Genomic DNA, 41,312 nt, shown 5'->3' with positions numbered 1-41,312 from the left:
TCGCCCTCATAGGCCCGGTCCATAATCATTGCAGCGCCTTGGGGCGGTGACCGCCAGCCTTCCAGCAGGGCGCGGCCTTCGGGCGCGTCGTGCGCATTCCCACCAGATCGGCTGAATGTATCCGTCCGGTGTGGGTGCATAGCTGATCGTTTTGCCTAATTTTTACTTGCAGCCGCCCTGCTTACCCTGTTTCGATCCAAGCTTTTGAGCCATTTTTCCCGGTCAGGCCAAGTCGCGCCCAAGTCAAATTTCTCAATATATTCATTTTGTTTTTCGGTATCGAGGCTCCACCAAAATGGATAGAATACATCGTGCAGGTAGTCTTCGCCGTGGCCCATTCGCCACCCAATACTGCCAATGAGGATTTGTGGATACTGCAACCAAGGCGGCAAAGGTTCCGCATCAATGCGCTCAAATGAGAACCGATCAGCAAGTTTCTGGGCAACCTGCCGCATTTCTATGACGTCATGCGGAACGGTGTTGGGCACTGAGCGCTGAAAGAGCCGTTTTATACTTGTGATCATGCGATTTGCTCTCATAGCGTTGGTGTATTCCACGGCATCAGTTCATCGATCCTGTTGATCTTGTGGTCTGGAAGGCGTTCGAGCACCCATGTCAGCCAGGCTTCGGGATCAACGCCGTTCATTTTGGCGGTTTCGATGAGGGTGTAAGCGATAGCGGCGGGTTTGCCGCCTCCGGTTGACCCCATGAACAGGTAGTTTTTGCGGCCCAGGGCGATGGGGCGGATCGAGCGTTCACAGATATTGTTGTCCAGCTCCAGGCGACCGTCGCTGAGATAGGGGCGCGCCTTGGGCATGCGGTTCTGCGTACAGATCGAGCGCTTCTCGTCATCAGACCAAAACCGCTTCTTCTGAACCTTCTTGCCCGCCATAGAGTGCCCCATGATGTCCACTATCGATGGTGGACACTATCAAGCCCTCCATCACACCGTCAGAGCGGGGAAACCGGACGGATACAGAACGGGGGCCATCAGGGTTTTCGGAGGCACAAAAAAACGCGCCCGACGAAGCGGACGCGTTTTTTCTAAAATCGAACCGTGATCAGGCGGCGCGTTTGTCCAGAACTTCGCCGACCTTTTCCTGGGCTTTCATCTCTTCGATGCCATCCACGGCAGCCACTTCGCGGGTCAGGCGTTCCAAGGCTGCTTCGTAAAGCTGACGCTCGGAATAGGACTGTTCGCGCTGATCATCATTGCGGTGCAGATCGCGAACCACTTCGGCGATGGAAATCAGGTCGCCGGAGTTGATCTTTTGCTCATATTCCTGCGCCCGGCGGGACCACATAGCGCGCTTGACGCGGGCCCGGCCCTTGAGCGTGTTCATCGCCTTGGTCACAAGTTCCGGCGAAGATAGCGAGCGCATACCAACGGTCGAGGCCTTCGCAGTCGGCACGCGCAGGGTCATCTTGTCTTTCTCGAAGTTGATGACGAACATTTCCAGCTCGATCCCGGCGACTTCCTCTTTGTCGATCGAAACGATCCGCCCTACCCCGTGTGCAGGATAGACCACAAACTGGTCAGGGCGGAATTCCATGTTCTTTTTGCTCTTGGTCATACAGTTAGCTTCCTCTTCAACTTCGGCCTGCCAAACGCGCGAAAGACAACGGAAACGCCCCCTTCATTTACGAAGGTGATCCGTCCCTCAGGCGTGCTGGCCGGTCGCAAGGCCCCATCGCGCCTTTTGATCAAAATGGCGCGGGCGACCGGAATATGACGTTTATATAGCACAAATCGGCTGCGATTTAAAGATGTGGTAATATCCAAGGGCAAGACGCAAAGGCTCACAAACCCTATATATTGTGAGGTTTTAACCCCAAGCCACCGTTTTCGTTTACCTTTTATACGAATGGATAGCGAATCGCCTAGCCGCCCTCACCAGGCTTTTCCGAGAAGTATTTCTCAAGCTTGCCATCCTCGCCATCACGCTCTTCCGCTTCGGGCAGCGGGTCGCGCTTGGTGACCAGAACGGGCCAAAGCTCCGCATATTTGCGGTTGAATTCCACCCATTGTTCCGTGTCCGGCTCGGTATCCGGGCGGATGGCATCGGCCGGGCATTCCGGTTCACAAACACCGCAGTCGATACATTCGTCCGGGTGGATGACCAGCATATTCTCACCCTCATAAAAGCAATCCACCGGACAGACTTCGACGCAGTCGGTGTATTTGCAGGCAATGCAGGCGTCATTGACGATATAGGTCATCGAGGTATTTCCAGAAAACGGGCGTCCGTCGCACTAGGTGCCTCAGCCAGTCAGAGATTTCAAGTAGGCAACGTAAGCTTGGCCTTGGCGGCAGCCCGACGATCGCGTTGCGGCGGCTTCGGAGCCTTAGATAGTTGATCCTGCGCCGGAGTCAAATCTTCGTAAAGTGTTGCCGCTTCGGTCGCCGGACCGCGGCGCGCCCCGATGGCCAGCACTTTGACGATACGGATCTGATCCGCCTGCGAAAAGGTCAGCACATGATCGGGCTTGACCAGGGTCGAGGCTTTGCTGACCCGTTCGCCATCCAGACGCACCCTGCCGGATTTTACCACATCAGCAGCCAGGCTGCGGGTCTTGAAAAACCTTGCATACCAAAGCCATTTGTCGATGCGCTGGGTTTCGGCCGGGTCGCTCACTCTTTCGACTTCAATGCCATCAGCGCGGCGAAGGGGTTGTCCGGGTCAATCGGCTTGTCCTTCGGCTTGGCACTATGGGTGCGTGGGCCATCCTTGCGCTGCGGCTTGCCGCCCTTTGGAGGCTTCGCGCCCTGCTGGCGGCGCGGCGGCGACCAGGTGAAGGTGTAGAAGACCTCGACCTCGGGTTCTGCATCCGCGGCTTCTGACAAATCTGAGGCTTCGGGGGCCGGTGCGGTGTCTTCCGCTTCGGCTGGCGCAGCTTCTGCCGCCTTCGGTTCTTCCGCCGCTTCGGTGTCAGCCGGTGCGTCGTCTGACGGTGCGTCTGCTGGCGCAACCTCCGGCGTCTCTGCCGGAGTTGCCTCAGATGTTGCGCCATCCTCTGTTGAGGCCGCATCACCCGCACCCTCAGCCACCGCAGGCTCGACCACAGGTTTCGGCGCTTTCGGGCGCTCGCCGCGCTCCGCCTTGTAGCCCATGCCTTCCATCAGGTTGGCGAACTGCTCCAGCGTCAGGCCGGTGATCGACAGCATATCAGCTGATCCTTCAAACCCGGCGCGCGTATCCTGATTGCGGATCATGTCGGCCAAGCGTTCCAGCATGTCGATACGGATCGCCCGCTCCCCCGATAGCCGGTAACCGGACCGGGCATAATATCCATCCGGCGCACCTTGCACCCCGGGCACGGTCACCAGACCCGGCGGCGGGGCTGACGGGATTTCCTCAAGCTTTTCGGCCAAGCCCCACAGCACCAGACGCAACCGGGTTGGGGCGGGTTTCAGCATCAGGGGCTGAAAAATGGTGAACTGGCCAAAGCGCACGCCGTGCTTGCGCAGGGTTGCGCGGGCGTCCTGATCCAGCGACTTGATATCGGCGGCCACGTCGGCGCGCGGAACGACCCCCATCGCCTCGACAATGCGAAACGCCACACCCCGGGCCAGACCGGTCAGCATTTCGTCATCCCGAAGGGCGATCAGCGGTTCAAACTGCGCGGCGATACGGCGTTCGATGAAATGGGTCAGGCGGCGACGGACCTTTTCGACGACATCCTCGCCCGCGGCCTCATCAACGAAGGGTTCCACGGATGGCGACAGTGTGTCCGCACCGGCTACCAGCTTGCCCACGGCATGCTCGCCCCACATCAACCCGCCCTGTTCGGTCAGGTCCATTTCCGTGTCAGGCGCATTGTAGAACTTGTCCGCCAAAAGGTTCAGCGCGGGTTGCAAGGCGGCAAGCGCTGCAGCGCGCAGCGTCTTGGCCTCATCCCCGGTGGCAGAGGGATCCTGCTGAAACCGGAATCCCACCATTTTTCCAACAAACTGGTCTTCGATACGGACTTCGCCGTCCTTATTCACTTCGGCCACCAGGCCCTCCTTCTGTTTCAACCGGCGCATCAGAACCGAGGTGCGCCGGTCGACAAATCTTGCAGTCAGGGCTGCGTGCAGCGCATCTGACAAGCGGTCTTCTACCGCACGGGTCTCGTCTCGCCAATGGTTTGTGTCACTTAACCAGTTTTTGCGTTGCGCGACATAGGTCCAGGTGCGGATAAAGGCGAGACGTTTGGATAGGGTGTCAATATCGCCCGTGGTCTTGTCGATCCGTGAAATCTGCGCGGCAAGCCAATCCTCGGGCACCTCGCCGTCATGCAGAAATTCATAAAGACGCTGGCACAAGGTGGCGTGCTCCTGCGCTGACACTTTGCGGAAATCCGGGATCTGGCAGACATCCCAGAGCAGCCGCACATCCGGTGCACCTTGGACCCGGTCACGCATCGCCGGAATGGACCAGAGCGCCTTAAGCGTGGCCAGATCATCCGCTTCGCGCGCCTTGAGCAGTTCCTCATGCCCCGGGGCCACCTCCAGCGAGGCGACCAGCGCGTCGGGTGTGCCGAAATCCAGCCTGGAGTTGCGCCATTGCAGCTTTTTCAGCGATGTAAAGCGATGGTTTTCGATGGCTGCAACGGTTTCGGGGTCCAGCGGCGGGGCCTCGCCAGTGACGCCAAAGGTTCCATCATCGGTAAAGCGCCCGGCCCGCCCCGCAATCTGGGCCAGTTCATTCGGGGCCAGATGACGATGGCGGCGGCCGTCAAACTTGGCCGTGCCAGCAAACGCAACATGAGTGATATCCAGGTTGAGCCCCATGCCGATGGCATCGGTTGCGACCAGATGCTGCACATCGCCGTTCTGATACATTTCGACCTGGGCATTGCGAGTGCGCGGGCTGAGCGCCCCCATCACCACAGCCGCGCCGCCTTTCTGGCGCCGGATCAACTCGGCAATCGCATAGACATTATCCACCGAGAACCCGACAATGGCCGAGCGCGGCGGCATGCGGCTGATCTTTTTCGGTCCGGTATAGCTGAGGTTCGAAAACCGCTCCCGCTTAGTGAATTGTGCCGCCCCGATCAGGCTGGCGATGCGCGAACGCATCGTCTCAGCCCCCAGAAACAGGGTTTCCGAGGTCCCGCGCGCATTCAGCAGACGGTCGGTAAAGACATACCCCCGATCCGGGTCGCCACATAGCTGGATTTCATCCACAGCCAGAAAATCAGCGCCCAGATCCACGGGCATCGCCTCGACCGTGCAGACCCAATATTGCGCACGCGGCGGCACGATCCGTTCCTCGCCCGTGACCAGCGCCACAACAGAGGGGCCGCGCAGCGCCACGATCCGGTCAAAGACCTCGCGCGCCAGCAGCCGCAGCGGCAGGCCGATCACCCCGGTGCGGTAGCTCAGCATGCGCTCAATCGCGTAATGCGTTTTGCCTGTATTGGTCGGCCCCAACACCGCCGTGACGCGGGCCTCACTGTCGAACATGGGTCTGGTCCTTAAAGGGTGGCGCGGCCCAACAAATGGTTGAGATAGCCGATACCCTTTTCCATATCTTCATGATGCGGGTTGAGGGCCTTGGCGCGCTCATAGGCTTCCACCGCGGCCGCATAATTCCCCATTTCACTGTAAATCAGGCCCAGACCTACCAGCGCGCCAAAATTATTTGGGTTCAGCGTCAGGGTCTTCCGAAGGTCATGCAACGCCAAACCGTATTGATCATTCATGAAAAACGCGGTGGCGCGCCCTTCCCACCCGGCGGCAAAATCAGGCGCATGATCGGTAACGGCCGAAAAATAGGCGATGGCATCATCGATACGTCCATCTTCCAGGGCAGTCTCGCCCCGTTTGAACATCAGATCGACGGTGACAGACCCGGACCGGTTCCACAAATCCATCAACTTGCCTTCGGTCGCGCGCCAGTCGCGGCGGTCGGTTTCAGCCAGCTGGCGGAGCAGCTCTTCCGCCTCGGCCTGATCCGCATTTTGCGCACTCAAAGACTGCGCCCCGGCGGGGGCGGTCAGCGTTGACGCTACGAAAGCGGCAAGGAAGCTCTTTTTCAACCAGGTCATGCCGTCTAGGATAGCACTCAGGAATGAAAAATCGAGCGCTTATTGCGCCGGGAAAAGGACTGGATATGAGCGATATTATTGAAAAGGCTGTTGCGGCGCTTAATGAAAAGCTGGCGGGCGCTGATTTTGACGACACGGCTAAATTCGTGATCGAGGACGAAGGCGCGATCATGCTGGACGGCTCTGGTGCGCGTGCAGGCGACGAAGAGGCTGACGTCACCCTGACCGCAGACGCCGAGACATTTGAGGGCATCCTGAGCGGGGAGCTTAACGCAACCGGTGCCTTCATGGGCGGCAAGTTGTCGGTGGACGGCGATATGGGTCTGGCGATGAAGCTGGGTTCGGTGCTGTCCTGACCGCAGAACCCGCACCTCTTTACGCTGGTCTGGGCGGTGTGCCGCCCGGAGGGGCGGCGCACTGGGTCAAGGCAGCCGACGGCACCCGTATCCGCATTGCGCTATGGTCTGGCCAGCGTGTCGGCACCGTTTGGTTTCTGAACGGACGCACCGAATATATCGAGAAATACGGCCACGCCTATTCCCGCCTGCTGGGCATGGGCCTGAATGTGGTGACACTGGACTGGCGCGGTCAGGGCCTGTCGGATCGCGCCCTGCCCGACCCATTCATTGGCCATGTTGATGACTTTGCCAAATATCAGCAGGATTTGCAGGCCATGCTGGCGCATCCACGCGTTCAGGCCCAGCCCGGCCCGCATATTCTGATGGGCCATTCCATGGGCGGCTGCATCGGTATGCGCGCGCTGGTCGAGGGGCTGTCGCCAGACGCTGCGGTGTTCTCTGCCCCGATGTGGGGCATCCATGTCAATCCGCTGCTGCGTCCGATGGCTGAACTGATGATGCTGGTCAGCCGAATGGGCGATATGACCCGGCGGGTGCCTCAGACCTCGGAAAAAGCCTATGTGCTGGAGAACGGGTTCAAGGGCAATCTGCTCACCTCGGACAAGGGCGGCTGGGATCAGCAGGTTGCGCATCTTAAGGCCAAGCCCGACCTCAGCCTCGGCGGCCCGTCCTTTGAATGGGTTACACAAGCCCGTAAGGAGGCCGCAGCCCTTTGCAATCATCCCACCCTGCCGGACCTGCCGATCCAGCTCTTCCTTGGCACGGCGGAAAAGGTGGTCAGCAAGCGGGCAATCCGGGGGCTGTCCAAGCGCCTGCCGAATGCCAAGCTGGTGCCCTGCAAAACCGCGCGGCATGAGATCTGGATGGAAACTGAGGAGGTTCAGGAACGGGTCTGGCGGATGACCCGGAATTTCCTGCATCCGCTCTGGAACGACTGAGGCGGTTACCAGCGCCCGGTTGCACCGCCGCCGCCAGATCGCCCGCCACCAGAACCGCCACCGCCCGATGAACGGTTGGATCGACGGGCGATTTTATAGACGGTTTCCTCCGAGTGGTCACAATGGGTGCATCTCACAAGACGAACCCCTGTGCCTTCCAACATAGTACCGGCCGGCACAGTCGTGCGCCGCGTCTGGCGCAACCCGCGTCGACCGCAGCTGGGACAAGTCCGAAACCGCGCAAGCGCATCGTTAAAGCGTTTCGGGATCAGCGGCTTCAAGCATCTCCGCGAAATCGTTGACCGTCGTGGTTTGATAATCTGGATAGGTTTGCGCGAAAGCAGCGCCTGACCAAAGGAAGGCGAAAAGAAAAAATATACGCATTGCTTATATATATGGGCGTAGAGTCGCAAATTGAAGTGGGGCTGCGTCGTCGGAAGGGGTCAGGCGGACAAGATCATGAGTGCCTGTTCATGAAGCGCCCTTGAGGCCGCCGCCAAAACCTGCCCCCCCTGATGCACCGGTCCGCCATGCCAATCGGTGACGATCCCGCCTGCAGCCTCAACCACGGCCATGGGTCCCTGAATGTCGTAAGGATGCAGGCCAGCCTCGATCACCAGATCGATCTGCCCTAGGGCCAGCAGGCCATAGGCATAGCAATCAGTGCCATAGCGGGTCAGCCGCACCTTATCGCGAACGTGTTCAAAAGCTTGCCGTTCCGCCATTGTTCCCACCTCTGGGAAGGTTGAGAACAGGATCGCATCGGCCAGATCGCTGGTCTGACGGGTTTTCAATGGGCGGGATGTGTTCCTGTGCGTATGCTCCGCCAAATCCAGACCGCCGATAAAGCGTTCCTCATTGAAAGGCTGGTCAATGATGCCCAGAAGCGGCGCGTCGCCCGTATTTACGGCAATCAGTACGCCCCAACACGGCAAACCGGACAGAAACGCCCGCGTGCCGTCAATGGGATCAAGCACCCAGGTCAGACCGCTTTGACTGTCGACGGGCGCTTCTTCCTCGCCCAGAATGCCATCCTGAGGTCTGCGCTTGGCCAGAATGGCGCGCATCGCGCGTTCGCAGGCTTTGTCAGCGGCTGTGACCGGGTCAAAAGCTGCGCCATCCGCCTTGTTTTGCGTGGCCAGGCGGTCCGTCCGGAAATAGTCCAGCGTCGCGCCGCGGGCCGCATCGGCCAGTGCATGCGCTGTCATGACAAGCTCTTGTTTCAGCTCTGCCGAAATGTCCATTTAGCACCCCCCGAAATGACCCAATGGCCGTGCATTTCACATGCGCGGCCAGTGGTCAATCGGTGGGTGGGATCCAGCGTCAAGCGACGTCGCTGAGAACCCTTGCCAGATCGAACAGCTTGCGCCGCTGCTCTTCAGGGATGGAGTAGTAGGAGCGCACCAGCTCCAACGCCTCCTTATCGGCCAGCAGATCGCCCTGAGGGTTATCCGCCGCCGCACTCGCCTGCTCTTGCTCGGCACTGAGGCCTTCGAAAAAGAAACTGATCGACGTATCAAGCGCGCGGGCAATATCCCAAAGCCGAGACGCACTGACACGGTTCATACCGGTTTCATACTTTTGAATTTGCTGGAACTTGATCCCGACAGCATCTCCAAGCTGCTGTTGGGTCATGCCAAGCATCCATCTGCGATGCCGAATACGCTTTCCGACATGCACATCCACTGGGTGTTTCATTGTATTCACTCTCTATTCCACAACCGTCACAAGTACTGCTTCAGACACAGATACGCGCGACCCTGGCGAGATATTCGCCAGGCCGACACGCGACCTAAATCTGGACTGAAGGGGCCGAACACGGGGAGGCCCGTGCATCTTATACCAGCTTTTCAGACAGTTGAATACAACTTTGAAGCGTTATGGCAAAAACTGTGACCTATCTTTATTTTTGCCCATAAACGGGCTAGCCCGCCTCTTTCTTAGCGGCCCTTTTTCGCTCATGCGGGTCCAGGTGAACTTTGCGCAGGCGGATATGATTCGGCGTGACCTCGACCAACTCATCGGTGTCGATATAAGCGATTGCCTCTTCCAGGCTCATCTTGCGTGGCGGTGTCAGTGTCACCGCCTCATCCTTGCCCGAGGCCCGAACATTGGTCAGTTTCTTGCCTTTCAGCGGATTCACTTCTAGGTCATTCTCGCGACTGTGTTCGCCCAGGACCATACCCTGATACACCTCTTCACCGGCACCGATGAAAAAGAAACCGCGATCCTCTAGGTTGAACAGGGCGTAAGGTACGGCGGACCCCGATTCCATTGAGATCAGAACACCGGCTCGACGACCCGCAATAGCGCCCTTGTGGGGGGCCCAGTCATGAAACACCCGATTCATGATGCCCGTGCCGCGTGTATCGGTCAGAAACTCACCATGATACCCAATCAGCCCACGTGATGGGACATACGCGACAATCCGGGTCTTACCGCCCTGCCCCTGCCGCATCTCGGCCAACTCGCCTTTGCGTGTCGCCAGCTTTTCCACCACTGCGCCGGAATATTCGTCATCCACGTCAATGGTGACCTCTTCGATCGGCTCATGCCGGGTCCCGTCGATTTCCTGATACAGGACCTGTGGGCGGGCGATGGACAGCTCATAGCCTTCGCGGCGCATATTCTCGATCAGAACGCCCATCTGCAATTCGCCGCGCCCGGCCACCTCGAACGCCTCGCCTCCGGGGGTGTCGGTGACGCGGATCGCCACATTTGATTCAGCCTCGCGCATCAGGCGCTCGCGGATCACGCGCGACTGCACCTTCTTGCCATCGCGGCCTGCGAGCGGGCTATTGTTGATACCAAAGGTGACCGAGATGGTGGGAGGATCAATCGGTTGCGCCGGGATCGGGGCGCTGACCGCCGGATCACACAGCGTGTCGGCAACGGTGGCTTTGGTCATGCCCGCGACAGAGACGATATCGCCAGCCTGCGCTTCCTCCACCGGTTGCTGCGAAAGACCACGAAACGCCAGAATTCGGCTGATACGAAAGCGCTCGATCTCTTCGCCATCGCGGTTCAGGGCCTTCAGGCTTTGCCCGGTTTTCAGTGTGCCGCTTTCGATCCGGCCTGTCAGAATGCGGCCAAGGAAGTTATCGGCTGCCAGCGTGGTTGCCAGCATCGCCGCGGGCTGATCCGCCTGCGCCAGTTGCTTGGGCGCGGGGACATGATCAACCACCAGTTTGAACAAGGCAGACAGATCCTCGCGTGGGCCTTCCAGACTGTCATCCGCCCAGCCCGACCGGCCGGAGGCATAGAGCACGGGGAAGTCCAGTTGCTCTTCGCTGGCATCAAGGCCGACGAACAGATCAAAAACCTCATCCAGCACGCGATCCGGCTCTGCATCCGGTTTGTCCACCTTGTTCAGCACCACAATGGGGCGCAGGCCAAGCGCCAAGGCCTTGGAGGTCACGAATTTGGTCTGCGGCATCGGCCCATCGGCGGCATCTACCAGCAGCACCACACCGTCAACCATGCTGAGGATACGCTCCACCTCGCCGCCGAAATCGGCGTGGCCGGGGGTGTCGACGATGTTGATCCGGTGCTCCTGCCATTCAACGCTGGTACATTTGGCAAGGATGGTAATCCCTCGCTCCCGCTCCAGATCGTTGCTGTCCATGGCGCGTTCGGTGATCGCCTGATTGTCGCGGTAGATACCGGACTGTTTCAAAAGCTCGTCCACCAGTGTGGTTTTGCCGTGGTCAACATGGGCGATGATAGCAATATTGCGGAGGTCCATGGGGTCTGCCGTTTCCTCAAAAAAACATCGGGTCCCGCATGATATGGGACCCGTTCGCGACTGCACATAAATCCGCTTGCGACGAAAGGCAATCTCCGCTTTGCCTAAGATAGCAGAAAGGAGAGTACTATGCGCACAATGCGGTTCCACGAATTGGGCGAATCCCTGCAAGCCGACGATATCACGATGTCTGATCCGGGGCCCGGCCAGATTAGGCTGAGGGTGCATGCCTGCGGCGTCAATTTTGCCGATACGCTGTTGGTTGAGGGCAAGTATCAGGAAAAACCCGCCCTGCCCTTTGCCCCGGGAATGGAGATTTGCGGCACGGTCGATGCTTTGGGGCCTGATGTTGAGGGCCCTGCCATCGGTACGCGCGTCGCCAGCTTTGCGGGATCAGGCGGCTTTGCAGAGGCAGCACTTGTGCCTGCGGCAACCTGTGTGCCGGTGCCCGACACCATGCCCGATGATGTCGCCGCCGGATTTCTGATCGCTTATGGCACCTCGGATGTCGCACTGAACCGTGCGGGCCTGTTGCCCGGCGAAAAACTGCTGGTGCTGGGGGCATCCGGTGGGGTCGGCCTGACCGCTGTGGAGCTGGGGAAGCTGATGGGGGCCGAGATGATTGCCGTTGCACGCGGGGCCGACAAACTGAAAATCTCGTCCAAAGCCGGGGCTGACCACCTGCTGGACAGCGATACCGCCGACCTGCGCACTGAGGTCAAAGCGATTGGCGGCGCAGATGTTGTCTATGACCCTGTCGGCGGCGCACTTTTTGACGCGGCCCTGCGCGCCACCAATCCCGGTGCCCGCTTGCTGCCGCTGGGCTTTGCCTCTGGCACTGTTCCGCAGATCCCGGCCAATATTTGTTGGTAAAGAATCTGACCGTGCATGGCCTGTATTGGGGCGGCTATCTGAGGCTGAACCCGAAGGTCCTGCATGACAGCTTTACCCGGCTGTTCGACCATTACACCAAAGGCAAGCTGCACCCGCATGTCAGCCATGTTTTGCCACTGGACCAAGCGAACGAGGCGCTGGACTTGCTGCGCAGCCGAAGGGCGACGGGCAAAGTGGTGGTGTCGGTCTGACATCGGCTAAGCGGGCGGCACCCTGTGAAAGTCCTGCGTTGCTATCCGCCGCAGATCATCGCGCCTTGAACAAGCCTCCCAGAATACCGCGAATAAATTTCCGGCCCGAGCGCGAGGACGCCGTGCGGATCACCTCTTTCACCAGGGTTTCGCTTACGGTGTCAGAGTTGCGGCGGCGTGTGGTGGTCTTGGTGCGGCCATCATAGCGGCGGGCGGATTTGAATTCGCGCTCTTCCTTGGGCTTGGTGGTTTCCTTCGCCTCGGCTTCCTCTGCTTCGCGCGCGGCAGCCTCCGCCCTTTTTGCCAGGATCTCATAGGCAGATTCGCGATCAAGCGGCGTATCATAGAGGCCCGCTAACGGCGACGCAGCGATTACGGCCTTACGTTCCGCATCATCAATCGGCCCCAGGCGCGAGGATGGCGGGCGGATCAGGGTCCGCTCCACCACCGACGGCACGCCTTTGGCTTCCAACATCGAAACCACAGCCTCCCCCACACCGACATCACGGATAGCATCCTCGGTATCGAAGCGATCATTCGGCCGGAATGTCTCGGCAGCTGCGCGCACAGCCTTCTGATCCCGGGGCGTGTAGGCGCGCAAAGCATGCTGAACCCGGTTGCCCAGCTGACCAAGGATATCGGAGGGCACGTCATCGGGGTTCTGCGTGATGAAATACACGCCGACCCCTTTGGACCGGATCAGCCTTGCCACCTGCTCTACCTTTTCGACCAACGCCTTGGGTGCGTCATCGAACAGAAGATGCGCCTCGTCAAAGAAGAAAACGAAGACCGGTTTGTCCGGGTCCCCAACCTCGGGCAGATCCTCAAACAATTCGGACAACAGCCATAGCAGAAAGGTCGCGTATAGCCTGGGGGAGGCCATCAGCTTATCCGCCGCCAGCACATTGATCCGGCCAAGCCCGCCCGGCGTGGTCGCGATCATATCGGTCAGTTTCAGCGCCGGTTCACCAAAGAACTTCGCAGCCCCCTGATTCTCCAGAACGATCAGCCGCCGCTGGATGGCCCCAACCGACGAGGTGGCGATATTGCCATAGCGCAGCGAGATTTCCTTGGCGTTCTGACCCAGCCAGACCAGCAGCGATTGCAGATCCTTCAGATCCACCAAGGGCAGGCCCTGTTCGTCGGCCAGACGGAAGGCAATGTTCAAAACGCCCTCTTGCGCCTCGGTCAATTCCAAAAGCCGGGCCAGCAGCAGTGGGCCCATTTCGGAAATCGTGGTGCGCACCGGATGGCCCTTTTCGCCAAACATATCCCAGAAAACGGTGGGGAAATCGCGATACCCGTAGTCGTCAAAGCCAATCTTGGCAGCTCGGTCGATCAGTTTCTCATGCAGCTTGTGCGCGGGCGAACCTGCCGCCGCCAGACCGGACAGGTCCCCCTTTACATCCGCCAGAAACACCGGCACCCCGGCCTGCGAAAATCCTTCCGCGAGGATCTGCAGCGTGACAGTCTTGCCCGTCCCCGTAGCGCCGGCAATCAAGCCGTGACGGTTGGCATATTTCAAAAGCAAGTTTTGCGGGGTGCTGTATTCGGCGCCGCCACCGCCAACAAAAATCTGATCCGATTGCGTCATAAGTCGCTATTCCCAAGTATGTGACGAACGCAACATACAAAATTAAGGGTTTTACGCCATGGTAGAGTTGCAAGGGGCCGACGGCCTTTTTTGCAGACTTCCTCCCTGTTGAACTGGCCGCGCCTTTGGGCGCGGCTCTTTTCAATCGCAATCCTGTCTCAAAAGTATAGGTTTTTCGGAAACCCAGTTGACGATGTCAGTAGGAATTCCTAGCGTAACCGCACAGTTGGCTGGTCCGACGGGGAGAAAGCTGCAAAGCAGCAGGAAGGCATCGCTTGCGGTGCCTTCTTCATTTCTTATGCATCATTTTCATAACAGTTTGATGACGTGAAAGCCTATTGAGGCGGAAACTCACACGCGCTATTCTTTCGCCAAGGCATGGCTCAGGCCTCCCCCCTCCGCCGGGGCAGCACTTCAGTGTAGAGTTTCTGAAATCGAACCTATCCTGTTCGAGCATTCGCATAAGGAGGGATTGCGTTACCCGCTCGAAAGAGGAGGTTTCGAAATGCGGTTATCCGCCCCAATCTATATGCTTAAGCGCAAGGCAAAACAGCTGGTGCGCAACACATCCACCCCCTTGCATGCTGCCCTTGACCAGATCGCCATCGCCGAAGGGTTTCAGGCCTGGAGCCATCTGACAGCGCATACCGCCAACACATCAAAGGCCGGTCAAATCCTTGAGACACTGACACCCGGTGATCTGATGGTGCTGGCCGCACGCCCGACGCAAGGCAAGACGATGCTGGGTCTGAAACTGGCCGCTGAGGCGCAAGAAACGGGCCGCACCGCCCTGTTCTTTACCCTTTGCTACACCGAGGCGGACGTTGCCCGCCGCTTCAATGATCTTCAGACCAATGCAGATCAGGCTGATGCGGTGCGGATTGATACCTCAAACGATATCTCGGCCGATTATGTGATTGGCAGAATGCGCGAAACCAGTGGACCTGCCCTGGCGGTAATCGACTATCTGCAACTTCTGGACCAGAGACGCACCAGCCCGGCGGTTGAGGATCAGGTCATAGCGCTGAAAGCCCATGCGCAGAAAAGTGGCGATATCTTCGTCCTGATCTCACAAATCGACCGCCGTTTTGAGGTGTCGGGCCGGTCGATGCCAGATTTGACGGATCTATATTTGCCCAATCCGCTGGATGTTTCGCTGTTCGACAAGACCTGTTTCTTGCACAATGGCGACATCCAGCTGGCTACCGCGGCCTGACCTTGTGTCTTGCCGGGGCATGGTTCCGGCAAGACATCGCCCGCCTGGCGGCTGTGCAAAGGTGTAGCTTGCAACACTTGGCGGCGATCCTACGTTGACAGTCCAGACGCAGCCTGACACCAGTGCCGCATCACATCCTCGAGCAGGAGAGAGAGGGGTTTAGTATGAAAATTTCACGATTAGTGGCCATGACAGCGCTGGCGACCAGCCTTGTGGGTTTCGCACAGGCGCAGACAGATGGCGGGACAGCACCGGAAACACCGATCGAAACACCGACGGCCGAGACACCGGCACCAGCAACCGAAACACCGGCAACCGAAACACCGGCGACAGAAACCCCACCAGCGGATGCCCCTGCAACAGAAGCGCCCTCCGATCAGCCTTCTGCCGAAACAGATTCCGCTGCAGCCCCGGCACCTGCTGAGCCTGAGGTTGTAACCACCCAGCATGGCGATTGGGAGTTGCGCTGTACCGTCGATAAGACGGACTGCTTTATGTATCAGCTGCTGCAGGATTCGGCCCAGAACCCAGTCGCTGAATTCACCCTGCTTGTCCTTCCTCAGGGCAGCAAGGCCCGTGCCGGTGTCACCGTGGTGACCCCGCTGGGCACATTGCTGGAGCCGGGGCTGGTTCTGCAGATTGACAGCAGTCAGGCGCGCAAATACGGCTTTACCTGGTGTGATCGCTCCGGGTGCTTCGCACGCTTCGGTCTGGAATCGGCTCAGGTCGACAACTACAAGCGCGGCAATGTCGCCAAGATGCGCATCCTCTCGGCCTCGAACCCGCAGCAGCCCGTTGATCTGGCAGTGTCGCTGTCCGGTTTCACCGCCGCCTATAACGAGATGGAAGCCGTGCTAAAGGCCGCGACCGAAGCGGCGCAACCTGCGCCTGCTTCCGAGTAAACCAAATCAGGCGCTGCGCCGCAGCGCCAGAACCGCGTTCAGCCCGCCAAACGCAAAGGCGTTGCTGAGCGCGGTATCGACCCGGGCCTCTCGCGCGTGGTTCGGCACGACATCCAGATCACAGTCTGCATCAACCTCTGTATGACCGATGGTCGGCGCGATAACGCCGTCCCGCAACGCCATGATGCAGGCCAGCAGTTCAACTGCACCCGTGCCCCCGATCAGATGGCCATGCATGGATTTGGTTGAGGACAGCATCAGCGCCTCGGCATTATCCCCGAACACCTCGCGCACGGCGGCACATTCGGTCTTGTCATTCGCCTTGGTGCCGGTGCCATGGGCGTTGATATACCCCACATCTTCGGTCCGAAGCCCTGCATCCTTCAGCGCACCGCGCATGGCACGCACCGCGCCGTCCCGGTTTGGCATAACAATGTCAGACGCGTCAGAGGTCATGGCAAAGCCCACAACCTCGGCCAATATTTCGGCGCCTCGGGCCTTCGCGTGCTCCATCTCCTCAAAGACAAAGATCGCCGCGCCTTCCCCCTGCACCATCCCGTTGCGATCCGCCGAGAATGGGCGGCAGCCATCCTTGGACATGACACGCAGCCCTTCCCATGCCTTGATGCCACCAAAGCACAGCATGGATTCCGAGCCGCCCGCCAGCATCACGGGGGCCATGCCGCTGCGCACCAGATTGAACGCCTGCCCCATCGCGTGATTGGACGAAGCGCAGGCCGTGGCCACGGTAAAGGACGGGCCGCGCAACCCGTGCGTCATAGAGATATGCGAGGCCGCGGCGTTGTTCATCAGGCGCGGTACCACAAAGGGATGCACCCGGTTCTTGCCCGCCTCATAAACAGAGCGATAGTTTTCATCCTGCGTCTGCAAGCCGCCACCAGCCGTGCCCAGCACGACACCCGCCTTGTCGGCCTGTTCTTCTGACAAGCTCAGGCCAGAGCGTTGCATGGCTTCGCGCGCAGCCAGCAGCGCAAACTGGGTAAAGGGATCGTAAAGGGCCAGTTCCTGGTTCGAGAAATGCGCCTTGGGATCATAGCCCCTGATCTGGCCGCCAATGCGGATCGACAGGCGGTCGACATCCTGAAAATCAAGCTCACCAATGCCGCAAACGCCTTCGGCCATGGCCGCCATCACCGATGGCGCATCCTGTCCGAGGGCGCAAAACGCCCCATGCCCCGTGATCGCGACCCGGCGCATCAGGCGCTCGGCTTTTGCTCTGCGATCAGGCGCGCAACGCCATCTGCAACGGATTGCACCGTGGTGATGTCGAAATCGGATTCGGCGGGATCATTGGCGTTATAGGGCACGGAAATATCAAAGCTTTCCTCGATGGCGAACACCATCTCCACCATGGCCAGACTGTCCAGACCCAGCTCCTCCAATGTTGAGTCCATACGGACTTCGTTTTCGTCCAGCACCGCCTGCTCGGCGATAATCTCAACGATCCGCTCGCGTATTGCACCGCTCATCGTTGCCTCCGTCACTCGGTCTTGTTTGATCTAGTCTTTCGGGTCCGCCTTTGAAAGACGTTTTTGCAGCGCCTCTAGCTGGGTCAGCAAACGTGGCAGGCGGCGCATCACCTTATAGCCTTCCACCGCCAGATCCATTCGCACCGCCGGCGTGCCCATCATGATGCGGCCGGGTGGCACGTTCGAGGACGCCCCCGTCTGTCCGGTCAGGATGGAATCAGAGCCAACGGTGATATGATCGGCCAGCCCGGCCTGCCCGCCCAGCACCACGCGGTCGCCAATGACGGTCGAACCGCCAATCGCCACAGCCCCGCATACAAGGCAGGTTTCGCCTATCTGCACATTATGCCCGATCTGCACCAGATTATCGATCTTGGTGCCATTGCCGACCGTTGTGTCCGCCACTGTGCCCTTGTCGATGGTGGAGTTTGCACCAATCTCAACGTCATCGCCAATCTGAACCGCCCCCAGTGAGTTGATGCGCACGAACCCTTTGGTCTGGCTGGCCTCGCTAATCGTACCTTGTTGTCTGGCCTCTTCAACCGCGCCGGGTTTTGGGGTGACAAAGGAAAAGCCATCACCGCCGATCACAGCCCCGGGCTGAGCAATAAAGCGGTCGCCGATGCGGACATGTTCACGAATATGGACACTTGGATGCAGCAACGCATCATCGCCGATCACAGCCCCCTGCCCGACCGAGCAATGCGACAGGATGCGGGCATTCCGCCCGATCCGCGCGCCTGATGCGATATGAACAAACGGGCCGATCGCCGGGTTTTCGCCGATCACTGCCCCGTCCTCAATGACGGCAGAGGCATGGATACCCGGCGCAATCCGCACCGGGTCATCAAACACTTGGGAAACCCCGGCCATGACATAGCGCGACCTGGGGGCAAAAATCGCCGCCTTCAGACCCAATGCCTGCCAGTCTGTGTCGGGGGGAAGAACTGCGGCTTCGGCAGCTGACTGTTCCAACGCCTCGAGATAGGTCTTCTCCATTGCCATCGCCAGATCGCGTGCGCCTGCACTTCGCGGCTCTGCCGGGCGGTCGATGCGCAGATCCAGATCGCCCACGGCCTCCGCCCCTAATGCGTCGGCAATTTCACGGATGGTAAAGGATGGCATGAACGGCAATCTCCGGCTTGAAACAATCAGGGCGGCAGGTGACCCGCCGCCCCGGCAAACCAAGACCTAAGCGCTCAGAGGTCAGCCATCAACCTTGGGCAGCGTCACACCGACTTTTTCCAGCGCACGGAACACACGCTGATCGCGTCCATAGACATCGCCGCGGAACTGCGGAACGCCATCCTCATCAACCCAAGCGGACTGATATGTCAGGTAGATCGGCACCGGCGTCTTAAGATTAAGCTGCCGCTCACGCCCGCTATTCAGATATGAGCGGAAAAGTGCCTTGGGATCTTCGGATTGCGGTGCCAGCAGTGCATAGGCCAGCTCGAACGGTTTGTGAACGCGGATACAGCCGTGGCTGAAGGCGCGCACATCGCGGTTGAACAGGCTTTTGGACGGCGTGTCATGCAGATAGATGTGGAACTGGTTCGGGAACATGAACTTCACCTTGCCAAGCGCGTTACGGCTGCCCGGGCGCTGCTTGATAATGAAGGGGAAGTTGCGTTTGTTGAACTGGCTGAAATCCACATATTTCGGGTTCACCACAGTCCCGTTACGCGTCATGATCTGCATTGACCCGCCCAACGAACCTGGGTTGCGGCGCAGTTTTGGTAGCATTTCCTCAGTCGCGATAGAGCGTGGCACATTCCAGGTCGGGTTTACGACCATATGCGTCATCTCATCATTGAATTCCTGGCTGCGGTGTTTGTTCTTACCAATCACCGTCCGCGACCAGAAGGTCACCTTGCCATCATCAATCACTGAAACCGAAAAATCAGCCTGATTGACATAGATATGCCGTTTACCGCGCTCTAGGTTAAGCCAGCGCTGGCGTTCCAGATTGACCAGTACCTGTTTCAACCGATCTTCAGGGTCGGCGTTGATGGCAGCAAGCGTGGCCGGACCAACAACACCGTCATCATTCAGACCGTGACGCAGCTGAAAAGTCTTTACCGCTTCAACCAGTTCTTCGTCGTAAGTGTCGGATTCGCCATATGCGCGGCTTTCCATCCGCTCCAGACGGGCGCGCAGCGAGGTGATCCGCGGCGACACAGCACCGGGTTTCAGCGATTTGCCGCTTGGCACATCCTCGCCCCAGCCACCGGTCAGGATCAGCGTTTCAAGCCGCCGCTTCTCGCCCAGCAGTTTCGAATAATCCGGGTGCTTTGGGGCCAGACCAGCCAAGACAAAGCTTGGGTTGGCGGTCTTGGCCATCTCGCCCATGACAGCGGCGACATCAAGCGGCGGGCGTTTGATAACGATATCACGATCAACGCTGCGCGGCTCCAGCAATCCTGTACCGATCTCGCGCGCATAAATCAGAAAGGCGCGACTTGCAGCCAAATCAGCATCGGGTGCGCTTATGGCCGGATCAATCAAAATGGCACGAAGTGTTTCGGTGTCATAGTGATCTTCGGGCAGACCATGATCATGCGCTGCCCCCAACGCATCCAACAACGCCATGCGCTTTGGCTGTGTCCATATGGTTTCGAAGTCATTCGCTTCGTAAAAGGCGAACAACTCTTCTTCGGCCTTGGCCTCTTCCAGGGCATCTTTCATCGCCTGAGCGCGCGGGGTAAGCACTACCTCCAACACTGGAGTGGCTTCACCCTCTATCGTCGCAACCTCAGTCGCGGGTGGCTGGTCTTGTCCAAATGCCGCCACCGACACGAAAGCAGAAACAAAAACGGCGCTGGCGCCGCACAACCCCAAACGCATCAAATTCACACTCCTGGTCACGATTCCGACTACTCCGACGATAAAAGACAGTGCGCACAAAGATAGCGATCTGCCCAAGGTTTCAACAGCGGGGGTAGCTCATCCCAAGCAGAAAGTCCCCAAGCGTGTACTTTGCGCCTCAGGTCTTATTTCCGGCTGCCAGGCCATCTTGCGTCACCATTCCGCAACGATTCGGCGGAAATCCGCTGAAATCATTTGTGATTGAACCTTAAAAGCTTGGCAGATTCAGTGACCTTTGTCATAGTCTGACCACTCGCACTCTATAAGCAACCAGCTGGGCAACAGCGACACAAAAAAATGAAGCAGGCAAAAATGATCAAACCTTCGTTACCGCAAGGGACCCGGAGAGCATTCCTCGGAGGCGTTTTCGCAAGCGTCGCCGTAACAGCCGCCCCTTACTATGCCAACGCAGCAGGCTTTCTGCGCGGTGGTGGTGATATCCGTCGTGTGAATCTACGTTCCGCACGTACCAGCGAAGCCGTCGACACCATCTATTGGGTTGAAGGCAAGTACATCAAAGAAGCTTTGGCCGAGATCAACTGGTTCATGCGCGACTGGCGCCAGAACGAAGTGATCCGCTATGACGCCCGAAATATCGACATCATGGCAGCCACGTTGCGCCTGATGGATACGGACGAGGCTTACAACGTCGTTTCTGGTTATCGCAGCCCCGCCACCAACCGGATGATATCCCGGACGAACCGGGGCGTTGCACAGAATTCCTACCACATGAAGGGAATGGCTGCTGACCTGAAGCTGAAGTCGCGTTCCATCCACACCATGGCCAAGGCGGCCTTGGCCTGCAATGCAGGTGGTGTTGGCAAATACGGTCGGTCGAATTTTGTTCATATGGATTGCGGCCCAGTTCGGACCTGGCGCGGCTAAAGCGATACCTTATTAAGACTGTTCAGCGCCGTCGCGGCATGCCTGCTTTTGCGACGGCTCTTGTGCTTTGAGTGCCCATCCAGTCACCTCCGCTATTCACCCTGAAACCGATTACATATATTTTATAGTGACTTATATTCTTTTGTTCTCCCGGAACTAAAGCGTTTCGGGATAAATCTGAGACACAAGTTTATCCCGAAACGCAGTGATAAGCCTATAGGGTGTACGCGTTTCGATTTTATGCGATGTCTCAAGGTAAACTCGAAACGCTTTAGCACACTCACTCTCACTTTTGTTAGCTCCCCCAATCTCTCCGAACACAGCCCCTAGCTACATGCCGGTAAGCATAGCAGTCTTACGTGCCATTTTCCGACAAAACGACTCAGGTTGACTTGCCTGACTGTTTAAGTCAGAAAAATGGGAGCTGCCGGTTGCGGCTTTATCAAAGCGTTAAAAGGACACTCCCATGGCTTCATATCGACCAATTTTTCACCTGACGACACTTGCACTGGGCCTGTCCATACCGGCCCTTTCCGTGGCCGAAACCGACAAGGCCGCGGTTTTGAATACCTATGCTGATATCGCCCTGGCCGGCTATCAGGACAGCCTGTCCACAGCAACAAACCTGCATAAGGCACTTGAAGCATTGGTAAACTCTCCATCTGCTGAGAACATGCAGGCGGCGCGCGCTGCTTGGCTCGCCTCTCGTGTCCCCTACCAGCAAACTGAAGTCTATCGCTTTGGCAATGCCATCGTCGATGATTGGGAGGGCAAGGTAAATGCCTGGCCGCTGGACGAAGGTCTGATCGACTATGTTGATGCGTCTTATGGCGGTCCATCGGATGAAAACGAACTGGCCACGCTGAACGTGGTTGCCAATGCCAAGTTCTCAGTCGGAGGCACCGAGGTTGATGCGACCGAGATCACACCCGAACTGCTGGCTGATGCGCTGCACGAAGCGGACGGTGTCGAGGCGAATGTTGCCACCGGCTATCATGCCATTGAGTTTCTGCTCTGGGGACAGGACCTAAACCGTCATGCCGCCGGTGCAGGTGCCCGGTCCTGGACGGACTATGCCAAGGGTGATGACTGCACCAACGGCAATTGCGATCGGCGCGGGGCGTATTTGCTGGCCGCCTCTGAACTTCTGGTCAGTGATCTGGAGTGGATCGTTGATCAGTGGGACGCCGATGGCGAGGCACGCACAACCCTGACGGCAAACCCGGATGCCGGGATTTCGGCCATGCTGACCGGCATGGGCTCTCTGTCCTACGGCGAACAGGCCGGGGAACGGATGCGTCTTGGCCTGATGCTGAACGATCCCGAGGAAGAGCATGACTGCTTCTCCGACAACACCCATAACAGCCACTACTATGATGGTCTGGGCGTACAGAACGTATATCTGGGCGAATATGTCCGGGTAGATGGAACGCTGGTGTCCGGCCCGTCCCTGTCGGATCTGGTTGCGGCAACCGATGCCGATCTGGATGCTGAAATGCGCGGCAAACTGGCTGTCACCATGCAAAAGCTGGGCCGGATCAAAAGCACAGCGGAAGCGGGTTTCGCCTATGACCAGATGCTGGAGCGCGGCAATGCTGCCGGTGAAGCCCTTGTCATGGGCGGCGTGAACGGATTGATCGACCAGACCAAGAGCATTGAGCGCGTCGTCGCGGCACTGGGTCTGGAAGGGATCGAGTTTGAAGGGTCCGACAGTCTCGACAATCCTGACGCCGTGTTCCAGTAATAGGCAAACCCCGAGGGGACCATGCGCCTGACGACCCTGAATACCTACCGGAGCGCGGCCTTTCTGGCCGCGTTCCTTGTTTTCCCGGCCCTATCCGGCCCGCTGGATGAGCCGCATCTGAAGATTATCCCTAGAACAGCAGAGGAAACGGCGCGGATTGCCAAGGTCACCGCCCCGGCGACGGATTTCTCGGCCCCCTCCCCTTACGAGGTGAACTCTGCTGGCGCTGCCACGGTTCGGGTGCGCCGCAACGCAGATGCGTTTTCGCAATCCTCAGCCAATCTGGATTTCGAGGGGGAGTTGAATTTCAAGGTCGGTAACGGTCTGTTTCGCAAGATCTGGGTCTCCTCGCCCTCCTCGACCCTGGCCTCGGATGGGTTGGGGCCGCTCTATAACGCGCGGTCCTGTCAACGCTGCCATCTGAAAGACGGGCGCGGTCATCCGCCAGAGGGGCCCGACGATAGCCGTGTCTCCATGTTCCTGCGGGTCTCTGTCCCCGGTCTGCCTGAAGATGCGGTGGCCGAGATCGAGGATTACATCGCGACCCGTGCAGAGCCGACCTATGGCACTCAGATGCAGGATTTCGGCGTGCCTGGTCATCCGGCCGAATATCGGCTGGATGTGCAGTATGAGGAGGTTGAGGTAAAGCTGTCAGATGGCGAAACCGCCTGGCTGCGCCGCCCCATCTACACCGCCTCCAATCTGGGCTATGGCGCCCTGCATCCTGACGCAATGCTCAGCCCCCGTATCGCCCCGCAAATGATCGGCCTGGGCCTGCTGGAGGCGATCCCGGCAGCGGACATTCTGGCCCATGCGGACCCCGATGATACAGATGGCGATGGCATTTCCGGGCGTCCCAATATCGTCTGGTCGGTAGAGTATGAGATGCCCATGCTGGGCCGGTTCGGGCTGAAGGCCGGGTCGCCAACCGTCCGCCATCAATCCGCCGGGGCGTTTGCCGGGGATATTGGCATCTCCAACCCCCTGTTCCCCGATCCAGCCGGTGAATGCACCCCCCGGCAGAAAAACTGCCGCAATGCCCCGCATGGGGATGGCGATGCGCGCGGGTTCGAGGTGGATGACGAAGGCCTTGATCTGGTAACCTTTTACAGCCGTAACCTTGCTGTACCCGCACGGCGCAATGCCGATGACCCGGTCGTTCTGCGCGGCAAAGAACTGTTCCACAGCACCGGCTGTACCGGCTGTCACACACCGGCCTATGTCACCCACCGGATGGAAGACCGGCCAGAGCACAGCTTTCAACTGATCTGGCCCTATACCGACCTGCTGCTGCACGATATGGGCGAAGGTTTGGCCGATAACCGCCCCGAAGCGCGGGCCACGGGCACCGAATGGCGCACACCGCCGCTATGGGGCGTCGGGCTGACCAAGCAGGTTTCCGGCCACAGCTATTTCCTGCATGATGGCCGCGCGCGTTCGTTGCTGGAGGCAGTCCTGTGGCATGGCGGAGAGGCCGAAAGCCATAAACAAACCGTGATTGATATGAGTAGCGAGGACCGCAAGGCCCTGATCGAGTTTCTGGAGAGCTTATGAAGCAGTTCGTTCGTCTCGCTCTATTATTGCTTGCGCCCTCTATGGCTCAGGCTGAAACGGCTGACCCATTGGTTCGCCGGGTGGTTCAGGACCATGTTCTGCCCCGCATGGACACATTCGCAAACAACGCGAAATCTCTGGCTGACGCGGCCCGGGATGATTGCGATCCAAACACGTCGCCAAGCCTCCTATACCTCTATGGCAGTGCATTTGATGGCTGGATCGCAGTCAGCCATCTGCGATTTGGCCCGGCGGAAAAGGACAATCGCGCCTATGCCCTTGCCTTCTGGCCGGATCCACGCGGCAAAACACCGCGCGCACTTTCCAAACTGATGGCTGACCGGGATCCGATTGCCGAGACCGCCGAAACCTATCGAGATGTCTCAATTGCCGCGCGCGGTTTTTACGCGCTGGAGTTTCTGCTTTATGATCCGTCATTCGCCGAAAAGGACAAGGATTATACCTGCCTGCTGATCAAAACAATCAGCGCCGATATCGCACATAACGCGCAAGATATCCGCGACGATTGGCGGAGTATTTATGGTCAGATGGTGTCAACCCGATCCGAAGATCGTGGCTTGTACAATAATGAAGACATGCTTCGGTCGCTTTTCAATGCGTTATCAACAGGTCTGCAATTTGACTCTGAGACCCGTCTGGGGCGTCCCCTTGGCACATTTGACCGCCCGCGCCCGGGCCGGGCCGAAGCGCGGCGCTCTGGTCGTTCTGTGCGGCATCTAGATATTAGTCTGGCATCGTTGCATGACCTTGCCCTGACGATGTCAAACAAGGACACCGAGTTGATGGAGGGGGTCAGCACGGCGTTTCAGCAGGCATATGACCAGATTGACGCCCTCGACGATCCTGTCTTTGCCAGCGTGGCAGAGCCAGCCGCGCGCCTGAAGGTCGAGATTATCCAGCAATCCGTCAACAATATCCGGGATATCGTGCGGGGACGGCTTGGCCCAAAACTTGGCGTCGCCGCAGGGTTCAATGCGATGGATGGCGACTGATGCCATCCCGCCGGGGGTTTCTGGCCGGCCTGGCCGCCACCGGACTGGCCCCAGCCGCAAGCTGGGCCGAGGCAGGCAATCCGACCTTTCTGGCCGCCGCACAGCTTTCCGATGAAACCTATTGGCTGTTTGGCCTATCCGATACCGGGGCCGAGGTGTTTCGCCTGCCCCTGCCCGGCCGTGGCCATGCCGCCAGCGCTCATCCAACCCGGCCCGAAGCCGTCGCCTTTGCCCGCCGCCCGGGCAGATTTGCGCTAGTGATTGATTGCGCCAATGGCCGCGAGGTGGCGCGCCTGACCGCCCCCGATGGACGGCATTTCTATGGGCATGGCACGTTTTCTGCCGACGGCACGCTGCTCTTTACCTCGGAAAATGATTACGAGGCCGCACGAGGCGTGATAGGCGTCTGGGACCGGGCGGCAGGCTATGCCCGAATTGACGAGTTTGCTTCGGGCGGGATCGGCCCGCATGATATCCTGCTGATGCCCGATGGCCAGACGCTGGCAGTGGCCAATGGCGGCATCGAAACCCACCCCGAGGCTGGCCGGACCAAACTGAACATCCCGACCATGGCCCCCAATCTGGCCTTTCTGAGCCTGTCAGGACACTTGCAGGACAAGGTCGAGTTGCCATCTGATATGCACAAGAACTCCATCCGGCATCTGGCGGTCTCGGACGCTGGTGATCTGGCCTTTACCCTTCAATGGCAGGACGAGGGTCTGTCACCACCTCTGCTGGGGGTGGTTCAGGTCGGCGGCGCGCCCCGCCTGATGCAGGCACCGGTAGAGCAGCATCGCCGGATGCAGGGCTATGGCGGCAGCGTAGCGATCTCGCCCGATGGCCGTATGGCCGCTGTGACCTCTCCGCGTGGCGGGGTGATGCAGGTTTTTGACACCGCCGAGGGAAACCTTCTGGATCAGATTGAAGCTCAGGATATCTGCGGCGTCAGTTTTGCCGCGACAGACATGATTGCCACGACCGGCACCGGACAGGTTCTGCGGCTTGGAGTGGATGGCCGCGTTTCGGCCAAGCATGAATGCGCCTGGGATAACCATCTGATTGCTATTGGGTAGTCCGGGCCTAAAGTATCCCGTCCGTTTCGCAGGCCTACCTACAACTGAATGTTTAAATGGATGGGAAATCCACTGCTATGAAAGGCACGGTTTCTCAGTTTGGAACCAAGAAGCCTTAAACAACAGTGTTTACGGCGTTTTAACCAAGTTTCACCAGCCTCTGTCCGTCAATCACAAAAGCGGAACAGCCTCATGCCCCCCTCTACCCTGTCTCTTTCCACCTCGCCCGATGTCGAAACACATGTTCGATCTTTCTATGATGATTTCGGCTGGACCGGCGCAGATGGCGCTAAGGGCGAGGATGTATCATTTCGCAAGTTCCGCCCCGGCTACTATCCCTATCACGCGGCTGTTGAGGCCCGCACGCAAACGGCGATGCAGCCCCTATCCGGGGACCTGTTGATCGTTGGATGTGGCGACATGCCTGACAGCCATATCGACATCGCCAAACGGTTCGACAGCACGACCTGTCCGGATATCTCGCAAAAAGCGCTGGATATTGCCGCCCGGCGGCTGCCGGGGGCGTCGACGCAACTTGGCTCTATTCTGTCTGGTGACATCCCGGAAAACAGCTTTGACACCGTGTTTTGCGCCCATGTTCTTTATCACATTGACGCCAAACAGCAGGCCAAAGCCATGCAGGAGATGCTGCGTGTGGTCCGCCCCGGCGGTAAGGTCGTGGTGATCTATTCCAACCCCCGCTCTCCCCTGCGCTATCTGTGCAGCGTGGCAAAACGCGTAAACTCTGCGCTGGCAAGGGCGATGGGTCGGCGGCAGCAACATCGCAGCCGCAGCGGTCAGGACCGACCGGCGCTTTACTTTGTCGCCCATCCGCTGAAATGGTGGCAGCAGTTTCGCGACCGCTCCGAAATTCAGATGTCCCCCTGGGACATCATCGGCTCATTCGAAGAACGACAGTTGATCCATGGTGATGGCATGGCCCGCATCTTTTATGCTTTTGCCAGTTGGGTAGAGCTTCGCTTCCCTGGGCTGGCCGTGCGCCTTTGGCAATATCCACTGATCATACTGACCAAGACGCGTTGATAGGCCAAACATATACAAAAACCCTCCGCGATCTCTCGCGGAGGGTCATAGGCATATCGGCGCGATTACATGCGCGACGCAACGTTTTCCCAGTTTACCAGATTGTCCAGGAAGTTGGTCAGATAGGCCGGGCGCTTGTTGCGGAAATCAATGTAATAGGAATGCTCCCACACATCGCAGCCCAAGAGCGTGGTCTGACCAAAGCAAAGTGGGTTCACGCCATTTTCGGTCTTGGTCACTTTCAGACTGCCGTCTTTGTCCTTGACCAGCCAACACCAGCCTGATCCGAACTGCCCTGCGCCAGCGGCGGAAAACTCCTGCTTGAACGCGTCAACCGACCCGAAAGCCTCGGTCAGGGCTGCTTCGACTTCGCCCGGCATTCCGGTCTTGCCCATCATCGCCCAGAACTGCGTATGGTTCCAATGCTGCGAGGCATTGTTGAAAATACCGGACTGCGCCACCGCACCGTCCTGATAGGTTCCCTTGACGATCTCCTCCAAAGAGCGGTTTTCCCACTCCGTCCCGGCGATCAGCTTGTTGCCATTGTCGACATAGGCCTTGTGGTGAATATCGTGGTGATATTCCAGGGTTTCTTTCGACATACCAGCATCGGCCAGTGCGTCATGGGCGTATGGAAGATCGGGAAGTTCAAAAGCCATTTTGAGTGCCTCTTTCATTTTGCTGTCTGATGCCCCCTCCGGGCGCTCACCGGGATCATATATGCTCCGGGTGCATCGGGGAAAGACCAGAAAGGAAATTTATATCGGCGGCTTGAGGGCCCCGTCGGTTTTGAGGTTTGTCTATTTGGGTTCACATAAGGTCGCCGGTGAGATACCTTAAACGATGCGACCTTTAAGCGCGCAGTGCTGCGCCAGCTGTCAGATGGCGGCCTCTATGGTGCAGAGATCGCCCTTACAGATCGACGGTTTCCACACCATTCTTCCCCACCGTCAAGCCGATCTCTCCATGGCAAAGCCGCAAAGCATCGGCACCAAATACCTCGTTGCGCCAGCCGCGCAGCAAAAGCAGATTCTCCATATCACCAGACGCCAGTGCATCAAGGTCGGCAGAGGTCGCAATCAATTTCTGAGCAACGCCAAAATCGCCGGAACGAGCCTTTAGAAGCACGCGCAGCAATTCGGGCAGACCTTCAGCCGGGGCATTGCGTTTGTGAGGCGGCGGCGGCTTCGGCAGATCGTCTTTGTCCATAGACAACGCCCGCTTGACCGCCTCAACGATCTGCGTCGCAAGGGGGTCCTTGCGCGCCTCGCGCTGCAGCAGGCGGGCGCGGCTGAGGTCTTCGATGCTTTGCGGTTGGGCACCCGCCAGTTCCAGGATCACGTCATCCTTGAAAATACGTCCGCGCGGCACATTTCGCTCACGCGCCGTTACCTCTCGTAATTCGGCCAGTTCCCGCACAATACCCGCAAAACGTGGCGAGGAAGAGCGCATTCTGACCCGCTGCCAAGCCTCGCGCGGCTCAACGATATAGGTCTCGGGGCTGGTCAGAACCGCCAATTCCTCTGCCACCCAGGAGGCGCGACCGGTTTCCTCCAGCTTTTGTGAAAGATGTTCATAGATACCCCGCAAATGGGTCACATCGCCGAGCGCATATTTCTTTTGCCGATCGCTAAGCGGACGACGGCTCCAATCGGTAAAGCGAGAGGATTTGTCGAGTGACGCCTTGCAGATCGACCGAACCAAAGTTTCATACCCCACCTGCTCACCATAGCCGCAGACCATTGCGGCAATCTGTGTATCGAACAAGGGCGTTGGCAGAGCGCCATGATCCACATAGAAAATCTCAAGATCCTGCCGCGCGGCGTGAAACACCTTGACGACGGAGGGATCATCAAAAAGCGCGTATAGCGGATCAAGCTTCAGGTCATCTGACAGAACATCAACCAGAACGGCACTGTCCTCTCCCTCCCCCGGGACGGCCAGTTGAACCAGGCATAGCTGAGCGAAATACGTCCTTTCGCGCAGGAATTCGGTATCTACGGTGACATAGGCGTGTTGCCGTGCGTCGGCACAAAACGCGGCGAGGTGTTCGGTTGTCGTCAGAGTTCGCATCAAAGTTTTATACTACCACCTTAACCGGCGGGCCAAGGTGTAGTTTTTGCCAAGGCTAGACTGCCGTGACGTCATGCCTCTGGCGTCTGGTGGAATGTTATCGTCACACAGGTGCCACCCGCAGGACCCGCTGTGCCAATTTCCAGGTCAGCATGGGCCAACCCGGCGGCCCGAACAACCTTGGCCAGCCCGAGACCCGAGGTGTCAATCGGTTCATCGCTGGAAAGCTTCTCGAAAGGTTCGAAGATACGGGTGCGATCCTCAACAGCGATACCGGGGCCATTATCGGTCACCGATATGCGAAGGATGCCTTCACTTTGGTCCAGAAAAACAGCGACGTAGCCCGTCGGATTGTCGTTGTGGATCACCGCATTGGTGATCAGTTCCGTCAGCATCAGGTCAAACAAGTCAGCGTCGCAAGAAAGCAGCCCTGTCTGCCCATGCAATTCAATCACGCAAGGACCATCGGGGAACAGGCGGGGGACAAGCGCCTCCAGTTGGTCCCGCGGGCAGAAGCGATGCGGAACACACGGGTGATAGCGCAGTGCTTCAAAGGCCGTCATATCGGCAAGAAACCGCTCCACCCGGCAGGCCTGACGGATGATCGCGCGCAAATTTGGGGCGATTGCGTCCGGGTCGGTCTGCCCGCTGGCCACCTGATCCTCGATCCAGTTCGGCAGGTTCTGGATGACGCGCAAGGGTGGAAGGATTTCGTCCTGACTGCGGCGGAGAAAATCAGGGCCTGCAATGCGCACAGCGCGGGCGCGGATCGGCGTGGCAGGCGAATGAGCGCGAGACGCAGGTGCGTCAGCAGACGGATTGGACAAAATCATTGGTTACGCATCCGGACGATGTTGGGCGCCTGGACTCCTTGTTAAGCAAGACCCACGCACAACACTCGATCAATGCGGTTAATCTATGATTAAGTCGGGGTACGATTGCGGCAAAGCAGAAAGCCGCGACAACACCCCGCCAGTCGCGTAGGGTGGGTTTAAACCCACCCTACCTGATGCTCCCGGACCTATGCGCAAGACATTCGATAACAGCTATTCCCGCTTGCCTGACCGGTTTTATAGCCGCCAATCGGCAGCCGATGCACCACAGCCAAACCTGATCGTCTTAAATCACCCATTAGCCGACAGCCTTTGCCTGCCAGTGCCTAACAACAAAAAGGACCAAGCCCGTTTTTTTTCCGGGGCCGCCCTTCCTGACAGCGCCGAACCGCTGGCCATGGCGTATGCCGGGCATCAGTTCGGCCAGTTTAATCCACAACTGGGGGATGGGCGCGCGCTGCTGATCGGCGAAATCCTCGACCCAGACGGACAGCGCTTTGATATCCAGATGAAGGGCACCGGGCCAACGCCCTTTTCCCGTCAGGGCGACGGGCTGGCCGCGCTTGGCCCGGTCCTGCGGGAATATCTGATGTCAGAGGCGATGCACGCCCTTGGCGTTCCCACCACCCGCGCCCTTGCCGCGATTACCACCGGTCAGCCCGTATGGCGAGACACCAAACTGCCCGGGGCCATCCTGACCCGCGTGGCCAGCAGCCATCTAAGGATCGGTACATTTCAGTATTTTGCCGCAAGGCAGGATCTGGATGCGCTGCGAGCCCTGACCGACTATGCCATTGACCGGCATTATCCCAAGGCGGCAGAGGCCGCGCGGCCCGCACTGGCGTTGCTATCGGCCGTAACAGCCGCACAGGCGCGATTGATCGCGCATTGGATGCAGATCGGTTTTGTTCACGGGGTGATGAATACGGATAATTGCACCATCTCTGGCGAAACCATCGACTATGGCCCTTGTGCTTTTCTGGATGAATACAACCCGGCCAAGGTGTTTTCATCCATCGACCGTCAGGGCCGGTATGCTTATCAGAATCAACCTGTTATCGGTCAATGGAACCTGGCGCGTCTGGCCGAGGCGTTGCTCGCCATGATCGATCCGGACCCACAAACCGCCATTGATCTTGCGACACCGGTTATCGAGGGCTTTCCCACCATATACAAAACCGCCTGGCAGAACCGGCTCGGCGCCAAATTCGGCATATCCAACCCGACGCCCGCCGACGGTGACGTCATGGTCCGTTTCCTGGACATGCTGACAAAAGCCGAGGCGGATTTCACCCTCAGCTTCCACCATCTGAGCAATGCAGTCGATGGCGATGCGGGGCCACTTTGCGATCTGCCCGGCTTCGCCGCATGGCAAAAAGACTGGCGCTCCAAGCTGGCAGTCGATGCCGCCTCCAGGATGGCCACAGCAAACCCAGTGCTAATCCCCCGCAATCACTGGATCGAGGCTGTCATCTCCGCCGCCCTAAACGAAGACTTCTCCCTGTTCCACGAAATGCTAAAGGCCTGCCAGACTCCATTCGACCCAGACATGGCAACATCCAGATTTGCCGCCGCCCCAAAACCAGAAGAGCGTGTGTTTGCCACGTTCTGCGGCACCTGACATATGGGGCCGGATTTTATCGGCATCGGCCTGCAGAAAAGCGGCTCGACCTTCCTATACCAGGCGCTGGCCGCGCATCCCGGCATCACCTTTCCTGCCACAGCGCAGCGACTTGGCCGCGCCGCGCCTGTTATCGATGGCGTGACGGTCAACACCCTACCGAAGGAAGTGCATTTTCTGAAAGGCCGAAACGAGGCCATCGGCTGGCCAGCCTATCTTAGCCTCTTCCCCAAAAGCGCTGGCATCAGTGGCGAGATCACCCCGCTTTACGCCACCGCCGGGCGCGACCGCATCGCCCAATTGCGCCAGTATTGCCCGGATATCCGCGTCTTTGCCCTGCTGCGTCATCCGGTGGAGCGGGACTGGTCAGCGATCCGCATGATTGCAAAGCGGCAAGGTGTGCTGGCGGCTGACGAGGCCTTGCTGCGCATTGCAGACCTGCCGCAGGTGCAGCAGATGGGGAATTACCTGCCGCAGTTGCGAACATGGTCGCAGGCCCTGCCCACCGAACAACTGCAGTTCTTCAGCCAAGCGCAACTGGCCAAGGAACCTGCCCAAGTAATCGCCGCAGTGGTGCGCCATATCGGGGCCGATCCGGTTCTGCTACCGCCCCCGCCGCCACCGGCTCATATCGGGCCACAGCGTGCCTGTCCGGCGGTCTTGCGCGACAGGCTGGTTGAGCGTCACGCGCCCCGGCTTGAGGGGATTGCCGATCTAACCGGCATCCAATTTCACAATCAAACCACGATCTGACAGAAATTCGATCACCCAAAAGTTGTCAGCGCGGCAAAATTGTCTAAACTCGGTCTGCTGAACCAGTTTAGGACATCTGTTATGATTGCCACCTCGCTTGTCCGCAAGCTTTCCCCCCTGCCGCGCAATCGACCGAGCACCCATGACCTGCTGCAGGAGGAGATACCCTCAATCTTTCGCGCCCGTCCCGGCGGCGATCAGGCGCAACCACTGACGCAGGATCGGACCCGGGTTGGCCAGCGCAGCGATCTGACATTCGAGGCCGGGTCCGGTCTGAACGCTTCCATCCACTGGCCCCTGAAACGGAACCCGGCCCTCAGCCCGCCGGAGTTTCAGCGCCAGCTGCAGATTGACCTGACCGACCCCGGATCATCGGGTTGGCTGGCCCTGGTGATCCCGATAGATACGGCAGCCCTGATGCACGCCCGCCATCTGTTTTGGGAACTGGCCGGACAGGCGGATGCCGTGCGGCCCCTGATGCTGGAACTGCGCAACCATCCGCCGGGCCGCCCTCACAACGCCCATGCGCTTGGGCAGGTAGAGCTTGGCCCGGATCGCAGTGTGGCCTCCAGAACGCTGGACATTACAAAGATCAGCATCGCGGCAGATGCGACCACTGCGCTGCATATCTTTCTGCCACTGGCCGCCGGGGCGCGTGTGACCCTGGATTATATTCTGGCCCATCATGACTGAGATCGCACCGCGCATCGCGGCCATTGTCTGCACGCATAATCGCGCACGGCAATTGGCCGCCTGCCTGCAGGCATTGGCCGATCTGGCAGAACCCGTTGGCGGGGCCAAGATCATTGTTGTCGACAATGCTTCAGGTGACGACACACCCGCGATCCTTAAGCAGGCACAGGCCGCAAACCCGCGCTTGCGCATCGTTACAGAACCGACGCTTGGTCTGGTCCATGCCCGCAACGCCGGGCTGGCGGCGACAAACGCACCGCTGGTCGCCTTTACCGATGATGACGCGACGCCGGAACCGGACTGGCTGTGCCGGATCTGCGATCTGTTTGATCAGATGCCTGAAACCGTCGCCGGGCTTGGCGGTGAGATAGAGCCGGTTTGGCCGCAGGACCCGCCCGAATGGCTGACCATCGACATGCTGCGGCTGCTATCCGCCCGGCTGGGCTGGTCGCTGTCGCCGCGCTATCTAAAGCCCGGGGAATGGATCTGCGAGGCAAACTGCGCCTATCGCCGCGACAGGCTGGTGCAGTATGGCGGCTTTCCCACCCAGCTTGGGCGGATTGGTACCTCGCTTCTGTCCGGCGAAAACGCGGTCAACCAAAGGATGGAGCAGGACGGCCAGCGCTTTTACTTCGACCCAACCCTGCGGGTGCGCCACCACATCGCGGCAGAGCGCATCAGCAAAGCCTGGCTGCGCAAGCGGATGTTCTGGCAAGGTGTCACCAGCTATCTGGTCGATGAGTATCTGTCCGAGGGTGCAGCCCTTGCCGTCAACGACCTGCCGGTGCCGCAGCCCCGCCATCTGACCCTGCCCTGCGCGCCCAAGGCCTGGGCAAATACCTTTAGCGACACCCATACAGGCAGCTTTGCCGAGGTTCTGCCAGACCTTTGGTCATTGGGCTACACATTGGCAAGCCAGGGACTGGTGGGCGGAAGATGAGTGATCTGAGCCTTGTCTTTGCCACCATCGACCGTGCCTATGCGGCAGAGCGCCTGATCCTGTCGGCACGCCGGTATTTTCCCGATCTGCAGATCCTGGTGGCCGAGCAGACAGACACGCCCACCCCCTTGGCTGCGTTCTGCACGGATCTTGGCGTGCGGCATCTGTCCCTGCCCCATGACAGCGGCGTGACCGTTGCGCGCAATGCGCTGGTCAGGGCAGTGGAAACGCCGTTCTTTGTTCTTTGCGACGATGATTTTGTCCTGACCGAGGCCACGGATTTCGCCCCGGCGCTGCATATTATGCATCACAATCCACAGATCGGCGTCGTTGGTGGGCGTCTTTGGGATATCCATAGCGGCGATACGCGCCATCCCCGGCACTGGGAGATGTTCCTGAACCTGGATCGCGAACACGGCACATTGACCGCGCTGCCGATCCAGAACCTTGCACCGATCGCAGGGCAATGCGGCCCCTATCGCTATCTGCAATGTGACGCGGTTCTGAATTTTGCCGTCATGCGGCGGGCGATGTTCTCGGACATGGTTCGCTGGGACCCGCAGTTTCGCTGCAATGGTGAGCACGAGGATTTCTATCTGACCCTCAAACATCACAGTGATTTCAAGGTGGTCTATTATCCCGGCATGGTCGCCGATCATCACCATATCTCGTCCCCGGCCTATGCAAGGCTGCGCGACCGGGCTGAGGGTTGGCAGGCCTTTATGGAGAAATGGCAAATCACCCAGCATCTTGAGGTGGATGAGGCCTTGCAGACCCGCGACGCACCGGGCCGGATGCAACCGGCGGTAGAGGCGCGTGAGGGGTTTGCGAAATTGCTGAACCCGGCTGGGCCGAATGCCGCCCGGACACCAAACATGTGCTGACAGCCAATGGTACATTGATCGCCGCCGGACCCGCCACACACCAGCGCCCTTTGCGGGCCACCCTCGCGGTTTACGGACCCGGGGCTGTGGTGGCGATGCCCGAGCCACCGGCCCCGCAAGCTGTCGCCCCCCTCGCCCGCCATGCTTGGATGACCTCTTGGTTTTTTCCGCCCATACGCCTGTCGCCGGGCCGGATCTGGATCACACCATCTGGCTGCGCGTTGAGCACCGGTTCAATCGGCAGGTGCCGCGTACCGGGATGGCCCTGTCGCTGCGGCTGCGATGGCGGATTGGTCAGCGCTACCTGACTTGGGAAGGCACCCCGGTAAGGGTAGATCTGCCGCAAGGCGCGGCACCCGATTGGCTGGCCATTCAGGGCCAACCGCCCTTCCTCTTGCCAAAGGACAAACTTGTGATGCTGGAGGTTTGGGCAGAAGGCCGCGATATGCGGCTGCTGACGCAATGTCCGATCCTGACCATCGAGGATTGCCAGACCAACCCTGCCCCTTTGCTCGGCTGGACGTTTGATACAGCCTGCGGCTCGGACACCGCCTATGCGGTTACACCGGACCTGCTGGGTCCGGCTGATGGGCCGCGACTAGGCTTGCTGACGGTCTCGGGTCTGGAGCAAGCCCAGGTCGAAACCGGTGCCAGCGCGCCGTTACTGGCCCTGCCCTCACAGATTTCGGACTGCTTTGCCGGGCTTGCCATTCCACCGGTTGAGGCGGATCAAAGCCCTGGTGTCACCATCCATCCGGCGCCACCGCCGCATCCAGCACAGCCGGACGTCTCAAAGCTGAGGCGGACCAGCGCGCGGGGCTGAGGCGGGGATATTGTTCCCGCCAGAGCATGTCTAAGCCCAAACTACTCCTGCCACTGCCAAGGTCGGTAGAAGCTGCCCAGTACATCGGTGACAGCCTCGTCACTGACCGACGCATTGCCCTTGACAAGTTGCGCGGTCAACCCACGGCGCTTGTCCTCAACCACCTCAGCAACGCTGACATCCAGATCAGCCTCTTTCAGGGCCGCGTCAAACACCCGCTTGATCGCCATCTTGCGCAGATCAGGTTTGAAAATCTTGCCAACAGCTGTCTTGGGCAGTTCATCAAGGACTTCCAGATATTTCGGCTGTGCCGCACGTTCGCCGATATGCTCCTTGGCATAGTCCAGCAACGCCTCGACCTCGACCTCCGCCCCGTCGCGCAATTCGACATAGGCGCAAGGCAGTTCGCCGGAATGGGCATCCGGCTGACCGATAGCACCGACAAAGGCCACCGCCTCATGACCCATCAGGGCCTCTTCGATTTCTGCAGGGTCAATGTTATGGCCGCCGCGAATGATCAGATCCTTGGCCCGACCGGTGATCCAAAGGTATCCGTCGCTGTCGATCCGGCCAAGATCGCCGGTGCGCAGATATTTCTCATCGGCAAACAGGTCTTTATTCCGGTTCGCCTCGATATAGGTCCGCCCGGCCAGGACACCGGGGTTGGACACGCAAATCTCGCCGATTTCATCCGTATCGCAATCCTTGGTCACGTTGCCCTCTGCATCCATATGCAAAATGCGGACATCGCAATATGGGAACGGAATACCGACCGAGCCGACCTTGCGCTCCCCGCCCGGCGGATTGATCGAGACCAGACAGGTCGCTTCCGTCATTCCGTAGCCTTCAAGGACCTGAATGCCGGTCGCGTCCTCAAACTTGCGGAACAGCTCAACTGGCATGGGCGCAGAGCCTGAAACGCCCTGCACAAGCGACGAGATATCCGCATCGACAGGACGCTGCATCAGTGCTGCCGCAGCGGTCGGCACGGTGATCATGAATGTGCCCTTGTAGCGTTCAATCAGCTTCCAGAAATTGTCAAATACGCCATCGCCGCGATACCCCGCCGGGGTCGGCAGCACCATATGCGCGCCAGCGTTCAGACAGGACATGAACACTGGGTAGGCCGCAAAAACATGGAACATCGGCAAAGGACAGATAAGAACGTCTTTTTCGGTGAACATATAGGAATGGCCGCACCAGCCATTGTAGATCATCCCTCGGTGCATATGTTGTGCTACTTTCGGCATGCCGGTGGTGCCACCGGTGTGGAAATAGGCGCCGATCCGGTCCTGATCCCAGCCGTCAAACGCCAGCTTGTCACCATTTTCAGCCGCAATCGCTGTGTTGAAATCCAGTACCTTGGCCTTGACACCCTCTACCGGTTTGGGGCGCAGCAGCGGCACCAGCCAACTGGTGGGCGGTGTCAGATACCGCTTTAGGTCAACCTGCAGCACATGGGTGATATTGGGTGCGTGCTTCAGCGCCTCCATCACTTTTCCATTGACGTCAGTCTTGGGAAACGGGGCCAGCGTCACCACAACCTTGGCACCGGTTTCATGCAGGATCGCGCCGATATGTTCCGGGTCGAGAAGCGGGTTGATCGGGTTAACAATCCCTGCTGTTGCCCCGGCCAGAAGGGTGATCGGTGCCTCGTTGCAATTCGGCAGTACATAGGAAACCGCATCTGTCTCGCTAACGCCAAGCTTGCGAAACAGGTTCGCCGCCTGGGTGACCTGACGCTTTAACTCGGTCCAGCTTAGGGTTTCTTTCTTGTCATTCGGGCCAGACTTGATCTGAAAACTGACCGCCGGGCGGCTGCCAAACTCTGCCTCGGTTTTGCTGAGCTGTTCATAAAGCGTCTGGACCGGCCAGCGCTTTTCGAATGGCATCTCGTTTTCGATTGCAAGTTTGTCGGCCACATTGGCAATGGCACCGGGTTTCGCTTCGGCCACGAGAATTCCTCCGTTGGTTTTGCAGCTGTCCCGCCGCTTCGCGCTACAGGATGCGGATAATTGACCGAACAGGCAAGCCCTCAGGCCGCATGACCATCAGTAAACTGCAGCCGGGCCAAACGTGCATAAAGCCCGCCTTCGGCGACCAGGGCATCATGCGTGCCATTGGCAACGATCTTTCCGTCCTGCATCACAACGATCCGATCCGCCTTTTTCACCGTTGCCAGTCGGTGCGCGATGATCAGCGTCGTCCGCCCTTCGGCCAGTGTTTCAACGGCTTGCTGCACCAGATGTTCGCTTTCCGCATCCAGGGCCGAGGTCGCCTCGTCCAGCAAAAGCACCGGGGCATCGCGCAGGATGGCGCGGGCAATGGCAATGCGCTGTTTCTGGCCACCTGACAGCATCACACCGCGTTCCCCGACATAGGTGTCATAGCCCTGCGGCAGCGCGGTCAGGAAGTCATGCGCAGCGGCCGCTTTTGCTGCCGCCTCGACCTCCGCATCGGTTGCGCCGGGGCGGCCAAAGCGGATGTTGTCCCGGGCCGATGCGGCAAAAATCACCGCATCCTGCGGCACCAGCGCAAAATGCTGGCGCAGGCTGGCGCGCGTCATGGTCGACACATCCAGGCCATCCAACACGACCTGTCCCTGATCAGGATCGAAAAAGCGCATCAGCAACTGGAACACGGTGGTCTTGCCCGCGCCAGATGGCCCGACCAGCGCCACGGTCTCACCTGGTGCGATCTCCAGGTTGAAATCCTGAAGGGCGGCGATCTCGGGCCGGGCGGGATAGTGAAACTGGACGCTGTCAAAGCTCAGCCGACCGTCGGCCCGCGCGGGTCCTGGCACCGGATCGGCCGGGTCCTTGACCGCATCTTCAACGGCCAGCAACTCAACCAACCGTTCCGTGGCACCGGCGGCGCGCTGCAACTCGCCCCAGATTTCCGACAAGGCCGCAACGGCCCCTGCAACCATCACAGAATAGATCACGAACTGGACCAGCTGCCCGGCGCTCATCACATCGGCACGAACATCGCGCGCCCCGATCCAAAGCACACCGACGATGCAGGAAAACACCACAAAGATCACAATCGCCGTCATGACGGCCCGCGTCGAAATCCGCCGCCGCGCCGCATCAAAGGCTTGTTCTGCCAGCCCGGCATAGGCGCTACGGGTCTCTGCCTCATAAGTGTAGGCTTGCACTGTTTGGGCCGCCAGCAACATCTCGGAGGCCTGGGCGGAACTGTCTGCGATCCGATCCTGACTGTCCCGGCTCAGCCGCCGAAGCCTGCGCCCCAGCGTCAGGATTGGCAAAAGGACCAGCGGCACCACCAAAAGTACGCCCATCGTCAGCTTGACCGAAGTAAACATCATCAATGTCAACCCGCCGACAAGGATCAGAAGGTTGCGCAGGGCAATAGACACCGAGGAACCGATCACCGACTGGATCAGTGTAGTGTCCGTTGTCAGACGGCTTAGGACTTCCCCGGTCATGATCTTTTCAAAGAAGGACGGGCTCATCACGATCACCCGGTCATAAACCGCCTTGCGGATATCGGTCACAACACGCTCACCCAGCCGGGTCACAAGGTAATAGCGCAGAGCAGTACCAACGCCAAGCAGCCCGGCAATGCCGACAGCAGCGGCAAAATAGGCATCCATCAGTTCCAAAGAACCGCCGGAAAAGCTGTCAACGACGCGGCGCACCGCCAAGGGCAGGATCAGCGACAGCGAGGCCGTAACCACCAGCGCCAGGATCGCAAGAGACAACAATCCCCGATATGGCGCGATAAACGGCATCAAGCCGCGCAAGGGGCCTATCTGTTTGGATTTTTCCCGCGGTTCTGTCTTTGCCATCGCTTTTCCCAGCTTGTTTTAGATGGTTTTAGAAAGCCGACTGCAGGGGTGCAACCCGCAAGGGCGCGGCATTTTGGGTCACCGGGGGAGGATTGGAGCGGGCGGCGGGAATCGAACCCGCGTCATCAGCTTGGAAGGCTGAGGTCTTACCACTACACAACGCCCGCGTAGAGGGGCTTGAGGTAATCCAAACCGCTTGGCGGGTCAAGCCGAACAGTGCTGCAACACGCATGTAGTCCAATGCGGACAGCCAGATCAGTGGTCTTCGAGTATGCTTAACGCCTAAACCGATCTACCGGCCCAGCATGTGGCGGTGGTTTAGCGAACGTTATCGGCCTTCCGCGCATTCGCCCGATTTCAACTGCGTCAGCTGCGCTGCTAATCCTCCAGAAACTGATCGCCGATCATGATCTGGTCAAGGTTGTTTTTATAGATCAGGTGTCGCAATTCCGGGCCGCCGCCGGATGGCCGTTGGATCAGCAGGCCATCCATAATTTCGTAGGTGCCGGCATTCTTGCCTTCATTCGATAAGGCAAAACCGCCACCAGCATCAAAGCTGCCCGACCCGCCGGTAAATCGGCTGCCCGCATATCGACCGCGTTTGTCAAAAACAGTCTCACTCGACGCGCCGACACCGCCTTGCATGCCAGAACCGGGCGAAAACCCGGAATAGGTCAGGCTGGAAATTGACCCGCTTATTCGGCTGCCATCTGGCAATACACTGACTTGTCGCATCTCCATGCCATCAGCCACCAGCATATCACCCTTACGTTTGATTTCTTCCACTTCGCCATTGGCGAAGATCAGGCGCAGACCGCGCCAGCCGGCCTGATAAACGCCCAAATTCGTATCACCAGCAGCGATCAGCGCTTCGATATCGGGCATGGCCAGCCCTTCGGGAGGTTCGCCATCATAAACGTACCCCTCGGGCCAGAAGACCAGATGTCGGTGATTTTGCCGCATTTGCATGAAACCATCCAAACCCAGGGTTGTATAATTCTCCCAGCCCCAAAAGACGCCTTCGTACTTACCCGGCCTCGGCGATGGCATCAGCGGCGACGCGCCCAAAGAAACAAACTTCATGCTGGAAAACAGAGGCAATACCACCTCCTGAAAGGTGGCCATTGTCTCGGTCACATCCTCCTCATCACGAGCCGGGCCGCGAAAGATCAGTAACTCGATCCGGTCGGGCAATTGTCCCGCAAGGAACATGTAAATCTGAACCGCCCCGGGTTTACCGGAGAGTGATTGGTTCAAAGGTGAGCCTTATGACAAAGAAGAAACATACCCCCGCTTATCCGGCCGAGCTGCGTGAACGCGGCATCCGGCTTTTCCGCG

General features: G+C 58.9%; 36 protein-coding genes, 1 tRNA gene and 2 pseudogenes. 17 read left to right on the top strand and 22 right to left on the bottom strand.

Going from position 1 to position 41,312, the window contains the following annotated elements:
* Positions 1-155: 155 nt before the first annotated feature.
* The 7 genes and pseudogenes from ACW9UQ_RS11045 to ACW9UQ_RS11015 form a co-directional block, all read right to left on the bottom strand.
* Entirely contained in the window at positions 156-524 is a 369-nt protein-coding gene (locus tag ACW9UQ_RS11045; protein ID WP_458931073.1) for a hypothetical protein, read from the bottom strand.
* A gap of 11 nt (positions 525-535) precedes the next feature.
* A pseudogene (locus ACW9UQ_RS11040) lies at positions 536-823 on the bottom strand (transposase domain-containing protein); the annotation flags it as partial.
* Positions 824-1,061: 238 nt separating this feature from the next.
* On the bottom strand, positions 1,062-1,574 hold the full coding sequence (locus ACW9UQ_RS11035) for a CarD family transcriptional regulator (RefSeq protein ID WP_458931072.1): 513 nt from the start codon (positions 1,572-1,574) through the stop codon (positions 1,062-1,064).
* Between the two features lie 307 nt (positions 1,575-1,881).
* Positions 1,882-2,220: a ferredoxin FdxA gene (fdxA, locus tag ACW9UQ_RS11030; RefSeq protein WP_458931071.1), complete on the bottom strand. Its 339-nt coding sequence runs from the start codon at positions 2,218-2,220 to the stop codon at positions 1,882-1,884.
* 59 nt (positions 2,221-2,279) lie between these two features.
* Positions 2,280-2,636: an RNA-binding S4 domain-containing protein gene (locus tag ACW9UQ_RS11025; RefSeq protein WP_458931070.1), complete on the bottom strand. Its 357-nt coding sequence runs from the start codon at positions 2,634-2,636 to the stop codon at positions 2,280-2,282.
* Entirely contained in the window at positions 2,633-5,449 is a 2,817-nt protein-coding gene (locus ACW9UQ_RS11020; protein WP_458931069.1) for a helicase-related protein, read from the bottom strand. The genes ACW9UQ_RS11025 and ACW9UQ_RS11020 overlap by 4 nt, the downstream gene beginning before the upstream one ends.
* An 11-nt stretch (positions 5,450-5,460) precedes the next feature.
* The gene (locus tag ACW9UQ_RS11015; RefSeq protein WP_458931068.1) at positions 5,461-6,024 is read right to left on the bottom strand and encodes a tetratricopeptide repeat protein; all 564 of its coding nucleotides are present in this window, start codon (positions 6,022-6,024) and stop codon (positions 5,461-5,463) included.
* Positions 6,025-6,098: 74 nt separating this feature from the next.
* Between ACW9UQ_RS11015 and ACW9UQ_RS11010 the strand changes: the two genes are divergently transcribed.
* On the top strand, positions 6,099-6,389 hold the full coding sequence (locus ACW9UQ_RS11010; protein WP_458931067.1) for an SCP2 sterol-binding domain-containing protein: 291 nt from the start codon (positions 6,099-6,101) through the stop codon (positions 6,387-6,389).
* Positions 6,390-6,427: 38 nt separating this feature from the next.
* Positions 6,428-7,330 carry an alpha/beta fold hydrolase gene (locus ACW9UQ_RS11005; RefSeq protein ID WP_458931066.1) on the top strand — a complete coding sequence of 301 codons (903 nt, stop codon included), beginning with the start codon at positions 6,428-6,430 and terminating at the stop codon, positions 7,328-7,330.
* A 443-nt stretch (positions 7,331-7,773) separates the two neighbouring features.
* Here the strand turns inward: ACW9UQ_RS11005 and hisN are convergent, their stop codons facing one another.
* The 3 genes from hisN to typA form a co-directional block, all read right to left on the bottom strand.
* Positions 7,774-8,574, bottom strand: a complete 801-nt coding sequence (gene hisN / locus ACW9UQ_RS11000; protein WP_458931065.1) for a histidinol-phosphatase — start codon at positions 8,572-8,574, stop codon at positions 7,774-7,776.
* Between the two features lie 79 nt (positions 8,575-8,653).
* Entirely contained in the window at positions 8,654-9,028 is a 375-nt protein-coding gene (locus ACW9UQ_RS10995; protein ID WP_458931064.1) for a helix-turn-helix domain-containing protein, read from the bottom strand.
* 226 nt (positions 9,029-9,254) lie between these two features.
* Positions 9,255-11,075, bottom strand: a complete 1,821-nt coding sequence (typA, locus tag ACW9UQ_RS10990) for a translational GTPase TypA (RefSeq protein ID WP_458931063.1) — start codon at positions 11,073-11,075, stop codon at positions 9,255-9,257.
* 129 nt (positions 11,076-11,204) lie between these two features.
* Between typA and ACW9UQ_RS10985 the strand changes: the two are divergent.
* A pseudogene (locus ACW9UQ_RS10985) lies at positions 11,205-12,160 on the top strand (NADPH:quinone oxidoreductase family protein).
* A 55-nt stretch (positions 12,161-12,215) separates the two neighbouring features.
* Here the strand turns inward: ACW9UQ_RS10985 and ACW9UQ_RS10980 are convergent.
* Positions 12,216-13,754 (bottom strand): helicase HerA-like domain-containing protein, encoded by a 1,539-nt coding sequence (locus tag ACW9UQ_RS10980; RefSeq protein WP_458931062.1) that lies wholly within the window; start codon positions 13,752-13,754, stop codon positions 12,216-12,218.
* Positions 13,755-14,259: 505 nt separating this feature from the next.
* Between ACW9UQ_RS10980 and ACW9UQ_RS10975 the strand changes: the two genes are divergently transcribed.
* Together ACW9UQ_RS10975 and ACW9UQ_RS10970 are read left to right on the top strand one after the other, a co-directional pair.
* Positions 14,260-14,970: a DNA helicase gene (locus ACW9UQ_RS10975; RefSeq protein ID WP_458931061.1), complete on the top strand. Its 711-nt coding sequence runs from the start codon at positions 14,260-14,262 to the stop codon at positions 14,968-14,970.
* Between the two features lie 164 nt (positions 14,971-15,134).
* Entirely contained in the window at positions 15,135-15,872 is a 738-nt protein-coding gene (locus ACW9UQ_RS10970) for an invasion associated locus B family protein (RefSeq protein ID WP_458931060.1), read from the top strand.
* A 6-nt stretch (positions 15,873-15,878) separates the two neighbouring features.
* Here ACW9UQ_RS10970 and ACW9UQ_RS10965 read toward each other — a convergent pair whose 3' ends face one another.
* The 4 genes from ACW9UQ_RS10965 to ACW9UQ_RS10950 form a co-directional block, all read right to left on the bottom strand.
* Complete coding sequence (locus ACW9UQ_RS10965) at positions 15,879-17,090, bottom strand: beta-ketoacyl-[acyl-carrier-protein] synthase family protein (protein ID WP_458931059.1); 1,212 nt, start codon at positions 17,088-17,090, stop codon at positions 15,879-15,881.
* The gene (locus ACW9UQ_RS10960) at positions 17,090-17,362 is read right to left on the bottom strand and encodes an acyl carrier protein (RefSeq protein ID WP_458931058.1); all 273 of its coding nucleotides are present in this window, start codon (positions 17,360-17,362) and stop codon (positions 17,090-17,092) included. The genes ACW9UQ_RS10965 and ACW9UQ_RS10960 overlap by 1 nt, the downstream gene beginning before the upstream one ends.
* A gap of 30 nt (positions 17,363-17,392) precedes the next feature.
* Positions 17,393-18,487, bottom strand: coding sequence for a UDP-3-O-(3-hydroxymyristoyl)glucosamine N-acyltransferase (gene lpxD / locus ACW9UQ_RS10955; RefSeq protein ID WP_458931057.1), 1,095 nt, complete (start codon positions 18,485-18,487; stop codon positions 17,393-17,395).
* Positions 18,488-18,568: 81 nt separating this feature from the next.
* Entirely contained in the window at positions 18,569-20,209 is a 1,641-nt protein-coding gene (locus tag ACW9UQ_RS10950; RefSeq protein WP_458931056.1) for a L,D-transpeptidase family protein, read from the bottom strand.
* Positions 20,210-20,542: 333 nt separating this feature from the next.
* Between ACW9UQ_RS10950 and ACW9UQ_RS10945 the strand changes: the two genes are divergently transcribed.
* The 6 genes from ACW9UQ_RS10945 to ACW9UQ_RS10920 all read left to right on the top strand — a co-directional run bounded on the left by ACW9UQ_RS10945 (position 20,543) and on the right by ACW9UQ_RS10920 (position 27,543).
* On the top strand, positions 20,543-21,115 hold the full coding sequence (locus ACW9UQ_RS10945; protein WP_458931055.1) for a YcbK family protein: 573 nt from the start codon (positions 20,543-20,545) through the stop codon (positions 21,113-21,115).
* 466 nt (positions 21,116-21,581) lie between these two features.
* Entirely contained in the window at positions 21,582-22,859 is a 1,278-nt protein-coding gene (locus ACW9UQ_RS10940; protein WP_458931054.1) for an imelysin family protein, read from the top strand.
* A 21-nt stretch (positions 22,860-22,880) separates the two neighbouring features.
* The gene (locus ACW9UQ_RS10935; protein WP_458931053.1) at positions 22,881-24,413 is read left to right on the top strand and encodes a di-heme oxidoreductase family protein; all 1,533 of its coding nucleotides are present in this window, start codon (positions 22,881-22,883) and stop codon (positions 24,411-24,413) included.
* Complete coding sequence (locus ACW9UQ_RS10930) at positions 24,410-25,426, top strand: imelysin family protein (protein ID WP_458931052.1); 1,017 nt, start codon at positions 24,410-24,412, stop codon at positions 25,424-25,426. The genes ACW9UQ_RS10935 and ACW9UQ_RS10930 overlap by 4 nt, the downstream gene beginning before the upstream one ends.
* The gene (locus tag ACW9UQ_RS10925; protein ID WP_458931051.1) at positions 25,426-26,499 is read left to right on the top strand and encodes a DUF1513 domain-containing protein; all 1,074 of its coding nucleotides are present in this window, start codon (positions 25,426-25,428) and stop codon (positions 26,497-26,499) included. The genes ACW9UQ_RS10930 and ACW9UQ_RS10925 overlap by 1 nt, the downstream gene beginning before the upstream one ends.
* 192 nt (positions 26,500-26,691) lie before the next feature.
* Positions 26,692-27,543, top strand: a complete 852-nt coding sequence (locus ACW9UQ_RS10920; RefSeq protein WP_458931050.1) for a class I SAM-dependent methyltransferase — start codon at positions 26,692-26,694, stop codon at positions 27,541-27,543.
* Between the two features lie 65 nt (positions 27,544-27,608).
* Here the strand turns inward: ACW9UQ_RS10920 and ACW9UQ_RS10915 are convergent, their stop codons facing one another.
* The 3 genes from ACW9UQ_RS10915 to ACW9UQ_RS10905 form a co-directional block, all read right to left on the bottom strand.
* Positions 27,609-28,202 carry a superoxide dismutase gene (locus ACW9UQ_RS10915; RefSeq protein WP_458931049.1) on the bottom strand — a complete coding sequence of 198 codons (594 nt, stop codon included), beginning with the start codon at positions 28,200-28,202 and terminating at the stop codon, positions 27,609-27,611.
* 253 nt (positions 28,203-28,455) lie between these two features.
* Positions 28,456-29,616: a ribonuclease D gene (gene rnd / locus ACW9UQ_RS10910; RefSeq protein ID WP_458931048.1), complete on the bottom strand. Its 1,161-nt coding sequence runs from the start codon at positions 29,614-29,616 to the stop codon at positions 28,456-28,458.
* A 71-nt stretch (positions 29,617-29,687) separates the two neighbouring features.
* Complete coding sequence (locus ACW9UQ_RS10905) at positions 29,688-30,449, bottom strand: sensor histidine kinase (protein ID WP_458931047.1); 762 nt, start codon at positions 30,447-30,449, stop codon at positions 29,688-29,690.
* 190 nt (positions 30,450-30,639) lie between these two features.
* Here ACW9UQ_RS10905 and ACW9UQ_RS10900 point away from each other — a divergent pair, with 190 nt between their 5' ends.
* The 6 genes from ACW9UQ_RS10900 to ACW9UQ_RS10875 all read left to right on the top strand — a co-directional run bounded on the left by ACW9UQ_RS10900 (position 30,640) and on the right by ACW9UQ_RS10875 (position 36,163).
* A complete protein-coding gene (locus ACW9UQ_RS10900) occupies positions 30,640-32,070 on the top strand; it encodes a protein adenylyltransferase SelO (protein WP_458931046.1) in 1,431 nt (476 codons plus the stop codon).
* 3 nt (positions 32,071-32,073) lie between these two features.
* The gene (locus ACW9UQ_RS10895) at positions 32,074-32,823 is read left to right on the top strand and encodes a hypothetical protein (RefSeq protein WP_458931045.1); all 750 of its coding nucleotides are present in this window, start codon (positions 32,074-32,076) and stop codon (positions 32,821-32,823) included.
* A gap of 81 nt (positions 32,824-32,904) precedes the next feature.
* The gene (locus tag ACW9UQ_RS10890; RefSeq protein WP_458931044.1) at positions 32,905-33,516 is read left to right on the top strand and encodes a hypothetical protein; all 612 of its coding nucleotides are present in this window, start codon (positions 32,905-32,907) and stop codon (positions 33,514-33,516) included.
* Positions 33,509-34,456: a glycosyltransferase family 2 protein gene (locus ACW9UQ_RS10885; protein WP_458931043.1), complete on the top strand. Its 948-nt coding sequence runs from the start codon at positions 33,509-33,511 to the stop codon at positions 34,454-34,456. The genes ACW9UQ_RS10890 and ACW9UQ_RS10885 overlap by 8 nt, the downstream gene beginning before the upstream one ends.
* Positions 34,453-35,340, top strand: coding sequence for a glycosyltransferase family 2 protein (locus ACW9UQ_RS10880; RefSeq protein WP_458931042.1), 888 nt, complete (start codon positions 34,453-34,455; stop codon positions 35,338-35,340). The genes ACW9UQ_RS10885 and ACW9UQ_RS10880 overlap by 4 nt, the downstream gene beginning before the upstream one ends.
* Positions 35,341-35,497: 157 nt before the next feature.
* Entirely contained in the window at positions 35,498-36,163 is a 666-nt protein-coding gene (locus ACW9UQ_RS10875; RefSeq protein ID WP_458931041.1) for a hypothetical protein, read from the top strand.
* 41 nt (positions 36,164-36,204) lie between these two features.
* On the opposite strand, the gene ACW9UQ_RS10870 is transcribed toward ACW9UQ_RS10875, so the two are convergent.
* From ACW9UQ_RS10870 to ACW9UQ_RS10855, 4 genes are all read right to left on the bottom strand, one after another.
* Positions 36,205-38,118 (bottom strand): acyl-CoA synthetase, encoded by a 1,914-nt coding sequence (locus ACW9UQ_RS10870; protein WP_458931040.1) that lies wholly within the window; start codon positions 38,116-38,118, stop codon positions 36,205-36,207.
* 80 nt (positions 38,119-38,198) lie between these two features.
* Positions 38,199-39,974 (bottom strand): ABC transporter transmembrane domain-containing protein, encoded by a 1,776-nt coding sequence (locus ACW9UQ_RS10865; RefSeq protein ID WP_458931039.1) that lies wholly within the window; start codon positions 39,972-39,974, stop codon positions 38,199-38,201.
* Positions 39,975-40,067: 93 nt separating this feature from the next.
* Positions 40,068-40,141: transfer RNA gene (locus tag ACW9UQ_RS10860), tRNA-Gly, on the bottom strand.
* Positions 40,142-40,352: 211 nt separating this feature from the next.
* Positions 40,353-41,231: a hypothetical protein gene (locus tag ACW9UQ_RS10855; protein ID WP_458931038.1), complete on the bottom strand. Its 879-nt coding sequence runs from the start codon at positions 41,229-41,231 to the stop codon at positions 40,353-40,355.
* Between the last annotated feature and the right edge of the window lie 81 nt (positions 41,232-41,312).

It is taken from the genome of Halovulum sp. GXIMD14793, assembly GCF_054457435.1.
Note: the sequence above shows the minus strand (reverse complement) of the source record. Positions and strands in the feature narration are given on the sequence as shown.

Bases quoted from the DNA above. Each gene is read 5' to 3' on its own strand.
- typA (WP_458931063.1), bottom strand. From the start codon at position 11,075: ATGGACCTCCGCAATATTGCTATCATCGCCCATGTTGACCACGGCAAA.
- ACW9UQ_RS11045 (WP_458931073.1), bottom strand. From the start codon at position 524: ATGATCACAAGTATAAAACGGCTCTTTCAGCGCTCAGTGCCCAACACC.
- ACW9UQ_RS10945 (WP_458931055.1), top strand. From the start codon at position 20,543: ATGATCAAACCTTCGTTACCGCAAGGGACCCGGAGAGCATTCCTCGGA.
- ACW9UQ_RS10900 (WP_458931046.1), top strand. From the start codon at position 30,640: ATGCGCAAGACATTCGATAACAGCTATTCCCGCTTGCCTGACCGGTTT.
- hisN (WP_458931065.1), bottom strand. From the start codon at position 8,574: ATGGACATTTCGGCAGAGCTGAAACAAGAGCTTGTCATGACAGCGCAT.
- ACW9UQ_RS10915 (WP_458931049.1), bottom strand. From the start codon at position 28,202: ATGGCTTTTGAACTTCCCGATCTTCCATACGCCCATGACGCACTGGCC.
- ACW9UQ_RS10930 (WP_458931052.1), top strand. From the start codon at position 24,410: ATGAAGCAGTTCGTTCGTCTCGCTCTATTATTGCTTGCGCCCTCTATG.
- ACW9UQ_RS10965 (WP_458931059.1), bottom strand. From the start codon at position 17,090: ATGCGCCGGGTCGCGATCACGGGGCATGGGGCGTTTTGCGCCCTCGGA.
- ACW9UQ_RS10905 (WP_458931047.1), bottom strand. From the start codon at position 30,449: ATGATTTTGTCCAATCCGTCTGCTGACGCACCTGCGTCTCGCGCTCAT.
- ACW9UQ_RS10880 (WP_458931042.1), top strand. From the start codon at position 34,453: ATGAGTGATCTGAGCCTTGTCTTTGCCACCATCGACCGTGCCTATGCG.
- ACW9UQ_RS10980 (WP_458931062.1), bottom strand. From the start codon at position 13,754: ATGACGCAATCGGATCAGATTTTTGTTGGCGGTGGCGGCGCCGAATAC.
- ACW9UQ_RS10940 (WP_458931054.1), top strand. From the start codon at position 21,582: ATGGCTTCATATCGACCAATTTTTCACCTGACGACACTTGCACTGGGC.
- ACW9UQ_RS10960 (WP_458931058.1), bottom strand. From the start codon at position 17,362: ATGAGCGGTGCAATACGCGAGCGGATCGTTGAGATTATCGCCGAGCAG.
- ACW9UQ_RS10890 (WP_458931044.1), top strand. From the start codon at position 32,905: ATGATTGCCACCTCGCTTGTCCGCAAGCTTTCCCCCCTGCCGCGCAAT.
- ACW9UQ_RS10885 (WP_458931043.1), top strand. From the start codon at position 33,509: ATGACTGAGATCGCACCGCGCATCGCGGCCATTGTCTGCACGCATAAT.
- ACW9UQ_RS10865 (WP_458931039.1), bottom strand. From the start codon at position 39,974: ATGGCAAAGACAGAACCGCGGGAAAAATCCAAACAGATAGGCCCCTTG.
- ACW9UQ_RS10920 (WP_458931050.1), top strand. From the start codon at position 26,692: ATGCCCCCCTCTACCCTGTCTCTTTCCACCTCGCCCGATGTCGAAACA.
- ACW9UQ_RS10995 (WP_458931064.1), bottom strand. From the start codon at position 9,028: ATGAAACACCCAGTGGATGTGCATGTCGGAAAGCGTATTCGGCATCGC.
- ACW9UQ_RS10950 (WP_458931056.1), bottom strand. From the start codon at position 20,209: ATGCGTTTGGGGTTGTGCGGCGCCAGCGCCGTTTTTGTTTCTGCTTTC.
- lpxD (WP_458931057.1), bottom strand. From the start codon at position 18,487: ATGCCATCCTTTACCATCCGTGAAATTGCCGACGCATTAGGGGCGGAG.
- ACW9UQ_RS11020 (WP_458931069.1), bottom strand. From the start codon at position 5,449: ATGTTCGACAGTGAGGCCCGCGTCACGGCGGTGTTGGGGCCGACCAAT.
- ACW9UQ_RS10975 (WP_458931061.1), top strand. From the start codon at position 14,260: ATGCGGTTATCCGCCCCAATCTATATGCTTAAGCGCAAGGCAAAACAG.
- ACW9UQ_RS11035 (WP_458931072.1), bottom strand. From the start codon at position 1,574: ATGACCAAGAGCAAAAAGAACATGGAATTCCGCCCTGACCAGTTTGTG.
- ACW9UQ_RS10925 (WP_458931051.1), top strand. From the start codon at position 25,426: ATGCCATCCCGCCGGGGGTTTCTGGCCGGCCTGGCCGCCACCGGACTG.
- ACW9UQ_RS10895 (WP_458931045.1), top strand. From the start codon at position 32,074: ATGGGGCCGGATTTTATCGGCATCGGCCTGCAGAAAAGCGGCTCGACC.
- ACW9UQ_RS11010 (WP_458931067.1), top strand. From the start codon at position 6,099: ATGAGCGATATTATTGAAAAGGCTGTTGCGGCGCTTAATGAAAAGCTG.
- ACW9UQ_RS10970 (WP_458931060.1), top strand. From the start codon at position 15,135: ATGAAAATTTCACGATTAGTGGCCATGACAGCGCTGGCGACCAGCCTT.
- fdxA (WP_458931071.1), bottom strand. From the start codon at position 2,220: ATGACCTATATCGTCAATGACGCCTGCATTGCCTGCAAATACACCGAC.
- ACW9UQ_RS10935 (WP_458931053.1), top strand. From the start codon at position 22,881: ATGCGCCTGACGACCCTGAATACCTACCGGAGCGCGGCCTTTCTGGCC.
- rnd (WP_458931048.1), bottom strand. From the start codon at position 29,616: ATGCGAACTCTGACGACAACCGAACACCTCGCCGCGTTTTGTGCCGAC.